Source organism: Streptomyces sp. NPDC058295, from assembly GCF_042880655.1.
GTDB lineage: Bacteria > Actinomycetota > Actinomycetes > Streptomycetales > Streptomycetaceae > Streptomyces > Streptomyces coriariae.
In genome coordinates this window covers 112998-167352 of record NZ_JBHVYO010000016.1, presented here as the reverse complement: position 1 = coordinate 167352, position 54355 = coordinate 112998, and the positions used below count along the sequence as shown (strand labels likewise).

The following is a 54355-nucleotide window of genomic DNA, read 5'->3' as shown; positions in this document are numbered from 1 at the left end:
CGCGCGGACGCGGTCGTCTTCACGGGCGACGCGGCAAGGACCGCCGGACTCGCCTCAGCCCTGCGCACGGCGCGGTTCACCGGCACCCGGATGGCGACGGAACGCGCCTTCGCTCCCCAGTTCCTCACCTCGGCCGGCGCGGCCGCGACCGACTGGGTCTTCGCCACCTCCTTCACCGACCCGACGGCCCGCCCCTCGGCCCGCGCCTTCACCAAGGCCTACCGCACCCGGTACGGCACCGCCCCCGGCTGGTACGCGGCGGAGGCCTACGACGCCGTCATGTTCCTCGCCGAGGCCTGCACCAAGGACGGCTCCGCGGTGACGGAACGGGGCGCGATCGCCCGCCGGATGCCCGAGATCACGTACGTCGGCATCAGCAGGACGGTCAAGTACGAGCAGGGGTACGGCTACAACCACGACGCGATGTTCTTGTTCCGGGCGACGGGGGGCGCGTTCCGGTATCTGGGGCAGTATCAGGAGGCGGGGGTCTCCTGAGGCCCGGGGCTGGTCACGGCGGACCTCGCCGGTCGCCGCTACTGCATGTGCGAACCGTGTACTAACGTTCGCTTCCGTGAGAAGCCATCTGCGCATATGGATCGCGCTGGCGCTGTCCGCCGTCGGTCTCATCGCTCTGGTGGACCGGCTCGCGCCCTCCGCGCACGTCCTCGCCGTACTGCGCGACTGGTGGCCCCTTGCCCTCGTGGCCCTCGGACTCGGCGGCGCCCTCCGGCTGCTCCTCGCCACCAGAAACGTCCTGCGCGGCCCGCTGGTCGTCGCCCTGGCAGGCGCCCTTCTCCTCCTCCTGACCCGCGACCCCCTCCCCGACTCCGTCCGCCCCTTCCTGTGGCCGCTGGCCCTGCTTCTCGTGGGCACTTTCATGCTGGCGGGCATGGCGGCCACCTCGCCCGTCACCGAGGGCCTGCTCGTCACACGGCTGGTCTCGGTGGCGGAGGCGCGCACGGTGGTGTGGCCACGGGGGGAGTTCTCACTCGCGACGGTCACGGCGGTGGCCAGCGGATGTGTGATCGACCTGCGCGAGGCACGGTTGCACGAGACCCGTGCCGACGAACTCGTCTGGCACGAGGCCCGACTCGACGTGACGGCGGTGCTCAGCGGTGTCGACGTGGTCGTGCCGCCTGCCTGGGACGTACAGGTCGAGCGTTACTCGTCGCGATGGCGCCAGCAACCCGTGACCGATCCCCCGATCCCCGAGCGGCCTACCCTGCACATCAAGGCGCTCTCGCTGTTCGGCGGTGTCGAGGTCCGCAAGGCCGAGAGGACGTCAGGAACCCTCTGAGCCGACGCTGCCGGTGTCGTACTTCACCGGGCTGGGCAGCGGGTCCTGGTCGTTGCGCGACCAGAGGGCGGTCAGCCTGCCGTTGAGCGTCCGCTCCGCCTCCGTGTCCGCGGGAAGCGCGACGCGCATCTCCTGCAGGAGCCTCAGCCGGTAGACGTCGACCACGGCCGCCACCGTGTTCCCGTAGGTGGTCGCGGCGTGGACGGCGGACCGATAGGCGAACCCGGACAGGACGGCGAACGCCGCCGGAAGAGACAGCCACCAGGCATGCGTCAGCAGCAGCCCGGCCGTGACGAGCGAGGTGAGAGCGAAAGAAAGGGACAACCGGGCAGCGGTGTCCAGCTGGTTGCGACTCCTGGAGACGGTCAACAGGACTTCTTGAGGCAGGGCGTGGTAGAGCCGCGGCCAGGTCAGCAGGGCGTCGAGCCCGTAGGGCCGGCCGGCCCGTTCCTCCGCCGCGCGCAGCCGGTTGCCCAGGGCCGTGGGCAGCACCGGCGCCCGGTCCGGCATGAGGGTGAGCCGGGACCGCGCGGCCTCCGCACGCGGGTCCTCGTACGGCAGGTGATCGTGCTGCCAGCTGAGCCTGGACCGGCGGTTGGCGTACACCCACGTCCCCACCCTGGCCAGCGGACCGAGCGGGCCGGTCGCGCTGACGTACCCCTCCAGGAGCCGGATGGAGGCGAGTTCCAGCGGTTGCAGGAGCAGTCCCGCGACCAGAGCGCCGACGGAGGCGATCACGGCGCCGGTCCAGCCGTACTCACGGGCGTTGCGGAGGGTGTCCAGATCCGGGGCATGCGCCGGAGCGCCTGCCAGGATCAGCGACACCACGACGGTGAGCAGCAGAGCGGAGGGAAGGATGTTGACGAACTTCAGGCGCGGAGTGAGGTCGGCGTCCACGACACCCAGCGCGCTCAACTGACTCATCGTCGGCCTTCCCTGTGCTGACCCGGAGCGCAACAGAAGAACTCTGGCGTATGACGATCGGGGAGGTACCTCTCGATGGTCCTGGTCTCCTCACACGCGGGTACCGGGCACTTCACCCTCATCTCCCGGTCGGTGGCATCGGCCCGACGGCGGAGGGCGGAACCATGGTCTTTGCAGCGCTGGGTGCCGGCGGGGTGCAGCGGCAGAAATCGCGCCCAGGTGCACCCTTCGGCCCGGCACACCCACAGGTACTTGTTCCCGTCGGGCCACGGATGCCCCGGGAGCACGTCCCCCGCGAAGATCCGCTGCGCGTACAGCAGAAACCGCACAGCCGCGAGAGGCCCCGATCTGTGTGACCGCATGAGTCCCCCTGCGCGGCAAGAACGAGAGACGAAGAACGCGAGAGCTGGAAGCGAGAGAACTAGAAGGTAGGGCCCGCAGGGGCACCGCGTCGAGAGGCCGACGGCACGGGCGGACGGCCCGGGCCGCCTTACGGGCCCCCGGGCAAGTCGTCAGTGCACAGGTCGGGTGTGGAGTTCCCAGGGCGCTGGACGGCGTTGACCATCACTCCGTCCGGCACCTGGGACGAGGACGCGTACGCCGGAATCGTCCTGTCGGGCGTCCTCACCCTCGCGTCCGCCGGAGCCGCGGCGGTGCTGTGGCTGGCGCCTTCGGTGCGCAGAGCCCTGCCGTGGTGGTGGATACTCCCGGCTCTGCTGTTGGGCACGGTCGCGGGAGCGCGCTGGGCCACGGGCGGTCAGGCCGCGACACGCCCCTCGGCTTGAGGTCCGATCACACGTACTCGATGACGAGAACAGAGCAGATCGACACGCACCACTCAGCTTCCGAGGCTCCGCGCCACGAACGTCATGTGCTGGATGCTGCCCACCTTGTTCCACGTCGAGTGATTGCCGACGCCGACGGACCCTTCGGTCCGATCGCGCAACCACCTCTCCCCCGCTCCCGCGTCCACGCCCCGGAAGTCCGAGAGGCCGGTGAGACAGCGAGTGGCTTCCCGGCTGGCGTCGTCGTACTGCCTTCCGTGCGGCACCTTGGACAGGTGGTAGGCGCGGGCGGTGGTGTAGCGGAGGATGCCCCATGGCGGACCTCCGCCGCGCGCGGGCGGGGTCTGGGTGACGTACGTGGCGGGATGGATGCCGTAGTCGCCGTAGCGCAGTCGCGGCAGATAGAGGCGTTCGCTGTGGCCGATCTCGTGCCAGGCCTCCCAGTCCGTGCGCGGGGCCTCGTACGGGACGCCCTCCCGGAAGTCGTCGGGCGGTTCGGGGAAGCCGCCGGCCACGACGGTCACTGTGCGCCAGGAGGTGAGCGGGATCAGGGCGTCCAGGGCTCGCACGGCCTCCTTTGCGGCATCGGGGCGGTCCGCCAGGACGGTGGCGAGGTCGAGGAACAGGTCGGCCGGGTGGCCTGCGGGCATCCGGCCGAGCAGCGCGGCGACGTCCGATGCCGTGCGGTCGTTCCAGTCGCCGGGGAGCCGTACGCGGATGCCGAGTCCGTCCTGTCGGTGGCGGGCCGCGGTGAGCGCGAGTGACTGCTGGGCGCCCGGGCGGCCGGGCCCGGTGACCGGCCGAAGGTTGCGGTGGTCCCACCACTCGGGGGTCAGGACGGCGGCCAGTACCGCCGCCTCGTCCTCGTCGGCGAACGGCGCGTCCAGCCACCCGGAGCCGAGGCGCTGTGTCGTGGAGACGTCACCGGCGTCCTTGGCGATGCGTTCGGCCAGCGGTTTGGGCAACATGCCGGGGCGGGGCGGCAGCGTCCACAGCGGAGCGACCCGACGCTGCACGTCCGGCGCCAGCCCTCGGTAGGCGGCCGCCGCGTGCGGCCGGGTCGGCAGGACGGGAACGTACAGCGGTACGGACATGGCGTTCCCCCTCGGCGCTGCCCGTGCTCGGCTCTTCCTTCGCTCTCGTGCGTGCGTTCTGTGCGCTCTCCGCGCTTCCTTCGTTTTCCTTCAGGGTGAAACCAGTGAGGAGAGCCCGAAAGGGCGCCAATCAGCCACGGTTCGACGAGGAGTACGGCTGTCGCAGCCTCTTCCGACGGGAACGGGCCTGCGCTGTACCCGTCCCGACAGACACTGTCCGACCTGCCCCATGCGGTCGATCCGCACCACACGGGGCGACCGCTGTCACGCGAGCGGCCCGGGATCTGCGGACGCAAAAGAGCCCCCGACCTGCGATCAGCTGGTCAGGGGCCCTGGAGGGCAGACGAGTCGGGCTGTACGCCGGGTTCTGTGCCGAGGTCTCTCGCGAGGGCCTCGGCGACGGCCATCCATCTAGGGCCGGCGTTGCCGTCGGCCTCGTGCGGTCTACCCGCGGACTCGGGCGGGCAGCCCTCGAACGTCCGCGCAGAGCGCGCCTTACGGCGGCTCCTTTTGACCTTGCTCCAGGTGGGGTTTACCTAGCTGCCCAGGTCACCCTGGGCACTGGTGGTCTCTTACACCACCGTTTCACCCTTACCGCGGACCGAGGTCCCCGGCGGTCTGCTTTCTGTGGCACTGTCCCGCGGGTCACCCCGGGTGGCCGTTAGCCACCACCTTGCCCTGTGGAGCCCGGACGTTCCTCGGGAAGTCCCGTGAGGGACTCCACGCGGCCGTCCGCCCGGCTCGTCTGCCGTAGCGACCATGTTACCGGGCGCGGGCGGCGCCCCTTCCCGGCGGCCGGTCCGGCGGCCGGTCCCGTGGCGGTCGCCAGGACCGAGCCCGCGAGGATGAGGGTGAAGGCGGCCAGTACGCCGGCGGTGAGGGGCTCGTCCAGGAACAGCGCGCCCGCCGCGACCGCGACCGCCGGGTTGACGTAGGTGATGACCGTCGAGCGGGTCGGGCCGATCTCCTTGATCAGCTCCAGGAACGCCACGAAGGCGACGGCCGTGCAGACGACCCCCAGCGCCGCCAGTGCCCCCAGGACGGAGGCGCTGGGCAGCTCCGACGGCCAGGTCGCGGCCGCCGCCGGTGCGTAGACGAGCGCCGCCAGGGTCAGGCAGGGGACGATGAGGTGGAGGGTGGGGACGTCCTTGAGGCGGCGGGCCGCGATCAGCGGAGCCGTCGCGTAGCCGACGACCGTCAGCAGCACCTCGCCCAGGGACTTGGCGTCGCCTCCCGTCAGGTGCGGGACCGTCAGGACCGCCACCCCGGCGAGGCCCACGGCCAGGCCCGCCATCCGCCGTATGCCCAGCACCTCCGTGTCCCCGAGGAAACGGGCCGCCAGCACGCCGACGATCGGTACGCCCGCGACCAGCAGACCGGCGGTGGAGCTGGAGAGGTGCCGCTCGGCATCCGTGAGGGTGAACCAGGGGCCGATGATCTCGATGACCGCGAAGGCCAGCATGGGCTTCCAGTGCGCCAGTACCGTCCGCGTCAGGCCCCGCTGCCGCAGCGCGAAGGGGAGCAGGAGGGCCGCGCCCAGCGCACATCGCGTGAACACGACCATGGACGGGGAGAGGTCCTCCACCGCCACTTTGATCATCAGGTAGGGGATGCCCCACACCACTCCCATCAGGGAGAACAGGAACCAGCCGCGTGCAGTCATACGGGGAGTGTCGGCCGGGCCCCGGTCAGCTGTCTTGAACGCTGTTGCGGTACGCCGCCGGCGTCACGCCCAGCACGCGGCGGAACCAGCGGGTGAGGTGGGCCTGGTCCGCGAAGCCGACGAGGCCGGCGACCTCCGCGGGACGCAGCCCGGACTCCAGCAGGCCGCGGGCCCGGGCCACCCGGTACTGGGCCAGCCAGGCGTACGGCGGCATGCCCGTCGTCGTACGGAAGGCGCGCAGCAGCTGGTAGCGGGACAGGCCCAGGTCGGCGGCGAGGTCGGCCAGGGAGGGCGGGGCGAGGAGTTCGTCGGCGAGACGGGTGCGGACGGCGTGGGTGAGGCGTTCGGCGCCGGGGATCGTGTCGCACACCGGCCGGGCCGTGGAGTGGCGTCGGGCGAGGGCCGTCAGCAGCCAGGGGAAGCGGGACTCGGCCTCCAGCGGGTCGGGACAGGCGGCCAGTTCCGTGTGCGTCCGGCGCAGGGCGGCGGCCAGTTCCGGGTCGTCGATGAGGGGCTCGCGGAAGTGCGGCACTCCGCCGAGGGTGCCCTCGGCGAGGAGTGCGGGGCCGGCGTACAGGGCGCGGTAGGCGTAGCCGTCGGTGTCGTTGCCCGGGCCGCCGGTGTGCGTCTCGCCGGGGGCCAGGACCACGATGGAGCCGGGACCGGTACGGATGTGGCCGCCCCGGTAGGCGATGATCTCCGAGCCGCCCACACAGACGCCGACGGTGAACTCCTCGTGGGCGTGCGGGGCGTAGACGTGTCGGTCGAAGCGCGCGGTGAGGAGGTCCAGGGGCGGGCCGCAGCGGCCCAGCCGGGCTCTGGTCCACAGCGCCTGTTCACGGCTGTCACGCCTGTCACCGCTTGCACGGCTTGCACGGCTCACTCTCGCCACCCCCATGTGTGCTTGCAGCGGTGCAACGCCTTCGGACTCCGGTTCCATGCCGCACGGCGGGTGCCGGGCGAGCACACATGGGGGTGGCGGACCTGGGCCGGGCGCTCGCGGACCTCGACCGGGCCGTCCCGTGGCACGTCGTACGCTGTCGCGGCAGAGCTCTATTGAAGGAGATTTCCCGTGCTTGTCCTGCTGCCGCCCTCCGAAGGCAAGGCGTCCTCCTGGCGTGGCGCCCCGCTCAAGCCGGAGGCGCTCTCCCTGCCGGGGCTCGGCGCCGCCCGCGAGGCCGTCCTCGACGAGCTGGTCGAGCTGTGCGCGGCCGACGAGGACAAGGCGCGCGAGGTGCTCGGGCTGAGCGACGGGCTGCGCGGCGAGGTCGCGAAGAACACGGAGCTGCGTACGGCGGGAGCCCGGCCCGCCGGGGAGATCTACACGGGCGTCCTGTACGACGCCCTCGACCTGGCCTCCCTCGACGCGGCCGCCAAGAGGCGCGCCGCCAGGTCGCTGCTCGTCTTCTCGGGGCTGTGGGGTGCCGTCCGGGTGACGGACCGGATCCCGTCCTACCGCTGCTCGATGGGCGTGAAGCTGCCCGGCCTGGGGGCGCTGGGCGCGTACTGGCGTGCGCCGATGGCGTCCGTGCTGCCCGAGGCGGCCGGGCATGGGCTGGTGCTGGACCTGCGGTCGGCGGCTTACGCGGCGCCCTGGAAGCCGAAGGGTGAGGTGGCGGGACGGACGGCGAGCGTGCGGGTGCTGCACGCGCCGACCCGGAAGGTCGTCAGCCACTTCAACAAGGCGACCAAGGGGCGGATCGTACGGAGTCTGCTGACGGCCGGGATCGCCCCCGCCGGTCCCGCCGAGCTGGTGGAGGCGCTGCGGGACCTCGGATACGTGGTGGAGGAGAAGGCGCCGGCGAAGGCCAAGGCCGGGGCGGCCGCCTGGACCCTGGATGTGCTGGTGGACGAGGTGCACTGACGCACCGCCCTGACACCGCTTTCACCTCCCGTTGCAACATGCGCAATGACCTTTGCGCAGGTTGCACGCCGAGGGCAGGATGAGGCGCATGACCTCGCCCCTGCCCTCCTCTTCGGCTGCCTCGACTGCTCCGGCCGCCTCGGCCGCCTCGGCCGCTTCGGCCGTCTCGGTACTGGATCTGGCCCCGGTCGTGCCCGTGGTGGTCGTCGGGGACGCCGCCGACGCCGTACCGCTGGCGCGGGCGCTGGTGGCGGGTGGGCTGCCCGCGATCGAGGTGACCCTGCGGACACCGGCCGCGCTCGACGCGATCCGGGAGATCTCCGGGTCGGTCCCGGAGGCGGTCGTCGGGGCCGGGACCGTGATCACGCCGGATCAGGTGACGGCGTGCGGGGAGGCCGGCGCGCGGTTCCTGGTGAGCCCCGGCTGGACGGACGCCCTGCTGACGGCGATGCGGGCGTCCGGGCTGCCCTTCCTGCCCGGGGTGTCGACCACGTCGGAGGTCGTGGCGCTGCTGGAACGTGGGGTGCGGGAGATGAAGTTCTTCCCGGCGCAGGCCGCGGGCGGTACGGCCTACCTCAGGTCACTGGCCGGACCACTCCCCCAGGCCCGGTTCTGCCCGACCGGCGGGATCGGGCCGGACAACGCGCCGGAGTATCTGTCCTTGCCCAACGTCGGTTGTGTGGGCGGTAGTTGGATGGTCCCGGCGGACGCGGTCGCGGCGCGGGACTGGCCGCGTGTCGAGGCGCTCGCGCGGACCGCCTCGCTGCTCAGGGCCGCAGGTGGGACGTGTCGTTGAACAGCCGGACGCTGGCGTTGCCGTCCGCGTAGTAGGCCACCGCCGACAGCGAGGCCGCCGACAGTTCCATGCGGAACAGCGACTCGGACGGGGCGCCCAGGGCGAGCCGTACGAACGTCTTGATCGGCGTCACATGGGTGACCAGCAGCACCGTGCGGCCGGCGTACTCCGCGACCAGCCTGTCCCGGGTGGCCGCGATCCGGGTGGCCGTCGCCGCGAAACTCTCGCCGCCGCCGGTCGGCTCGGCCTCCGGGTCGGCCAGCCAGGCGTTCAGGTCCTCGGGGTGACGTTCGCGGACCTCGCCGAAGGTCAGCCCCTCCCAGGCCCCGAAGTCGGTCTCGATCAGTCCGTGCTCGACGGTGACCTCGAGACCGAGGCGGGCGGCCACGGCCGCGGCCGTCTCGCGGGTGCGGGCGAGCGGGGAGGCGAGGATGTGCTGGACGGTCCCGCGCCGGGCGAGGGCGGCGGCGACCCGCTCGGCCTGCTCCCGGCCGACGTCCGAGAGGGAGGGATCGGTGCCGCCGCTGCCGGAGAACCGCTTCTGCGGCGTGAGCGGCGTCTCGCCGTGCCGCAGCAGTACGAAGGTGGCGGGGGCCCCGAGATCGGGCGCCGCCCCCCAGCCGACGGAGGTGGTGACCGCGGGCGCGACGGGGGCGGAGTCAACGGGAGAGGCGGACGCCGGAGCCGACGCAGGAGGGGGATCCTGAGCAGAAGCAGAAGCAGAAGCAGGAGCAGAAGCCGCAGCCGGGGTGGCGACTGTGCGGGCGGCGCGGAGATCGGCGTCGGTCGTCGTCGCCTTCTCCTGATCGGCGTCCGCGGTCGGGTCGGCGGCCGGGCGGGACCGGGCCAGGGCCTCGCGGGCCTTCGCCGCGCCCGCCGTGGCGTCGCCGGGCGGGCCGGACGGCTCGGGTGCGGCCGGGGTCTCGGGGACACGGGCGTCGAGCTCGGCCCGCGACGCGCCGGCGTCCCACTGCTCGCCCCGCTTGCCCGCGTCCATCGCCTCGTTCGCCAGACGGTCGGCGTGCTTGTTCCGCTCGCGCGGCATCCACTCGTAGGTGACCTGCCCGGGCCGGAGGATCCGGGCGGCCTCGGCGGCCAGCGGCTTCATGTCGGGGTGCTTGATCTTCCACCGGCCCGACATCTGCTCGACGACCAGCTTGGAGTCCATGCGCACCCGCACCGTGGCCGACGGGTCCAGCTCACGGGCGGCACGCAGGCCGGCCACCAGTCCCCGGTACTCGGCCACGTTGTTGGTGGCGACGCCGATGTACTCGGCGCGCTCGACCAGCGTCTCCCCCGTCGCCGCGTCGATCACCACGCTGCCGTAGCCCGCGGGCCCCGGGTTGCCCCGCGACCCGCCGTCGGCCTCGACGATGAACTCCCGCACGACGTACGCCCCTTACCGACTCCGACTACTGAGTACTGACTACCGACGGCCGGCTACCGGCTACCGGCTGGCGATCTACCGACGGCCGACAGCCGACTACAGGCCCGACTCGGACGTACGCACGAGGATGCGACGGCAGTTCTCGCACCGTACGACCGTGTCGGACGGGGCCTTGCGGATCTCGGCCAGCTCGGTGATGGCGAGCTCCTGGCGGCAGCCCTGGCAGGTCCGCTGGTAGAGCTTGGCCGCGCCGACGCCACCCTGCTGCTCACGCAGCTTCTCGTAGAGCTTGAGCAGATCGGCGGGTACGGAGGCCGCGATGACCTCGCGCTCCTTGGCGACGCTGGCGGCCTCACTGTCGAAACCCTCCAGGGCCGCGTCCCGGCGCGCGAGGGCGTCGTCGATCTTCCCCTGGACGGAACCGACCCGCTCGGTCAGCTCGGCGGCACGCTCCTGCGCACTCTCGCGGCGCTCCATGACCTCCAGGACGATGTCCTCGAGGGCGCCCTGGCGCTTGGCGAGGGAGACGATCTCCCTCTGGAGGTTCTCCAGGTCCTTGGAGGAGGTGACGGCCCCGGAGTCGAGCCGCTGCTGGTCACGGGCGGCGCGCTGACGGACCTGGTCGACGTCCTGCTCGGCCTTGGTCTGCTCGCGGGCGGTGTCGCTCTCCTCGGTCTGCGCCGCTACAAGGAGGTCGCGCAGCTGCGTGAGGTCCTTGTTCAGCGACTCGATCTCGGCGTGCTCGGGCAGGGACCTCCGCAGGTGGGTGAGCTGCTGCAGACGGGCGTCGAGGGCTTGGACGTCGAGGAGTCGGATCTGGTCGGCGGGCGCGGCGTTCAGTTGGGGGCTCCCATTGAGCTAGAGGTGGTGTTGGACGCCGCGTGGGCCGTCCAGGGGTCGGTGACCGTACGGGAGACGTGGACCCGCAGGCCCCACCCCCGCCGGTCGGAGATCTCGTCGAGCTGGGTGGCGGCCAGCTCGCACCAAGGCCACTCGGTGGCCCAGTGCGCCGCGTCGAGCAGCGCGAGAGGTGGGTGGGCGCCGTGGGCGCGGTCCGCGATGAACTCCGACGCCGGGTGGTGGCGCAGGTCCGCGGTGAGGAAGGCGTCGACACCGGCGGCGCGGACGTGGTCGAACAGGCTGTCGCCGGAGCCGCCGCTGACGGCGACGGTCCGCACCAGCGCCTCCGGATCGCCCGCCGCCCGGATGCCCTGCGCGGTGGCGGGCAGTCGCTCGGCGGCACGGGCGGCGAACTCACGGACGGTGAGCGGGTGATCGAGTTCGCAGACGCGGCCGAGGCCGCGCCGCCCCTCGGGGTCGCTCGGGTCCGGCACGAGAGGCCGTACGACCCGCAGGTCGAGCGCACCGGCGAGGGCGTCGCTCACGCCGGGGTCGGCGGTGTCGGCGTTGGTGTGCGCGACGTGCAGGGCGATGTCGTTCTTGATGAGCGTGTGCACGACACGGCCCTTGAAGGTGGAGGCCGCGACCGTCGTCGTCCCGCGCAGGTACAGCGGATGATGGGTGACGAGCAGACCGGCGCCGAGCTTGACGGCTTCGTCGACGATCTCCTGGACGGGGTCGACGGCGAACAGAACCCGCGTGACCTCCTGATCGGGGTCACCCACGACGGTGCCGACCGCGTCCCAGGACTCGGCCCGCGCGGCGGGCCACAGGTTCTCCAGCGCGGCGATGACTTCAGACAGACGGGGCACGGGGAAAGGCTACCTGGCCGTCTCACCGGCCCGTACCGGTGCCGCCGATGCCGTCGCGGCCACCTCGGCCGCCGACCGGGAGTGAGCGGGAGGGCGATGCACACGCCTCCCACCGCACTCAGGCGAATCGCTTCTGCACCACTCTTATGAGGGAGAAGGCCGCCCGGCGGTCCCACGTCCGCGCGTACGAAAACTAGCTTCGTCGCGGAGGTGACCGAACGATGACGATGCCGGCCTGTGCGATCGAGCCCACCGCTGCGGACGGGAGTGACCCCGAGGACGGCGCCGCCGAGCCCACGCCATACGCGGAGGAGCACGCGGACGAATACGCGAGCCACGCGATCTCGGCCGATCGTGCGAACTCGGCCGATCGTGCGATCGCGACGGATCACGTGATCCCCGAGGACCGTGGGATCACGGAGGACCGGGGGTTCGCGACGGACCGGGGGATCACGACGGATCCCGCAGCACCGACTGATCCCGTGGCCATGACGGACCGCGCGACCGCGGGAGACCACGCAATCATCGCGGACCGCGGCCTCGCGGGGGACCACCGGATCACGACGGACCACGCGATCACGGACGAACCCGGGTTCACGAACGACCTCGGATTCATGGACGAACCCGGGTTCACGAACGACCCCGGGTTCACGGACGACCGCCGGTTCACGGGAAGCCAAGACGCCGTCGTGGGCCGCGTGCTCGCGGTCAGTCGTGAGAGCGAGGCTGACCACCCGTTCACGCTCGGCCGTGGGCGGGTAGCGGACTGTGTGATCACGGCCGGTGGTGCCTATGCCGCGCGGCTCGCCCGGGCCGGGGACTCCTGGTTCCCCGAGCGATGGACCCTGGACGGTCCCGAGCCGTACGCCGTACCGCTGCCCGGCAACCAACCGGAGGAGCCCGGCACCGAGGTGCAGCCGATGGCCGACGGCCGGGTCCTGATCCGGCGGCCGATCGAGGGACGGCACGCGTTCTCGCTGCTGTATCCGACCGGGCCCGGCACGGGCGAGCTGCCGCTGGGCGCAGTCGAGTGCCCGGACGTGGGCACCCGGCTGCACCTGCTCCCGCCGGCCCCGTGCGGCGAACGCGCGTACGCCCTCGCCGTCGGCAGCCGCACGACGACCGTGTGGCTGGTCGCGGGCGGCATCTTCGGCCCCGAGTACCTCGCCGAGATCCCCGGCCGCTGCTCGGGCGGCGTCTGGCTGGACCGTACGGGCCGCATGCTCGCACTGGACCGGGAGGTCGGGGGCCGCACCAAGACGATCGTCGTGGATCTGGAGCGCGGCGGCGAGGTGTCGCCGCTGCTGCAGCTCGCCGCCGACAGCGATGACCGTCTGCTGCTCGCCGACCCCGACAGCGGGCTGCTGCTCATCCGCTCGGACGCCCCCTCACCGGGTGAGGCGCGGCTGGGCTGGGGCGTCCTCGGCAGCACGCTGCCGGTCCGCTTCCCGGAGTCGCTGCACCCGCCGGACCTCGCTCTCACCCCGTTCGCGAGCCAGCCGGGCCAGGCGCTCCTCCCCGAGGCCTGCGCGGTGGCGCTCCGCATCGACAGCGCCTTCGGCACCTGGGTGGGCGTATGGCGTCCCGCCGATCGTCGGTTGCATCAACTCCGGGCACCAGAGGGATGGTTGGCGGGCAGTGGAGTGTGGACACCGGAGGGCGTTCTCCGGCTGCCGTACGCCACGGAGGCGGAGCTGTGCGGGGTGGCACCGCTGACGGCACCGCTGACCGAACCGCCTTCGACGGCGCCGGCACCGTCGCCGTCCGAAGGGGCCTCGCCATGCGAGGAGCCGCCGCGGCCGGCGCCCGCCGTGACCCGTCCGGTCCCCCTCCAACAAGCTCCCCTCGGCCGACTTGTAACGAAGTAGCAGCGGTTGGCGTGGCCGCCTGGATCAGCCCCTCGGTGTGCCGGATAAAATCGCCCGGCTGTAAAGAAAGATCATGTTGACGGGGTGAATTCTTCCGATGAGCGACACAAGCACCAGGCAGCCACTGTCCGCCGACTCCCAGGAGGCGGCCGGACACGGCCGGCACCGGGGCCCGGTCTCGTCCCAGGACGGTGACTCGGCCCCACACGGCCGGCACCGCAAGCCGGCCGAGAACAGGGCCGACAGCTGGGCCGACGGTTGGGCCCAGGACAGGGCCGAGGCAACTGTCTGACGGTACGCCGTACACCGAAGGGGCTCCGGTCGTCCGTGGACGATCGGAGCCCCTTTACGCGTCTCCGCTGCCCCTGCGTTACTCCTGCCCCTGCCCTGCCCCTGTGTTACTCCTGCCCCTGCGCTACTCCTGCCCTCGCCGTAGTCCCAGTACTTCCGCCGCGGCGAAGGTCTCCCCCCGGGGCCGGTCCGCGAAGTGCGCGCCGAGGACGGCGTCCAGCTCCTCGTAGCCGAACACGTCCTCCTTGCTGTCGAACTTCGCCCGCACCCGGGGCCGTTCGACGACGGCGACCATGCCGCCGTGCGCGACGAGCAGCTGTCCGTTGATCCGAGCGGCGGCCGGCGAGGCCAAGTAGCCGACCAGCGGGGCCACATGCTCGGGTGCGAGCGGGTCGAGGCCGCCCTCGTCGGGCTGTGCGAACCCGGCGAAGACGTCCTCCGTCATCCTGGTGCGGGCGCGCGGGCAGATGGCGTTGGCCGTCACCCCGTACTTGGCGAGCGCGAGCGCCGTGGACGTCGTCAGCCCGACGACTCCCCCTTTGGCCGCCGCGTAGTTGGGCTGGCCGGCCGAGCCCGCGAGAAACGCCTCCGAGGAGGTGTTCACTATCCGCCCGTACACCGGACCGCCCGCCGCCTTGGACCGGTCGCGCCAGTGGGCGGCGGCGAAACGGGTCGTGTTGAAGTGCCCTTTGAGGTGGACCCGGACGACCGCGTCCCACTCGTCCTCGGCCATCGAGAAGACCATGCGGTCGCGCAGGATGCCCGCGTTGTTGACCAGGATGTCCAGCTTGCCGAACTCGCTGATCGCCAACTCGACGAGCGCACGCGCCTGTTCGAAGTCGGCGACGTCCCCGGTGTGGGCGAGCGCGGTGCCGCCGGCCGACCGGATCTCCCGCGCGACCTCCTCGGCGGGGCCGGCCGACGCCTCGCCCGACCCGTCCCGGCCGGGCTGACCGTAGTCGTTGACGACGACGGCCGCACCCAGCCGCGCCAGCTCCAGCGCCTCGGCCCGGCCGAGGCCGCGCCCGGCACCGGTGACGATCGCGGCCAGCCCCTCAAGTGGCAGTGCCATCCGGACGGTCACCCCTCAGATCTCTATGCACGTACGGAGCGCCGCCCCGGTACGCATCTGATCCAGTGCCTCGTTGATCTCGGTGAGCGCCACGCGGTGGGTGATCAGGCTCGACAGGTCGATCCGGCCGGCCCGCCACAGGGCGATCGTCCGCTCGTAGGAGCGCAGGACGTCCCCGCCGCCGTACATCGAGGGCAGGATCCGCTTCTCGTCGAAGAACAGCTCGAACATGTTGAGCTGGAGGAAGTCGTCCAGGGCGCCCGCGCCGACGACGACGAGGGTGCCGCCGCGCCGGGTGTTGTCGTACGCGGTGCGGGCGGTGGCGGAGCGGCCGACGACCTCGAAGACGTAGTCGAACCCCTCGCCGCCGGTGACCAGTTGCTTCGCGTCGGGCAGCTCGTCCGGTGAGACGGCCTTCGTGGCGCCGAAGGAGAGGGCGGCCTCCCGGCGCGAGGCGACCGGGTCGACGGCGACGATCTCGGCGGCGCCCTTGAGCCGCGCGCCCTGGATCGCGGAGATGCCGACGCCTCCGCAGCCGATGACGGCGATCGACGAACCGGCTTCCACGTCCGCCGTGTTGAGGGCGGCGCCCAGGCCGGTGGTCACTCCGCAGCCGATGAGCGCGGCGATGTCGAAGGGGACGTCGTCGGGGATCGGGACCGCGCAGCCCGCGTCGACCACGACCTCCTCGGCGAAGGTTCCGGTGCCGGCGAAGCCGAAGACGTCTCCGCCGGGGCGACGGAAGTTGGGTGTGCCCGCGTTCATGAACCCGGCCAGGCACAGTTCGGTCTGGCCGCGCTTGCACGCGGGACACGCCCCGCAGGCCGGCAACCAGCAGACGACGACCCGGTCACCGGGCTTCACCCGGGTGACGCCCTCCCCCACCTCCAGGACCTCGCCCGCACCCTCGTGACCGGGCACGAAGGGCGCGGGCTGCGGGAGCACCCCGCCCATCGCGGACAGGTCCGAGTGGCACAGGCCCGTGGCCCGCACCCGGATCCTGACCCGTCCGGGGCCGAAGCCCACCGCCTCGACGTCGTCGAGGACCTCCAGCTTGTCCTGGCCGATCTCGTGCAGTACGGCTGCGCGCATGGTGCGGCTCCCCTCGGGTCCCCTCGGATGCTGGGCGGTTCTGGAGGTGAATTCAGCTGCTGCTGGAGGTGGTTCAGGCCGTTCAGATGGTTCAGGAGTGTTCGACGAGCGTGTCGGCGAGGACGGGCGCGTCGTCCCGTTGTACGGCGCTCACGGCCACCCGGACGGCGCCTTCCCCGCGCCACATGCGGATCCGCAGGGTCTCGCCCGGGAACACCACACCGGCGAAGCGCGTGGCGTAGCCGCGCACCCGGGTGACGTCGCCGTCGAGCAGCGTGTCGACGACCGCCTTGAGCGTGATGCCGTAGGTGCACAGGCCGTGCAGGATGGGCCGGTCGAATCCGGCGAGCTTCGCGAACTCGGGGTCGGCGTGCAGCGGGTTGTAGTCACCGGAGAGGCGGTAGAGCAGGGCCTGGTCCTCGCGGACGGTCCGCTCGACCACCTTGTCAGGCTCACCGGAGGGCGGTTCGAGCCGGGCGGAGGGGCCCCGGTCGCCGCCCCAGCCGCCTTCTCCCCGGACGAAGATCTGGGCGTCGTTGGTCCACAGCGGCCCGTCCGCGTCGGCGACCTCGGTACGCATGACGAGGACGGCGGCCTTGCCCTTGTCGTACACGGCGGCGATGCGTCCGGTGGCGGTCGCCCGGCCGGTCACCGGGAGGGGACGGTGGATCTCCAGGCGCTGGCCGCCGTGCAGGACACGGGCGAGGTCGACCTCGACGCCGGGCATGGACAGTCCGCTGATCACGCCGGGCGAGCCGGAGCCGGCGACGGTGGCGAAGCTCGGCAGGACGTGGAGCCGGGACTCCAGCGTGTAGCGCAGTTCGTCGGGGTCGGTGGCCGGGAGGCCCGCGCCGATGCCGAGGTGGTACAGCTGGACGTCCCGGCGGTCCCAGGTGATCTCGCCGGTCCGGGGTTCGGCGGCGAGCGCCTTGGCTGCGTCGATGGGCATGGAGCTCCTGATCGCTCGGATCGATCGGATCGATCGCGTCGTTCCAAGACCTCGGCACGGCCGTCCGCACCGATCGGCCGCACCGAGGCCGTCACGGGGCCGCGGAACCCGCCCTACCCAGAACAGATCTAGAACGCGTTCCAGTGCGGCGACCCCCTGTATAGCCCAGGCCCCGGAAGTTGTGAAGACACCTGACGACATGTCAGAAACGGGTGCCGATGACATTTGTCCTGCCCGACCGCGTACATCCGGCTCTGCCGCGAACGGGCCCGGAAACGTAGCGTCGAAGACAGGCACACGACCGTGGGACACGCAGGAACGGGGGACGGACAGATGAACAGGTCATTCGAGGACCGGCGCCGCGCGGCGGCCTGCCGCCGGGACGCCTGGCGCTCGGGGTTCCGTACGGCACGGGAGCACCGGCGGCACTGGAAAGCGGACATGGAGCGCTGGAAGGCCGAGCAGCGGAGCGCCCGGCGAGCCGGAGGGGCCGGGCGGATTCCCGAGGACCCGGGTCCGCCGGCCAGCGGCTTCACGCTGCTGCCGTGGCTGCTGATGGGGATGGGCGCGTTCTCCAACCTCTTCCAGGGCGACGCCAACCCGTGGATCGGCAGCCTGGGCCTGCTGACGTTCAACTCGCTCTACATCTACGTCGCCTTCCGCGCCTTCGTGAAGGAGGCCCGCGAGGCGACCTCCACGCGGGTGGCGCTGGTGGCGCTGGGCCTCGTGACCTGCGGGCTCGCCCTCGGTTACGGCGGCAGCTGGCTGCTCTTCCTGCCGCTGTTCGGCCTCGCGACGGGCGCGGTACTGCGCGGCCCCCAGCTGCGCACCATCGGTACCGCCGTCGCCGTCCTGGCGGGCGCGGTCGCCTGCGCCCGCGACGGCTGGGAGGGCCTCACCATCGCCTACGCCACCTGGATCTCGACGATGGTGACGGCGGCGATCCTCTCCCTCTCCGAGGCCGTACGGGAGCTGCGCGCCGCCCGTGAGGAACTCGCCCGCCGGGCGGTGGAGGAGGAGCGGCTGCGCTTCTCCCGCGATCTGCACGACCTGCTCGGCCACACCTTGTCGGTGATCGTGGTGAAGTCGGAGGCGGCCCGACGGCTGGCGCCGCGCGACATGGACGCGGCCCTCTCCCAGGTCACCGACATCGAGGCAGTGGGCCGCCAGGCGCTGACCGAGATCCGCGAGGCGGTCACCGGCTACCGCGAGGGCAGCCTGGCCGGCGAGTTGGACCGGGCCCGCTCGGCCCTGACGGCGGCGGGCGTCGAACCGTCGGTGAGCCGGTCGGGGCCGCCGCCGGATCCGAGGAGCGCGGCCCTGCTCGGCTGGGTGGTGCGCGAGGCGGTCACCAACGTCGTCCGGCACAGCGACGCGAGCCACTGCGGGATCACGGTCTCGGGCACCCCGGAACGGGTCCGGCTGACGGTGACGGACGACGGCAGCAACAGCAGCGGAGGAGGCGGCAGCAGCGACACGGGCGGCGACAGCTGCTGCACGCCGGGCGGTGGCACCGGGCTCACCGGCCTGCGCGAGCGCCTGGCGGCGGCGGGCGGCACCCTGAAGGCGGGCCCGGGACCACACGGCGGCTTCACGGTCACGGCGGAACTGCCGGTGGAACTCCCGATGTCACAACCGGGCACCGACACCGGCACCATCGGGGGGACGGGGGCGGAGTCGGCGACGGGGGCGGAGACGGGGACCGGGACGGCGTGCGGGACCGCCGGCGGCACCACTGTTGGGACCGACCCGGACACCATCGCGAGAACTGACACCGGGAGCATCGCCGAGACCGGGACCGGGACCATCGCCGGGACCGCCAACTGCCCCAGCCCCAGCCCCAGCCCCAGCCCCAGCAGCGTCACCGCAACCGCCACCGCCGGCCACGCCACCGAACCCGAAGGGACGGGGTCCCCAGCGGCCGGGCAGCCCGCGGACACCGTGCCGTCCGCGGCCGCGCATCCCGCCGACACCGTGCCGTCCGCAGCCGTCGGCCCTAACCTGGGCCCGTGACCGAGATGCCGGGTTGGCCCGTGAACGAGATGCCCTCCGACCACCGCCCCGCCAAGTCCATCAGGGTGCTGCTCGCGGAGGACCAGGGCATGATGCGCGGGGCGCTGGCCCTGCTGCTGGGGCTGGAGGCCGACATCGAGGTCGTCGCGCAGGTTGGCACCGGGGACGCAATCGTGGACGCGGCTCTCCTCCACCGCCCGGACGTCGCGCTCCTCGACATCGAACTCCCCGGCATCAGCGGTCTGGACGCGGCCGCCGAGCTGCGCGACCAGGCGCCCGGCTGCCGGGTGCTGATCCTGACCACGTTCGGCCGGCCCGGCTATCTGCGCCGGGCCATGGAGGCCGGGGCTTCGGGGTTCCTGGTCAAGGACGGCCCGGTGGAGGAGCTGGCGGAGGCGATCCGCCGGGTGCTGGGCGGCGAGACGGTCGTGGACCCGGCACTGGCCGCCGCCGCGCTGAGCGCCGGCCCGAACCCGCTCACCGCCCGCGAGTGCGACGTCCTGAAGGCCTCCGTGGACGGCGCGACCGTCTCCGACATCGCCGCCAGGCTGCACCTCTCGGAGTCCACGGTCCGCAACTACCTCTCCTCCGCTATCGGGAAGACGAGCACTCGCAACCGCATGGAGGCGATGCGGGAGGCCCGGCAGCAGGGCTGGCTGTGAGGACCGGCCGCAAGGCCGGCCGGGCCGGGCGGGCAGGCCTGCGGTGAGGGCCGGTTGCAAGGGGTGGCCGCAGAGGTCCGGACCAGCGCTGGCATAGTGCCCGCATGTCCTTACCGATAGGGATCCTCAGGCGTCCGGCCGCGCTGGTGGCGAGTGTCGCGGCACTGTTCGCCACGGCGGTGGCACCTGCCGCCGCCGACGGCTCGGGGCAGGTCGTGATGCGGTTCGAGACCGTGCGGACCTACGTCATGTACAACGCCGACGAGGGGGCCAGTGCCTCGAACAACGGCTTCGCGGTCCCGGTCCACGTCGAGCGGAGCAAGGGCGGCGAACCGGCCCGCAACGTCCGGGTGGTCGTGGACGCATCGGGGCTGAAGGGCGTCGCCCGGCTCGGGGACAACAGGATGTGCACGGCCGAGGGCCCGGTCTACACGTGCGAGTACGGCAATCTGCAGAACGGCGACGGCGAGAGCTACACGCCCCTCTCCCTCCTCGGGGTGGACGGCCTCGATCCGGGCGACAGCGGGACGGTGACGTACACCGCGACCGCCGACAACGCGCCCACCATCACCGGCACCACCCGGATGACCGTCGGCGGTCCGACGCTCTCCGCGCCCGGACGGGAGAAGGGCGTGAGCGGGCTGGCACCGGGAAAGCCCGCGAACGTGACGGCACGGTTGGCCAACAACACCCGTTTCCCCACGAAGCAGGGCGTCGCTCTCCAGGTCAACACGTCGGAGGGGGTGACGCTGACCGCCCTGCACAGCAACTGTTTCTACGCGGGCCGCGCGGCCACCTCCGCCTGGTGCGCCTTCCCCACGGAGGCCGCGGCGGGAGCCGCCTACCGCACCAGCGCGCCGCTGGTCTACACGGTCACGCCGCCCGGGAGACTGGCCGGCGAGGTGACCTACACCTGGTCGTCGCCCACGTCCCGCCCCGCCGATCACACCGTGCGCGGGACCGGTTCCCCGCTCACCCTGGTCCGCACGGCGGGCCAGGACTTCGACGACAGTCACGGCAGGCTCGGGATCACCACCAACGTGCAGGCCGACTACCGTCCGGTCACCGCGACCGTGCGGGGCCGGGTCGGCGACACGGTGAAGGTGCGACTCGGACTGGAGGACCTCGGCCCCGGCCGGATACGGGGTGACGAGGAGACGGGCCGCTTCGAGGTGGTCCCGCCGGAGGGCACCACGGTCACCTCGATCCCGTACACCTTCGAGGGGGACGTCGGGAAGTGGGCCTGCGCGCGACCGGAGAAGCCGGGGGGCGCGTTCGTCTGTGAGATCGGCTATGACGGCTTCTACGAAGTGCGGCACGAGGGGGGCACGACCGCGATCGACTTCCACATCCGTATCGACCGTCAGGTCCCGGGCGCGAAGGGCACCATCCGCACGTACAACCCGTTCGACCGCACCCCGGCCAACGACCTCGCCGTCATCCCGCTCGACGCCTCGCCCGCTCCGCCCTACCGCCGCTTCTTCGGTAGCCCCTGGACCTGGACCGCGGGCGCCCTGGCCGTCGTCGTCCTGACAGTGGTGCACAGCCGTCGCCGTCGCCGCCGGAACGCGAAAACGTCGTGAGCGCTGCCCCGGTCCTGAGCGCGCCCCGGGACTGAGCGTGCTGCCCGGTCCTGAGCGCGCCCCCGGTCGGCGGTCCGGCCTGCCCGCGTCCTAGATGCCCGTGCCCGTCCGTCGCAGCACGCGCAGCGAGCCGGTGTCCGAGACCTCGGTGAAGGCGCCTGAGTCCAGGGCCCGAAGGTAGACGCGGTAGGGGGCCTGACCAGTGAACTCGTCGACCGGGTCGGGGAACACGTCGTGGATGACGAGGAGCCCGCCCTCGGCGACATGCGGTGCCCAGCCCTCGTAGTCGGAGGTGGCGTGCTCGTCGGTGTGGCCGCCGTCGACGAAGACGAGGCCGAGGGGCGAGTTCCAGAACGCGGCGATGCGCGGCGAACGTCCGACCAGGGCGACCACGTGCTCCTCCAGGCCCGCGCGGTGCAGGGTCCGGCGGAAGGTGGGCAGGGTGTCCATCAGGCCGACCTCGGGGTCGACGGTCTCCGGGTCGTGGTACTCCCAGCCCGGCTGCTGCTCCTCGCTGCCCCGATGGTGGTCGAGGGTGAGCGCGCTGACCCCGGTCTGCCGGGCCGCGTCCGCGAGCAGGATCGTGGAGCGCCCGCAGTAGGTGCCGACCTCGAGCAGCGGCAGCCCGAGCGCGCCCGCCTCGACGGCGGCCGCGTACAGGGCGAGGCCCTCGTCGACCGGCATGAACCCCTTCGCCGCCTCGAACGCGGCCAGGATCTCGGGCTTGGGTGCCGCGGTCATAGGGGGTCCTCCGGGGTCCGTGCGTGGTGGTACATGCGGTGGTGGTACATGCGTGCGAGTGCTCCGCGCGCGTACGGCCGCCCATGCTGCCGCACCCCCCGCCGCCGAGGCGACAGGGGGTGCGGAAACGACGGGCCGACGGGCACGCGGGGTGTTCGGGTCCGGGCCCGGCGAGGGTCAGGCGTCGACCGTCTCCCCCGGCAGGGCGAGGTCCAGGTCGACCGGACGCTCGTCGCCCGCGTGGGTCGCGGAGCTGGCCAGCGGGCCGTGGCCGGTGGCCTTCGCGGCGAGGACGTAGGCGCCCTGGGCGGGGACGGCGAGGGCGTAGCTGCCGTCCTCCTGCGAGAGGGTGGCGCCGGCCTGGCGGCCGCGGCGGTCGATGAGCGTGACCTTGGCGCGGGCGACCGGGACGCCGTCGGCGTCCAGGACCCGGCCGCGGAAGCCCCGCAGGACCTCCTCGGCGTGCTTCAGGTTGGCTTCCTCCTCGCTGCTGGCACGCAGCTGCGGCACGGCCGACGGACGCTGCTGCCTGGGCAGGAAGAGGGCCAGGAGCAGGCCGACCGCGACGGCGGCGGTGGCGATCAGGAAGGAGACGCGGAAGCCGTGCATGGTCGGTACGGCGACGCCGCCGACGTCGTTCGCGGTATTGGCCAGCACCATGCCGATGACGGCGCTGGACACCGAGGTGCCGATGGACCGCATCAGGGTGTTGAGGCCGTTGGCCGCGCCGGTCTCCGAGGCCGGGACCGCGCCGACGATCAGCGCGGGCAGCGAGGAGTACGCGAGGCCGATGCCGGCGCCGAGGACGACGGCGATGACGAGGCTCTGCCAGGCGGCGCTCATCAGGCCGAGGCCGGCGCCGTAGCCGATCGCGATGATCAGCATGCCGAGGATCAGCGTGAACTTGGGGCCGTACTTGGCGGACAGCTTGGCGTAGACGGGCGCGGTGAACATCATCGTCAGGCCGAGCGGCGCGACGAGCAGACCGGCGGTGACCATCGACTGGCCGAGGCCGTAGCCGGTGGCCTTCGGCAGCTGGAGCAGTTGCGGCAGGACCAGGGAGACGACGTAGAACGAGACGCCGACCATGATCGAGGCCAGGTTGGTGAAGAGGACGGCCGGCCGGGCCGTGGTGCGCAGGTCGACGAGCGGGGCCTTCAGCCGCAGCTCCATCACGCCCCACAGGACGAGGACGACGGCCGCGGCGGCGAAGAGGCCGAGGGTGGTGCCGGAGGTCCAGCCCCAGTCGCTGCCCTTGGTGATCGGCAGCAGGAAGAGCACCAGACCGGTGGAGAGACCGATCGCGCCGGCGACGTCGAAGGTGCCCTCGGCGCGCGCCGGGGACTCGGGGACGACGAGGAGGGTGAGGACGATGGCGAGGACTCCGAGGCCGGCGGCGCCGTAGAACAGGGCGTGCCAGTCGGCGTGCTGGGCGATCAGGGCCGCGAGCGGCAGGGCGAGGCCGCCGCCGACGCCGATCGAGGAGCTCATCAGGGCCATCGCCGAGCCGAGCTTCTCGCGCGGCAGCATGTCCCGCATCAGGCCGATGCCGAGCGGGATCGCGCCCATCGCGAAGCCCTGGAGGGTGCGGCCGGCGATCATCGTGATCAGGTCACTGGTGAGGGCGCTGACCAGCGCGCCGACCACCATCACCGCGAGGCTGGCTATCAGCAGGCGCCGCTTGCCGTACAGGTCGCCGAGGCGGCCCATGATCGGAGTGGCCACGGCGCCCGACAGCAGCGTCGAGGTGAGGACCCAGGTGGCGTTGCTGGGCGCGGTGCCCAGCAGCTGGGGCAGGTCCTTGATGACCGGGACGAGCAGGGTCTGCATCACCGCCACCACGATGCCCGCGAAGGCGAGCACCGGGACGACGGCTCCGCTCGCTTCGCGGGTGGGCCGGCCGGTCGTCGTGTGCGTCATGAGGTGGGGCCTCCGGGGGCGGTGCGTCAGGGATACATGGAGACCGAACCTGTATGCATGGGCAACTATTCCGATGCTTCGGCGTACTAACGATTTCTTTATCTTCTCTTGAAGGTTCCCCGGAAGATTCCTCTGAAGGTTCCCTGAAGATCCCCCTGGGGCTCCCCGGAGGCTCTCTCGCGGGAGCGACGACCTGGAGACGGCCGGGAGGACGACCGGAAGACGGCGCCGCGCCTCAGCGGGCGGGGGTCTGGAGGATGCCGCTGAGCAGCACGTCCAGGCCCCAGGCGTCACGGTCGCCGGGCGCGAACAGGGCCGGTCGCAGCGCGGTGATCATCGGGTAGCGGTCGGCGGGCAGGGCCGCGTAATGACGATCGGCGTCCGCCACGACGGTCTCCTCCTTGCCGCCCTTGTTGAGGTAGGCGCTCTGTTCGGCGGCGGCCGCAGCGCTGTGGAGATGGAGCAGGTCGACGGCCCAGGCGGCGGTGATGTCGTCGAGACCGCCCTGTTTGAGCAGCGCGAGCATGCGGTCGATGACGAGCAGGGCGTTGGCGCCGGTGGGGATCGCGCCGAGAGCGACGGCGGCCAGCCCCTCATGCCGGCTCATGGCCTCGACGCTCGCCGCCACCAGGGCGTGCAGCTGCTCCCGCCAGGTGCCCTCCGCGGTGAGCGGGACCCGGGCGAGCGCCTCGTCCAGCATCGCGGCCATCAGGTCGTCGCGGTTGGCGACATAGACGTAGAGCGAGGCCGGCCCGGTGTCGAGCTCCTTGGCGACGCGGCGCATGGTCAGCGCGTCCAGCCCGTCACGGTCGAGGATGGCCAGCCCGGCACGCACGATCGCCTCGCGGCTGAGGGGGGCCTTGGCGGGCCGCGCGCGGCGGCTGATCGGCTCGGGGGTCACGGGAAGAGGGTAGCGGGGAGGGGCGACGTGCACGAACGCCGGTCGCCACGAACGAGGACCGTGACGAACGGTGTTTGACACGAACAGCGTTCGCTCCTACTGTCGAGGGCATGCTGACGAACACTGTTCGCCACGAACAACGTTCGCATGCAGATCGCCCATCCAGCACCCAGCACCCAGCACCCAGCACCCAGAAGAGGAACCGTCATGATCCTGATCACCGGAGGCCGCGGCGCGGTCGCCACCCGGCTGCTCGCCCTCCTGCACGCCGACGGCATACCCGTGCGCGTCGGCTCGGCCGCGCGCGCCGACCTCACCCCGCCGCCCGGCGTCGAGACGGTCACCCTCGACCTCTCCGACCCGGCGACCTTCCCCGCCGCCCTGGCCGGCGTCACCTCCGTCTTCCTCTACGCGACCCCCGACCACGTCACCGAGTTCGCCGAACAGGCCCACCGGGCCGGCGTCACCCATGTCGTGGTGCTGTCCAGCTCCAGCGTCCTGGGCGCGCTCGACTCCGAGCCGAAGGACGACCCCCTGGCCGGCTCCCACCTGGCCGTGGAGCGGGCGCTGCTCGCCTCCCCGATCGCCACCACCCTCCTGCGACCCGGCTCCTTCGCCTCCAACGCCGCGTCCTGGGCCTGGCCCGTCAGGGCCGGACTGCCCGTCAGCCTGCCCTTCCCCGGCGCCCACACCGACCCCCTCCACGAGGCGGACCTGGCCGAGGCCGCCCACGCCGTCCTCACCGACCCCCGGCACCGCGGCGGCCGGTTCACCCTCACCGGACCCGAGTCGCTGACGTTCGCCGAGCAGATCGACCGGCTCGCCGCCGTCACCGGCCGTGCCATCGCGGTCAAGCACGTCACCGCCGAGGAGTGGAAGGCGGAGACCGACGGGCACATCCCCGCCGTCTACGCCGACGCCCTCCTCGCCTGGTGGGAGTCCACGGACGGCAGGCCCGTCGCCCTCACCCGCACCGTCGAGGAACTCACCGGCCACCCCGCCCGCCCCTTCACCGTCTGGGCCACCGACCACATCGCCGACTTCACCGCCTCCTGAGCCACCGAAGTCCCGGGGCGGCCTCACACCCGCGCCCTGGGTCGAAATCCCGATACAAGGGGCGCAACCCGGTTGAGACCATGACGCCCATGCTGGAAACCGCCGACACCACCCGCGCCCGGAGATCCCGCGCTTCCACCGCTCCCGCCTGGCTGCTCGTGGCACTCGCCTGCGCCGGACAGTTCCTCGTCGTGCTCGACGTGTCCGTGGTGAACGTGGCGCTGCCGTCGATCCGGGCGGATCTCGGGATGAGTGCCTCGGGCCTGCACTGGGTGGTGAACGCGTTTCGATCGCCTTCGCCGGGTTCATGCTGCTCGGCGGCCGGGCGGGCGACCTCTACGGCCGCAAGCGGATGTTCCTCACCGGCCTCGCCCTGTTCACGCTGGCCTCGCTGGCCGGCGGCCTGGCGCTGGACGGCCGGCAACTGCTGCTCGCGCGGGCCGTGCAGGGTCTGGGCGCGGCGATCCTCGCGCCCGCGACGCTGACGATCGTCACCTCCGCCGTGCCGGAGGGCGCCGCGCGGGCGCGGGCCATCGCCACGTGGACGGCGGTCGGCGCGGGTGGCGGGGCCGCGGGCGGGCTCGTCGGCGGGGCACTGGTGGACCTCATGTCGTGGGTGCGGCCCTGATGGTGACCTGGCTACCCCGCCGACCCTCCGCCGCCTGACAGCCGCCCGAAGCCGACCTGCCGACCTGCCGACCGGCCGACCGAAGCCGAGCGACCGGGCGAAGCCGACGAGCCGACCGGAGCCGACCGGCTGCCGTTCGTCATCCGCATCCGTCCCCCGCATCCGTCATCCGTATCTGCCGTCCGTCCGTCATCCGCGTCCGTCGTCCGTCCGTCATCCGTCCGGCGTCGTCCCGCTGAGAGGTCTTCGGGGTGGCCGTTAGGGTGGCAGGCGTGTCGTACGCAGGCTCGAACCCCGGTCCCTTCGATCCCTCCGATCCCCTCGGTCCCCCGCGGCCGCGCCGCTCGCCGCTGCGCCGCCCGCTGACCGTGGCGCTCGCCGCGCTGGTGCCCGGGGCGCTGCTCGGCTGGCTGGCGTACGAGGCACTGGGCGGGACCGGGGGCGGCGGGACGGGCGGGACCGGGGCGGGGGCGGCGCCGAGTGTCCTGAGCTCCCCCGCGAACGGCTCGGAGGGTGCGGGCAGCGCGGGCGGTGCCGGCGACGGGAAGACGGGTGTCGGTAAGGGCACCGCCTCGGCCCCGGCCGGTTCCGGCGCCACCTCGCTCCGGGGCAAGGTCGTCGTCATCGACCCCGGCCACAACCCCACCAACTACCAGCACACCGCCGACATCAACAGCAAGGTGGACATCGGCACCAACCGCAAGGAGTGCGACACGACGGGTACGTCCACGAACTCCGGTTACAACGAGGCGGAGTTCACGCTGGAGGTGGCCCATCGGCTGCGCACCCTGCTCCAGCGGCAGGGCGCCACGGTGCGGCTGACGCAGAACGGGGACCGGCCGTACGGCCCGTGTGTCGACGAGCGCGCCCGGATCGGGAACGCGGCGCACGCCGACGCGGTCGTCTCGATCCACGCCGACGGCGCCGGGGCCGGGCAGCGCGGCTTCCATGTGATCCTGCCGGGCGCGGTGCACGAGGGCGGCGCCGACACCCGCGCCATCGTCGCCCCGTCGAAGGACCTCGGGAAGCTCGTCGCGGGCGACTTCGGCCGGGCGACGGGCACTTCACCGTCCAACTACGTCGGCGACGGCACCGGTCTCGTCACGCGTGAGGACCTGGGCGGTCTCAATCTGTCAACGGTTCCCAAGGTGTTCATCGAGTGCGGCAACATGCGCGATACCAAGGACGCGGCGCTGCTGACCAGTGGCGCCTGGCGGCAGAAGGCGGCGCAGGGGATCTCTGAGGGAATCGTGAGTTTCCTGCACGGGTCGTGATCAGGGCCCTCATCCCGGCGGACAGCGCGATCGTGGTGACGATAGTGTCGTCCCTACGATGAGGGGCCACCCCCGCGCTTCACACAGGGGCCTGACGGCGACATGGTGACAGCGACGCCTCTACCGATATGTGTATGCGTGTACCGATGACGAGACGACTGACGAAGGACCTGAAGTGAATATCCGCTCCCTCACTCGAGGCGACGGCGTGGTGATCGGAGCAGCGGTATTGCTGTTCATCGCGTCGTTCCTGGACACGTTCGACGGCTCCGGCAGTGACGTCCCGAACGCCTGGGACAACCTCGGCCTCGTAATGAGCATGTATCTCGGCGGAATCATCGGTGCCGCCCTGATCGTCGTCGCCCGCGCGCTTCCGCAGCCGCGCAAGGTGGCCGGCATCGACCTGGGGCAGTTCGGTGTCGCGCTGACGGTCTTCGCCGCGTGGACGGCGTTCTGGACGATCATCGACCCGCTCGGTGCGTTCAGCGACACCTTCGGCAGCACCGACATCGAGACGGGCTCCGGTCTGATCCTGGGCCTGATCGCCGCGCTGCTGCTGGCCGCCGGCGCGGTCGCCACCCCGCTGGTGCCCGCCCTCCAGGCCGCCCTCGTCCCGGCGCCCAGGCCGGCCGCCCCGCAGCCGTACGGCGCGCAGCCGCCCGCCGGTTACGGCTACCCGGGCGCCCCGCAGCAGCCGTCGGCGTTCGGCGGTCCGCCGCAGCAGGGCCAGCCGAGTCAGCCGCCGTTCGGCGCCCAGCCGGGTCCGGCGCAGCCCTCGGGCGGGGACTTCTCCCCGTTCTGGTTCGCCGTGCCGGTGCCGCGCCCGCTGTACGCGGAGGACGGTGCGCCGATGCCGATCGCCGAACTGGCGCCGGGCACCTGGTACCTCGCGGTCGAGCAGGGCGCCCAAGGCCTGGTCGCCCAGACCCAGGACGGCCGCCGCGGTGTCCTGCGGGACTCCTCCGGTATCCAGCGCGGCTGAGCCCCGGCTCTCCCGCACAGCTTCACGCACGGCCCCTCGCCCTTCCGGGCGGGGGGCCGTTGTCGTACAGTCGCAGCCTTCCCTTGTCTGACACACCGTCAGGAGGCGGGCATGCGGCTCGGTCTGGCGCTCGGCTACTGGGGCCGCGGCCCCTCCCCCGACCACGTGGAGCTGGCGCGTGAGGCGGAACGGCTCGGTTACGACTCCGTGTGGACGGCGGAGTCCTGGGGCTCGGACGCCTTCACGCCCCTCACCTGGATCGCCGCCCGCACCTCGACGATCAAACTGGGCACGGCGGTCGCGCAGATGGCGGCCCGCTCCCCCACCACGACCGCGATGCACGCCCTGACCCTGGACCATCTCTCCGGCGGCCGGATGACGCTCGGGCTCGGCCTGTCCGGCCCCCAGGTGGTGGAGGGCTGGTACGGCCGGCCGTTCCCCCAGTCCCCCCTGACCGCGACCCGGGAGTACGTGGACGTGGTGCGCCAGGTGCTGCGCCGCCGGGCGCCGGTGGAACTGGACGGCCGCTTCCACTCGCACCCCTACCGCGGCCCGGACGCGACGGGCCTCGGCAGACCGCTCAGGTCCATCACCCACCCGCTGCGCCCCGACCTGCCGGTGCTGCTGGGCGCGGAGGGTCCGCGCAACGTCGCCCAGACGATCCGTATCGCCGACGGCTGGCTGCCGCTGTACTGGTCGCCCGACCGGCCGGACGCGTACGGCCCGGCGGTCGCGGAACTGCCCGACGGTTTCCGGGTCGCGCCCCTCGCCCAGGCGCGGATCTGTGCCGACGTCGCCGAGGGGCTGCTCCCCGTGAAGACCATGCTCGGCTTCTACATCGGCGGCATGGGCCACGCCACCCGCAACTTCCACGCCGACCTGATGGCCCGCATGGGATATGAGGAGGAGGCCCGGCACATCCAGGAACTGTTCCTGGCCGGGCGGCGCGAGGAGGCGGTGCTGGCCGTCCCGGACGCCTTCGCCGACGAGATCTCCCTGGTCGGCCCGCGCGAACGCGTCGCCGAGCGGCTGGAGTCCTGGCGCAAGGGGCCGGTGACGGACCTGCTGGTCGTCGCCCCGGACCGGACGACCCTCCGGGTGCTGGCGGAGCTCAACTCATAGCCACGGGCGCACGGAGAGCGAACACTCCACGTTTCAACCGGGATTCCGGGGCCAGACGGAAGTCATGTCTCGATATCGCAGTGGTTCCAACTCCGCCGGAACGGTCATAGCGGTGGTCGCGGACGTCATGGCCGTCATCCTCGGGCTGTGGATCCTCATGTACCTGCTGGACGCCAACAGGGGCAACGACCTGGTCCAGTTCGTGCATGACGCGGCCAACTGGCTGGCCGGCTGGTCACGTGACCTGTTCACGTTCGACGAGGCGTGGGCGCGGGTGGTGGCGGGCTACGGCCTGGCAGCCGTCGTCTACCTGTTCATCGGTCACGCGATCGCCAACCGGGTCCACCGCCACTAAGACAGATCCCGGGGCGGGTCCGGTGACCCGTCCCGGGAACCAGTCCGCCCCCGGGAACGAGCCAGGCCAGGAACAGGCCACGAACAGGCCAGGCCCGGAAGCGGCTCAGGCGCAGCAGTCCGCCTCGAGCCCGGACAGCCCGGACGGCAGCTGCTCCCCGCCGAACACGGCGCAGGTGGCCTCGTGACCACCGAGGGCCGCCACGGCGAGCAGCAGCGACCCCGCGGTCCAGGTGGTCAGCTCCTGGGGCCAGATCGCCTCGTCGTCGAACACGAACCCCGTCCAGTACAGGCCCGACTCCGCGTCGCGCAGGTGCTGGATCGACTGAAGGATCTCCAGCGCCCGGTCGGACTCGCCCATCACCCAGAGCGCGAGGGCGAGTTCGGCCGACTCGCCGCCCGTCACCCACGGGTTGGGGTCGACACAGCGCACGCCGAGACCCGGGACCACGAACCGATCCCACTCGGCCTCGATCCGGGACTTGGCCTCCGTGCCGGTCAACGCCCCGCCCAGCACCGGGTAGTACCAGTCCATCGAGTAGCGGTCCTTGTCGAGGAACCGCTCGGGGTGCCTGCGGATCGCGTGCCGCAGGGCCCCCACCGCCAACTCCCAGTCGGGCTGCGGCTCTTCGCGCTGCTCGGCGATGGCGAGCGCGCAGCGCAGTGCCTGGTGGACGGAGGAGGAGCCGGTGAGCAGCGCGTCGGCGGTCGGGGTGCCGTCGTCGTCGCGCCGCCAGCCGATCTGGCCGCCGGGCTGCTGGAGCCGCAGCACGTACTCGACGGCCGCGTAGACGGCCGGCCACATGCGGTCCAGGAAGGTGTCGTCGCCGGTGGACAGGTAGTGGTGCCAGACGCCCACCGCTATGTAGGCGACGAAGTTCGTCTCGCGTCCACGGTCGGTGACGTCGTCGAAGGCGCCGTCCGCGTAGGCAGCGAACCAGGAACCGTCCTCGTTCTGGTGCCGGGCCAGCCAGGTGTACGCCCGCTCGGCGGCCTCGTGTTCGCCCGCCGCGTCCAGCGCCATCGCGGCCTCGGTGTGGTCCCACGGGTCGAGGTGGTGGCCCCGGAACCACGGGATCGCACCGTCCTCACGCTGCACGGCGAGGATGCCGGCGACGGTCTCGGCGGCCTGCTCGGAGGTGAGGACCCCGGGCAGGACGAGGTGCTCTGTCCGGGGTGTGGTCACTTGGCGTCCGCCCCGGTCTTCTCGGCCTGCTCGGTCTTGTCCGCCTGCGCGGTCCTGTCCGGCTGCCCGGCGTTCTCTGCCTGCTCGGAGAGTCGCGGCAGGTGCGGCTTGGTCGCGTAGGCCACGAAGCTCTTGCCGATGAGCGGGTTCAGCGCCTGCTCGGCGACCCGGGTGGCGAGGGGCTTCTTCATGATGTCCCAGACCAGCAGCTTGTGGTACGCCCGCACCGGCAGCGCCTTGTCGTTGTCGACGCCGAAGGCGCACTTCAGCCACCAGTACGGCGAGTGCAGCGCGTGGGCGTGGTGGGTGCCGTACGGCTTCAGGCCCGCCTCGCGGATCTTCGTGAGCAGTTCGTCCGCCCGGTAGATGCGGATGTGGCCGCCCTCCACCTCGTGGTAGGCGTCGGAGAGGGTCCAGCAGACCTTCTCGGGGCCGTAGCGCGGGACGGTGATGGCGATCCGGCCGCCCGGCTTGAGCACCCGCACCATCTCGGCGAGGACACCCTTGTCGTCCGGGATGTGCTCCATGACCTCGGAGATGATCACGACGTCGAAGGACTCGTCGGGGAAGGGCAGGGCGAGGGCGTCGCCCTCCATGGCCGTAGCGGTGGCTCCCTCGGGGGCCTCGCCGGCCTCCTTCATCGCCGCGAACCACTTGGCGACCTCGCGGATCTCCTCGGCGTTCTGGTCGAGGGCCACGACCTGCGCACCGCGCCGGTAACACTCGAAGGCGTGCCGGCCGGCACCGCAGCCCAGGTCCAGGACTCGGTCGCCCGGGGCGAGCGGGAACCGGGAGAAGTCGACGGTCAGCACGTGGCCCTGCTTTCGCGATCGCGATCGGATGCTTCGGATACGGCGTCGGTGTCGGCACCGGACCCGGCACCGACGGACTCGACGGCTTCGGGGGCGGCGGAAGCCGCGGAAGCCTCGGCGACCCGTGAGCGACCGCGGCCGGCTATCGCCTCGCGGTACCGGGCCACGGTCCCCTCGGCGGCCCGCGCCCAGGTGAACCGCTCGAGCACCCGTTGGCGTCCGGCCGCACCGAGCCGGGCCCGCAACTCCGGGTCGCCCAGCAGCCGTCCGAGACCCGTGGCCAGCGCACCGGAGTCGCCCGGCGGCACGGCCAGGCAGGTCTCGCCGTCGCGCCCGGCGACCTCGGGGATCGCCCCGCCGGTCGTGGCGAGCAGCGGGGTGCCCGTGGCCATGGCCTCGGCGGCCGGCAGGGAGAAGCCCTCGTACAGCGACGGCACGCAGGCGACCTCCGCCGAGCGGACCAGGTCGACCAGTTCGGCGTCGGAGATGCCCTTGACGAACTCGACGGCGCCTTCGAGGCCGTACCGCTCGATCGCCTGGGCGACCGGCCCCTCCTGCGGGCGCTTGCCGACGACGACGAGGTGGGCGTGCGGGTGCTCGGTGCGCACCTTGGCCAGCGCCTCGACGAGGAAGACCAGGCCCTTGAGCGGGACGTCCGCGCTGGACGTCGTCACGATCCGGCCCGGTACGACGGCCACGGCGGGGTTCGGCGAGAACAGGTCGGTGTCGGCACCGATGTGGATGACGTGGACGCGGTCGTCGCGGACGCCGAGGTGGTCGACGATCTCCTGGCGGGAGGTGCCGGAGACGGTGAGCACGGACGGCAGCCGGCGCGCGACCCGCTTCTGCATCCGGGTGAACGCGTACCAGCGGCGCACGGAGTACCGGCGCCGCCACCCCTCGGCCGCGTCCAGCTCCAACTGCCGGTCGACGGTGATGGGGTGGTGGATGGTGGTGACGAGGGGCGCGCCGATGTCCCCCAGCAGCCCGTATCCCAGGGTCTGGTTGTCGTGCACGATGTCGAACTCGCCGCTGCGCGCGCGGAGATGGCGGCGGGCCCGCAGCGAGAAGGTCAGCGGCTCGGGGAAGCCGCCGGTCCACATCGTGGCGACCTCGAGGGCGTCGACCCAGTCGCGGTACTCGCCGCGCTTCGGGGTGCGGAAAGGATCCGGCTGACGGTAGAGGTCGAGGCTGGGCAGCTCGGTGAGGGTGAGACGGTCGTCGTGGCCCGGGTCGAGCACCGGATAGGGCTGGGAGCCGATCACCTCGACGCGGTGACCGAGTCGGGCGAGCTCACGCGAGAGATGCCGTACATAGACGCCCTGGCCCCCGCAGAACGGGTTCCCCTTATAGGTGAGGAGAGCGATGTGGAGCGATCTCCCGCCGTCGGCGGCGAGGTCGTGCCGGGGCCCTGCCTGACTGGCCTCAGCGGTCACTCCGGGCCCCCTTCTGCCTGCATTGTCCCGCGAGACTACGACGGGACGCTAATCTAGAACAAGTTTCAGACTTGATCGTTCGGGAGGCTCTGAATCTACCGGCAGGTAGGAGAGCTGTGAGCAGTGGATCAGGTGATTCACGCCACGGCCGACCGCCCCGTCGAGCTGTGCGCCCACTGAGCCTCACCGACTGTCACGGAACGGGACCCATGCCTGCGGAAGCCAGCACTCAGCACCCTGCCCACTCCCCGCTCACCCAGCGGCAGGAGGAGCGTCGGCGTCGCATCCTGCACGCGAGCGCGCAGTTGGCCAGCCGGGGCGGGTTCGACGCGGTGCAGATGCGGGAGGTCGCGGAGTCCTCACAGGTCGCCCTGGGCACGCTCTACCGCTACTTTCCCTCCAAGGTGCACCTGCTGGTCGCCACGATGCAGGACCAGCTGGAGCACATGCACGGCACGCTCAGGAAGAAGCCCCCGACGGGCGAGCGGGCGGCGGACCGCGTCGCGGAGACCCTGATGCGCGCCTTCCGCGCCCTCCAGCGCGAGCCGCACCTGGCGGACGCGATGGTCCGCGCGCTGACCTTCGCCGACCGCAGCGTCTCACCGGAGGTCGACCAGGTCTCCCGTCAGACGACGGCGATCATCCTGGACTCGATGGGCCTGACCGACCCCACCCCGGAGCAGCTCTCGGCGGTCCGCGTCATCGAGCACACCTGGCACTCGGCGCTCATCACCTGGCTGTCGGGGCGCGCGTCCATCGCCCAGGTACGGATCGACATCGAGACGGTGTGCCGGCTGATCGACGTGACGGACCCCCGGACCCACGAGTAGAACCCACGAACGGGACACACGGGCAGGGCACGCGAGCAGAGCGCACAACAGGCAGGACGCACGCAAGGGACCTACGAGACGACGAGGGTTTCCTTCAGATCCTGTCCCGCGACCTTCAGGTCCCTCGGTCCGTCCGTCGACGTCGGCCTCAGCGGATGCCTTCGCGTCACGCAGAAGTCGGCTACTCCGGTCGGACCCCCTCATTCGCCTCGTAGGCCACTACCAGGATAAAACGTCCTAAACATGACGCAATACCCTATCGGGAATTTTCTTCACTCCTCCGGCGGGAACACCGCCTCCCCGCTGCCCACCAGCGTGATCATGATCGCCTCCACCGGGCAGCTCTCCGCCGCCGCCAGCACCCGCTCGTTGGCGTCCAGGTCGGGGTCGGCCGGATGGGACTGGCGCGCGGTGTCGAGCCGGAAGCCGTCGGGCGCGTGGTGGACGCACTGGGCGGATCCGATGCACAGGGACCGGTCCACCTCGACGTGCCAGCGATCCCCCATGGCCCGTCAGCCCTCCCATCCCGCCGGCAGGTGGATCATCTTGTGCTCGAGGTACTCGCCGAAGCCCTCGGGCCCGAACTCCCGCCCCAGCCCGGAGTTCTTGTAGCCGCCGAACGGCCCGAGCATGTCGAGGCTGAAGGTGTTCACCGAGTACGTCCCGGTACGGACCTGCCGGGCGACCTCGATGCCGTGCTCGACGTCGGCCGTCCACACGCTGCCGCTGAGCCCGTAGTCGGAGTCGTTCGCGATCCGCAGCGCCTCGGACTCGTCGCCGTAGGGCAGCAGGCAGATCACCGGCCCGAAGATCTCCTCGCGGGCGATCCGCATGGAGTTGTCGACGTCACCGAACAGAGTCGGTTCCACGTACCAGCCGCGCTCCAGACCCGGCGGACGCCCTCCGCCCGTGAGGATCTTCGCGCCCTCCTCCTGCCCGATCCGGATGTAGTCGAGGTTCCGGCGCTGCTGCCGCCGCGCCACCAGCGGACCGACCTGGGTCGCCGGGTCCAGCGGGTCGCCGACGACCAGCGCGGCCGCCGCGGCGGTGAAGGCGTCCGCGAACTCGTCGTAGCGCGAGCGCGGCAGAAGGATGCGGGTCTGGGCCACACAGGCCTGCCCGTTGTTCATCCAGGCGGCCGAGACGATCCCGGGGACGGACGTGGCGATGTCCGCGTCCGGCAGGACGACGGCCGCCGACTTGCCGCCGAGCTCCAGGGTCACGCGCGTCAGGTTCCTGGACGCCACCTCCATGACCCGCTTGCCGGCCGCGACCGAGCCGGTGAACGACACCTTGTCGACGCCCGGATGCCCGACCAGGTACTCGCTCACCTCACGGTCCGCCGGCAGGATCGACAGCACGCCCTCCGGCAGCCCCGCCTCCCGCGCGATCTCGGCCAGCAGATACGCGTCCAGCGGCGACTCCGGCGAGGGCTTCAGCACCACCGCGCAGCCGGTGAGCAGCGCGGGCGCGAGCTTGGCGGCCGCGACGAACTGCGGGACGTTCCAGGGGACGACGGCCGCGACCACCCCCACGGGCTCGCGCCGCACGAGGATCTTCCCGAGCACGCCGTCGCGCCGCTCCTCGAAGGTGAAGCCGCGCGCGACGGTGATCGCCGCGTCCCACACCATCATCGCGCCGAGGGCCTGCGCGAGGACGCTCCAGGAGTAAGGGGAGCCGTTCTCGGAGGAGATCACCCGCGCGATCTCCTCGTGCCGCAGCGCGATGCCGTCCTTGATACGGGTGACGACGGCGATCCGCTCGTCGAGCGACAACCGGGGCCAGGGCCCCTCGTCGAAGGCCCGCCGCGCCGCGGCCACCGCCCGGTCCACATCGCCGGCCGACGCGTGCGGCACCCGCCCGATGACCTCCTCGGTGTGCGGCGAGACGACCTCGATGACGTCCTTGCCCAGGGGGTCGGTCAGTTCCCCGCCGATGAACAGCTGTCCGTGTTCCACGAGCTCGGCCATGGCCACTGCCTTCGTCTACGTTTCTGACGGTGTTTCAGAAACTGATACCAGTTCTAGTTAAAGTAGTCCACGGACAGCACGAGAATGCCCCTGACCAGCGGTTTCCCGATGATCAGGGGCGGGCGCGGAAAGCGGGGGCCGTCAGGGGGCCGTCGGGGGCCTGCGGGCCGTCCGGTACATCTCGTCGACGGCCTTCCGCGTACGCGTCTCGCTGCTCGGCATGAGGTGGGTGTAGGTGCGCAGCGTGAACCCGGCGTCGGCGTGACCGAGGTAGGCACTCAGGGCCTTGATGCTCTCCCCGGAGTCGAGGAGCACCGAGGCGTAGAAGTGCCGAAGCGCGTGCATGCCGTCCTCGCGGGCTTCCTTGTACCGCTCCCCCGGCCCAGGCTTGGGGATCACTCCCGCTGCGGCGAGCGCAGGCTTCCAGGCATGCGCGTTGAAGGCGTTGCGCCAGACTGCCCCACCCTCAGCACCGGTGAAGTACAGGAGCCTGGTCACCGGCTCGCCGTCGGGGCGCATCCACGGCAACGTGACTTCGGCCGGCGGGAAGGCCGTCATGTGCTCGGCGAGCGCGGAGGCGACCGAGTCCGGCAGCGGCACATCCCGGAGCTTGCCGTTCTTCGGCGGAGCGAAGACCAGCTTCCGGTCCACCACCTTGACCTGGTGGGTGACGTGCAGAACGCCGGACAGCGGCTCCACCTCGTCGACGGCCAGCCCGAAGATCTCCCCTTGCCGAAGTCCGCAACCAGCTCCGACGTCGACCATGGCCCGGTACCAGTCGGGCAGCCCCTGCCGCACGGCGAACACACGGTCCGCAGACCACGGAGCGACACGACCAGGGGCGGGCTTCGGGCGCCGGACCGAGCGCGCCCCGCAGGGATTGCGGGCGAGGCGACCGTCGTCGACAGCGGCAGCCAGCACCGCCGACACGTTCCCGAAGATCACACGGCGGGACGAACCGGCACTTCCCGCGTCCTCCAGCTTGCGTATCCAGGCTCGCATGTCGGACGGCTGGAGCGAGGAGAGGGGACGGCTTCCGAGGTACGGGAAGGCATGGAGCCGAAGGCGACGCTCCGTGTTCTCGCGAGTCGTCGGGTCGGTCGTCTGCCCGGCCAGCCACTCGGTGGCGTACTGCTGAAAGGTGACCTTCCCTGCCTCGGGGTCGAGGTACTGGCCCCGCGACATGTCCGCCTCGATGCCCGCGAGCCACTGGTCAGCGAGCCGCTTCTTGCCATCGGGGAAGCTCTTCGACTTCTCGGTGCCGTCCGGTCCGACGTACCGGGCCCGGTAGCGCAGGCCGAGTCCATGACGGTCGGCCTTGACCTTGCGCGGCTTGCCGTCCGGGCTGGCTTCCATGCGGAACCAGCGATCCTGAACATGCCCGGCCATCAGGCAGCCTCCCCAAGCTGGTTGTCCACCCAGGCCCGCACGTCGTTTGGGTCGAAGCGCAGATGCCGGCCGACGCGGAAGCCGCGGGGACCGGTGCGCTTGCGACGCCACTGGTAGACCGTCTCGACGCTGGGCAGCTCGAACATCTCCACCAGGTCGTCAGGCGTCAGGAAGCGGTTGGGCAACTCGGAGGGCATGTCACCACTCCCTTTCGTCGGTTGGCAGGTCGCGTAGGGCTTCGCGGGCTGTTTCGCGGTTGGCCTGGAGGCCGCGGGCGATGGTGGCGGCGAGGGCGGATTCTCCGGGGGTGTGGCCGTGTCCGGCGTACTGCCAGTCGGCCAGGACGAGGACGGTGTCCGGCTCCTGGTCCTCGAGGCCGAGGGCGGCGTGCTCCTGGGCGGCGCGGTAGTCGGCACGTGTCTGGCGGAGTTCGCCGAGGGTGGTGGAGTAGCGGCGGGACTTTGAGGAGAAGTGGCCGCGGAAGCCGAGCATGTGGGCCCAGGCCCACAGGCGGCGGTCGGGGTAGAGCGGGTCGAGTTCCTTGCAGGCCTGGATGAGTCGGCGGGCGTGGTCGGGCACGCCGTGGCGGTCGAGTTCGGAGAGTTCGCCGATGCGGCGGTCGAGGGTGCCGGTGTTCTCGGCGGCTTTGGTGGCGTACTTGGCGACGTAGGAGGCGACGGCCTGTTCGGTGATGTCGGAGCCGTCGCCGAAGGCCTTGACCGGGCGGACGTCGAGCTGTCGGCCCCATCGGAACGTCCGGGCGGGCTGGCCCTCGGCGGCGGGTACCGAGACCGAGGTGTAGGAGTGGGTGGCGGCGGCCTGGATGGCGTCGGTGAGGAGGTCGACGGTTGCCCAGGCCGGGGGCGGGGTGTTCGGGCCGTCGGGGCCGTCGATGCGGATGACGGCGTGGAAGTGCAGGGCTCCGCGCTTTTGGAACTCGGCGACCTTGCCGTAGGAGACTCGGGCGGCTTCCTTCAGCTCGCGTTGGGAGAGACCGGCGCGGGCGGCGATCTCGCGGCGGAGCCGGTTGGTGAAGCGCTGCCAGAGCTGTCCGGCGTGGTTGTTGAACAGGACCGCACCCTCGTAGTCGTACGTGTCCGGGTCGAGGGCAGTGCCGAGGGCAGGGTCGTCGGCGGCATGGTGGGTGCCGCAGCGGCAGACGCCCCGGTCGGGCCGGTTGTGGACGCGGCCGAAGGACGGAGCCGTGAGGGTGGCGAAGACGCGGGGATGGTCGCGGACGGTGGCGGGGATGTCGCGGCGGTCGTCTCCGACGAGTCCGGCGCGGATGAGGTGGTAGGTGTCGCCTGCGTAGGTCCAGGCGCAGGAGGGGCAGCGGGAGGCGCGGCGGTTGCCGCAGGCGAGGCGGAGGCGTCCGCCGGGCTCGTTCTCGGTGGAGTAGTGGTGCAGGGTCTCGCCGGTGGTCTTGTCCTTGGTGAGGGTCCAGCCAGTGAGGTGGATCGGGTCGGCGCAGCCGCCGGTGCGGCGGATCTGGTCTTCCCAGCGGTCGTAGTCGGACGCCGAAGCCACCCTCAGCAGGTCGCCGAGGGTGGTCGGGTCGAGCAGCGTGTCGCGCGTCAACGCAGCCAGCCTCGCTTCTGCGGGGTGTTGGCCTGGCGGCTGGCGGGACCGGATGCTTCGTCAGCGGAGCGACCGCGAGAAGGCTTTGCGTTGCGGCCGGTGTCGTGCAGCTCGTGTGCCTTGGCGGTCTTCTTCAGTCGGTCGAAGTCGCCGTCCAGTCCGTCGGACAGGATCCGGTCGGGTCCGAGGCTCCAGCGGCGGGGCATCAGACGTTCACCCCCTGCCGGTACACGCGGCGGGCGGTGCCAGCGCCCTGGCAGGCGGGGCAGTGCGCGGTGATGGTGCGCAGGTGGCCACGGTGGTCGCGGCCGCCGAGGGTGACGGCGGCGGAGGCGAAGCCGTGGCAGGCCGGGCAGATCCTCGGCGGGGGCGGGGTGTGGTGGGCCATGATGGTGGTTCCTTTCGATTGCGGTTGGAAGGAACGGCCCCGGGTGGCGGCGTGCTTGGCGGCTTGTGCGCCACCCGGTGGCCTCTCAGCGAGTAGTGCGGGAGCCCCGGCGGCCACGGCCTTTCGCGGCGTACATGGCCGCGTCGGCGGCGGCGAGCGCATCGGTCAGGACGGGCACCGGAAGCTCGGAGATGTGGCAGGCCCCGACAGAGGCGGCCAGCGGCAGCGACATCCCGTCGTAGTGCAGCGGCCGGTGAAGTGCGGCGGTGAGCGCCTCGAGGTCCGTGGCGGCCAAGTTCCGGACGATGGCGACGAATTCGTCGCCGCCCAGGCGGCCCGGGATGCCGGTGTGTCCGCACCAGGTGCGCAGCCGGTCGGCGGTGGCGACGAGGGCGGCGTCCCCGGCGGCGTGGCCGTGGGTGTCGTTCAGGGTCTTGAAGTGGTCGAGGTCGACCAGGAGCACGGCGACGTTCGGGTGCCGGCGGATGAGGTGCTCGGCGCGGTCGCTCCATCCGGCGCGGGTGTGCAGGCCGGTGAGCGGGTCGCGGCGGGCGCAGGCGAGGCGGCGGGCAAGAACACTGCTGTGCACGGCCCAGCCGAGTAACGGCAGGATGCTCACGGTGGTGTGCGGGTCCATGGCGTTCTCCTTGGCGATGCGGTTGGCGTACCGGAACGCGGTCCCAGAGACGGCGGCGTGCTTGGCGGCTTGTGCGACGCCCCCGGGACCTTTCAGCGGTGGTGCTGGGAGGAGACGAGCGAGCGGATCACCAGGGCGCAGACGGCGACCGAGGCGGCGGTGACGGCGACCGCCAGGAGCATCGAGACGAGAACCGTGCCGACGACCAGGACCACGGCAGTGCCGCCGCCAACCAGGGCGAGCACGGACCCCGGAGTGAGCTGCACCGTGGGCCGCGACGACGCCGGGGACTGAGCGGCAGGGGCCGGGGCGGGGGTGACGGGGGCGTGCTGGATGACGGCGGTCGGCTCCACGACGACCGGCCGCGAGACGAGCCCGGTCGGGGTGGGCATGGTGGGGATCTTCGGGCGGAGCATGGCGGATCTCCCTTCTCAGGTGGCTACTTGACGGCGGTGTCGATGACCGGGGCGAGCAGGCTGTCGGCGATGAGGTAGCCGCCGAGGAGCAGCACCAGGACCAGCCAGAGCGGCGGGCGGAAGAGCTTGCAGCCGAGGTAACCGACGACGGCGAGGGCGAACCAGAGCGGGACCTGCATGGCGGTATCTCCTAGCGGACGCGGCAGCGATGGGTGCGGGCGGCGAGCTGGGCGGCGGTGCCGCTGGAGTAGTCGGCGGACCAGCCGCAGCGGTCGGCGGTGCAGACGGCGGCGTGCTTGGTCCGGCCGTTGCGGTCGCGGTGGGTGCCGATCTGCACGGGGCCGATCCGCATCACCGAGTGGAAGTTGTCTCGGGCAGGCATGGCGGTGGTTCTCCCTTCGAGTCAGGCGAGCTGGGCGGCGATGGCGTCGGCGAGGTGGGGCGGGACGCCGAGGCGGGCGCGCAGGGTGTCGGTGTCGATCGGGCCGCCGGTCCGGTCGCGGTATTCGTCGGCGACCTTGCGGGCGTGGTCGACGAGAACGGCGGGAACCGCGGGTGCCGGGTCGGCGGGCGGCAGGGCCGGGGGCTCTTCCACCGGGGTGGGCGAGGGTTCCGGCTCCAGCACGGGCACGGACTCGGGAACCGGCTCGGGGTCGGTGACGGCGTCGGGTTCAGGGGCCGGGGCGGGTGCCGGCGGGGTGGGTGTGTGGTGGTCGGCGGAGTGGGCGAGGAGGGTTCCGCCGAGGAAGGCGAGGGCGGGCCATCCGGCGATGCCGAGGCGGAGAAGGGCGGGCGGGTCGGCCAGGTCGAGGAACCCGGCGGTCGCGACGTTCGCGCCGAGCGAGGCACACAGGGCGATCACGAACCAGCACCAGGCAAGCCGCGACGGGCCCTCGCTCCGGAGCCGTCGCCAGGCGGCGACCAGGAGCAGGTCCACGCTGATCGGGTAGGCCCACGCCTTCCAGCCGTCCTGCCCGGCAGCGGCAGCCAGGTCGTGCAGGTGGGCGAAGGACAAGGCTCCGGCGATGACGGCCTGGACCAGAACGGCGTCTACGCGCAGACCGTGACGGGCGGCCATCAGGACTCCTCACCGGGAACGGCGGGCGGCTCGGGGAGCGAAGCGGCCAGGGCGGGGCTGATGGCGTCGACGAAGTCGAGGTCCGCGCCGATGGTGTCGGCGTACAGGGCGAGTTGGCCGAGCAGCAGGACCGTGCGGGCGAAGTCCTCGCAGTCGGGGCACATGAGGGTTCTCCCTTCATCAGGGCATGGCAGTGGTACGGACCGGGCGCGAAGGCGGTCACGCCGACCGTGAAGCGGGAGGGATCAGGCCGTGACGGGAGCGGCCTTGACCGGCTGCTCGACGGCCGGGGCGGTGCCGGTCAGCTCGGGCCGGAAGGGCGCGAGTTCGGGCAGGTCCGGGGTCCGGTGGGCGTGCCGGTTGCAGGTGTTGACGGCCTGGCGCAGGGAGGTGTGCGGGGCGCGGATGCGGTGCCAGCCTCCGGTGGAGTCCCCGGCGATGGCGACCCCGCGCAGTTCGGCGGGGATCTGGATGGCGGCCAGCACGGCGTCCGGGGAGATGTCGCCGAAGGCCATCTTGGCGCTCGTCTCGTCGTTGACCCGGTGGGCGGTGCGGCCGGTGAGCTGGGCCCGGAGCATGGTGATGCCGTCGCCGAGTTCGGAGCCGAAGCGCTGCCCGCAGATCTCGAGGTAGATGCCGGCCGCGCGGCCGAGCTGGGCGAGGCGGACCAGGGCCTTGATGATCCGGTCCCGGCGCGGGTCGCTCTTCTTCGTGGCCAGGGCGAGTTCGGCGACCTCGTCGACCAGGACCACGACCGGCACGGGCCGCAGGCGTTCGGGCAGGTCCCAGATGTCGGCGGCTATCTCCGCGTCCGCGATGGCGGAGGTGATGCGCTGTTCGGCGCGGATGACCTGGTAGACGCCCTCCATGCGGGACACGAGCGCGTCCAGCAGCGCGGCGGCGGTGTCGGGGTTGTCGGCGAGGGCGGAGAAGCGGCGGGCGAGGGGGAACAGCTCGACGCCCTGCTTGCAGTCGATGCCGACCAGGGCGACGTCCATCGGCGCGAGCCCGGCCACCAGGTTGCGCTGATAGACCGACTTCCCGGACTCCGTGGCACCGAGGGTCAGGGCGTGCGGGACGGCCCGGTAGTCGCGGTAGTGGACCGAGCCGTCCTCGCGCAGGGCGACCGGAACCCGCATCGGGCGGCTGTCGAGTTTGGCGGGCATCTGCACCCGCTTGAGCACGTCATAGCCGGTCATCCGCACTTCCACGACCCCGGAGCGCACCTCACGCGAGGTGACCCCGTACATCGAGAACGAGTGCCGGAGCCTGTCCGAAGAGGCGGCGACGTCGAAGGCATCCTGTCCGGGCCGAAGACTCAGCCTCAGGACGAGGCCGGTCCGGGTCGGGCGCAGGCGCAGGATACGCGGCGGGCGGGACTGCGGGACGTCCCGGCCTGTGACCCGGGCCAGGGCGAGCCGCCAGCGCGAGGGCGGGACCGTCAGCCCGCAGGCGTCCATGACGGAGGCGTAGCGGACCAGGACCCGCAGCGTGGCGAGGGTGACGCCGAAGGTCATCCAGTACCAGGCGGGACGCCGCCACCGCAGGAGACCGGCAGCGGCGACGACCAGCACCAGAGCGACCGTTAAGGCGGTCATGATCAGGCCGCCTTGGACTGCGCGGCAGCGGCGACCAGCGAGGTGACGGCGACCGCACGGAAGGCGATCCCGTGCCGCTTCTGACCGTTGAAGTCGTTCTCCCACGGCCGGGCGACCAGGCCCGTGAGCGCGACCGGGGTGCCCATGGCCAGCTCACCGGAGATACCCGGCTCCGGGACCGCGATGGACAGGATCTCCACCTCGTCGTTCGCCGCGAACATCACGTCCACGGTCATCATCTTCGCGCCGGTCTCCATGTCGGTGGCGATCTCACCGGTGCGGCGGTCCTTGACCTTGGGCTGCGGGGTCTTGGCGACCATCACGGTCGCGGTGGAAGTGTCCACGGGGATCTGACGCATCGTCTTGTCTCCTGTTGTAGCGGGCTGTTGACCGACTCCCGTCGGTGAGATCAGGAGACCGCGAGACGGGGTGGACACATCACGGTCCGTTTGGACGTTTAGGGACGTCTGAGTTATCGTCAAAACGTCCCTGAAGCGTCCGAGGAAGGGCAAGCCATGGCGAACGAGCGTCTGCGCGCGGCGATTTCGGCGAAGGGCGAGACCATCCAGTCCGTGGCTCAGCACGTCGGGGTCGACCCCAAGAGCGTGGAGCGCTGGATCACGACCGATCGCACGCCGCACCGGGGTCACCGCTGGAAGGCCGCAGGCTTCCTCGGCGTCGATGAGGTCTACCTGTGGCCCGCCGTCGAGAAGCAGGCCGAGACGGCGAGCACGTCCGAGCTGATCACGTACTACCCGCACCGGGGCGCGGTACCGGCCGCGCTGTGGTCATCGCTCATCGAGAAGGCGTCGGACCAGGTGGACATCCTCGTGTACGCGGGGCTGTTCCTCTTCGACAACCACCCGGACCTGCCATACGAGTTGGCCGACAAGGCCAAGGCCGGAGCCCAGGTCCGGGTCCTCCTCGGCGACCCCGACTCGGAGATGGTCCGCCAGCGCGGCGAAGAGGAAGGCATAGGCGATGACCTGGCGGCACGTGCCCGGATCACCCGGCGCTACCTCGAACCGGCGATGAAGACGCCGGGCGTCGAGGTCCGGCTGCACGACACGATCCTCTACAACTCGATCTACCGGTTCGACGACGACGTGTTGGTGAACCCGCACGTGCTCGGAGCTCCCGCCGGGCAGAACCCGGTACTGCACTTCCGCTACATTCCGGGCGCCCGCACCTTCCGCCACTACATGCGGAGCTTCGACTACACCTGGGAGCGCGGAACTCCCGTGGTGCCGTGACCGCCGATGGTCTACCGCTGCTCGCGGATGTCTTCCCCGAGTTGACGGCCGACATCCTGCGCCTGCTCGACCCCGAAGAGACGGTCCTGATCGAGCAGGTACCAACCTTGCGGTACCACGGCGTATGCACCTGCTCGCCGACCTGCCGCAACCTCCTGACAGCACCACAAGGTTCGCCCACTCCCTACCTCTGCGAACTGACGGAGCACGACGAACCCGTGGTCTGGCTCAATCTCGATCCGACCGCGACGGCCATCGTGGCCATCGAGGTCCTGGACGGGAGAGACCTCGGATCCGCCGCGCAGCGAACCTGACCGCGTTGGCACTCGTGCGAGGCTAGACGCATGGCCCGCATCGACTACTTCAACGACCCCAACGCCCCGAAGGCGAACAGCCTCGTCCCCTCCGTGACCGCGGTGGCCCGTAACGAGGCCGGGGAGGTCCTGTTGATCCACAAGACGGACAACGACCTTTGGGCCCTCCCCGGTGGCGGCATCGATCTCGGCGAGTCGGCTCCGAGTGCGGCCGTACGCGAGACGAAGGAAGAGACCGGGTTCGACGTAGAGGTGACCGGGCTGATCGGGATCTACACGAACCCCGGGCACGTCATGGCGTACGACGACGGCGAGGTCCGCCAGCAGTTCTCCATCTGCTTCCACGCCCGCATCATCGGCGGCCGGCCGCAGACGAGCAGCGAGAGCAAGGAAGTCGCGTTCGTCGAGCCGAGCAGGCTGGACGAGCTGAACATCCACCCGTCCATGCGGATGCGGATCGAGCACGGGTTGGCTGGCCGGGCAGAGCCCTACATCGGCTGAGAGTGCCCCGCCCGATCATCCGACAGGTGTCGACGCAACAACCGGAGCGCAGGGGCGTGGTTGTAGTGCTCGGCTACCTGTACAGGGGTCGCACCAGTTGAGTCCGGCCGGGCCGGGTCAGCGCCGTACGCGAGGAGCACTGCGGTGGTTGCCACAGTGAGCGGTTTACCGCTCTGCACCGCCACGTCTCCTTCCGTCCCGACGGCGTGCGTCAGGGGCGTGAAAACGTTGCCTTCGTCCGGGTCAGCACCGGCGTCAAGGAGCCCAGCCAACAGCTCCACATCCTGATGCTCCACAGCAAAGAGCGTCGGCGGCCACCAACCGCTGCCGTCAATCATCGCCCGCTGACTGGGCGGCAGCGAGGTGAAAGCCGCGACGCGACGCTTCGTCCGACCCACCGCAGCTCCAAGATAGGGACGCGCCTTGCTGATCGCGTTGTGAACTTCACTGCCCGGTTCGTAGCGGACCAAGATCTCGTCGATCCGGGCGTCGAAGTCGAAGGACTGCCCGGCGGGACCAGTCGTCATGTCAGCGAAGATCAGGGCATCAAGGACCGGGGAGTCTTCCCGCTCGTAGACAGCCAGCTCAGCCGACAACCCTCGCTGCTCCGCCTCATACACGGCTCCGGAGTGATGAGCGACCAGCCGCACGAGCCGTGCCGGCGCACCCAGAGCCTCAAGACGACGAGCGCCATCAAGAGGATGGAACCCCGTGTCACGTAGCTCAGGCGCATAGCCGATGTCATGCAGCCACGCGGCGGCAACCAGGAGGTCCCGCTCATCCTTGGACACAGCCCCAGTTGCCTCCTGAGCCCGAGCGGCCACAGCCTGAGTGTGCAACCAGCGGTTCCCGAGCTGAGGAAGCAGGGACTCAGCGAGTTCGGCTGCTCCCTGGGGCGTGTCCAGTGCAGAAGGCATGAACGGAACGGTAGCCGAGACGAGCGCGGAGCCGACAGGCCACGAACGACTGGTTTCCGATCATGGGCGCGGTACAACTTTCCCTACTTCATCAAGGCCCGCGCACGGCGCGGGCGCGCGCCGCCTCTGCGGCGCGGCCTGCCTCCTGTCTGCGCCCCGGCTGGCCGCGCCCGGCGGCGCGCTCGCGGCTGCGGGCATGAAGGGGGAGACACCCTCTGTGGCTGGGACGGTCGGCTCCACGGCTTTAGGCAGCCACTTTGGGGCGAGCCTCTAAGATCATGGCCCCAACGTCGTGCTTTAACGGGCAGGTCCACAGACTGCCCGACGCGCCGGAAGCTTACGGGGCCATGATCACTCGCCCCAAAGCAGCTCCAGCCCAAAGCCGCTCCGCCGACCTCACGCCGTAGGTCGGTGGTGGCGTTCGTAGTACGCACGGAAGTCGAAGAAGCGTAGGCCATCAATCTCGGCCCCGGACTCGATCTCCTGCAATGTCCAGGCGTGCTCGGAGTAGTCGTCGAACGCGACACCGCCTCGCCTCAGCAGCAGAGCGGCGAGGTCGCGCACCTCAGCAGTTCCGTCGATTCGCCCGGATATGTCAACCTGTACTGCCCAGGTGGGGCGATGCCCAAGAGCCGCTTCGAGAAGGGCCACTTCGTCCGGCTCCCAGTCTCGGAACAAGCAGCCAGTCTCCTCGTCATCGATCACGACGTAGACACGCTCGGCGAACGTCCATGACCCGTCACCCCCCGCCAGGTGCTGGTCGAGGCAGGCCACCGCCTCGGCGCGATCCACGACAGGGAACATGAACACGGTTCGCATGGACGCAGCGTAGAGGCAGCGACCACGCAGCATCATGGAATATGGCAAGCGCTGGCATCTGAGGCCGTGCCCCATCCGTGCCCGATCGAGCGGGAAGCCGCGGGGAAGCACGGTGACGAGCGGGTAACGCGACGCACAACGGCCCCCGACCGTTTCACCTGGTCAGGGGCCGTTCACCTGCGGTGGGTGTGGGATTTGAACCCACGGTGACATCGCTGCCACGACGGTTTTGAAGATTGATGACGGCTTGACTCGCCGCCGGCCTCGGTACCCCTGGTCGCACCCAGATGTGGCTGTACCGCAGGGTCGTGAGGCACAGCCCCGGCACCTGCCCGCCAGAGCAAAGAGACAGCGTGGCTGAAGTCGGTGGGGGTGCGGCGAGGCATACGCGCGCCTGGTCGGTTGGCCGGCCCGACGCCGTGGCTGGCTTTCGTCGGCTGAGGTTCACGCGGGCGTCCTCGATGGGGGTCACCAGCGGTCGAGCGGGCGGTTCGCGGCGATCAGCGCTGGGCCGTCCCTGGGCCGTCCGGCAGTAGCCAGCGTCGACAAGTGCTGACAGGTAGCGCTCACATCAGCGCAGGTCAGCCCAACACCCCACCGCATCAGTCGACTTGAGCACCCATTGAAACCAGTTCTAGTTATAGTGGGCAATGGCCGCGTGACGGAGGGCAGATGAAGAGCAGTCAGGGCGAACCCACCACGTACGACCACGGCGGCGGTGTCCGCTCGCTGCGGGTGCCCATCCCGGACAACCCGCTGGGCCACACCCTGGTGTACGTCGTCGACACCGATCGTGGGCCGGTCCTGATCGACACGGGCTGGGACGACCCGGCGTCCTGGGAGGCGCTGACCGCCGGGCTGACCGCGTGCGGCACGTCCGTCTCGGAGCTGTACGGAGTCGTGATCACGCACCACCACCCCGACCACCACGGCCTGTCCGGCCAGGTGCGGGAGGCCTCCGGGGCGTGGGTGGCGATGCACGCGGCGGACACCTCGATCGTGCGGCGGACCCGCGAGACGCGTCCCGAGCGCTGGTACACGTACATGGCGGCAAAGCTCACCGCCGCCGGTGCCCCCGAGGAGCACATCGCCCCGCTCCGCACGCCTCCCGGCCGTCGTCGCCCCTTCCCCGGCCTGGCGCCCGCCCTCCCCGACCGCGAGATCGTCCCGGGTGAGTTCCTCGACCTGCCCGGCCGCCGGCTGCGCGCGATCTGGACGCCGGGCCACACGCCCGGCCATGTCTGCCTCCACCTGGAGGAGGATCATCCCGCTCGACTCCCGGGCCACGGACGCCTGTTCTCCGGCGACCACCTGCTGCCGGAGATCACCCCGCACATCGGTCTGTACGAGGATCCCGACGACGCCACCGTCACCGACCCCCTGGGCGACTACCTCGACTCCCTCGAACGCGTCGGCCGGCTCGCCCCCGCGGAGATCCTCCCGGCCCACCAGTACGCCTTCACCGACGCCCCCTTCCGCGTACGGGAGTTGCTCACCCACCACGAGGACCGTCTCACCGGTCTGCTCGCCCTCCTCGCCACCCCCCTCACCCCCTGGCAGCTCGCGGAACGCATGGAGTGGAACCGGCCCTGGCCGCAGATCCCCTACGGTTCACGGAACATCGCGGTCTCGGAGGCCGAGGCCCATCTACGGCGACTGGTGAAGCAGGGACGCGCGGAGGCGGTGACCGGGAGCGACCCGGTGACGTACGTGGCCGTGTAAATCGCTCGCGGCGGCGAGGCCTCCTTGATACCAACGCCCTCATGGACCCCCTGCAGCGGCTGCTCGCCGAACGCGCCTGTGAGCGCCTCGTCGTCGACTTCGTCCACCGACTGGATCTCGGTCGGCCCGACTCGGCGGCCGAGCTGTTCACCGAGGACGGCACCTGGGAGTGGCCGGCCGGCGGGCGGCTCGTCAAGGGACGGGCGGCGCTGCGGGAGCACTTCGGTTCGCGTCCCGTCGAACGCCTCTCGCGCCGCCTCATGTCGAACGTCCTCGTCACGGCGACCGCACCGGACACCGCCCTGGCCACCTCCTACTTCTCGACGTACCGGGTCGACGGCTACCAGGGCGGCGTCGTCCCCGCCGGGCCACCCGTCCAGGTCGGGCACTATCAGGACGCGTTCCGCCGGGTCGACGGGGTGTGGCTGCTGGAGACCCGGGTGCTGTTCCTCCCCTTTGGCGGACCGACACCCCGCGTAGGCTGCTGACTTGATCGAATCGCGGATCGTCGGATCATCGGATCACGGGGACCGGGGGCCGGGCCGGGGGGCCAGGGTCATGAGGGGGATGAGGGCCGATGAATCATGCGACCGAGGTGTTCCAGCCACTCCAGGCGGACGATCCGCCGCTGGTGGCCGGTTACCGTCTCGCCGCCCGGCTCGGCGCGGGCGGCATGGGACGGGTCTACCTGTCGCACACACAGGGTGGCCGGCCGCTGGCGATCAAGGTGGTGCGCCCGGAGCTGGCCGACGACCCGGCCTTCCGGCGGCGGTTCCGCCGGGAGATCAAAGCCGCCCGGCGGGTCCGCGGCGCGTACACCGCCGAGCTGATCGACGCCGACGCGGACGGCGTGCCTCCCTGGCTGGCCACGCTGTACGTGCCCGGCCCCTCGCTGGCGGAGGCGGTCGCCCGGCGCGGGCCGCTGCCGGTGCCCGCGGTGCTGTGGCTGATGGCGGGGGTGGCGGAGGCGCTCCAGGCCATCCACGATGCGGGGATCGTGCACCGGGACCTGAAGCCGTCGAACGTGCTGCTGGCCGCCGACGGGCCGCGCGTGATCGACTTCGGCATCTCGCTGGCCTCCGACGTCACCTCGAACACCGCCACGGGCCTCGCCGTCGGCACACCGCAGTTCATGGCTCCCGAGCAGGCGACCGCGAGTGAGGTCACCGCGGCGACCGACGTGTTCGCGCTCGGTCAGACGGCGGCGTTCGCGGCCCTGGGCGAGCCGCTGTACGGGGACGGCCCCTCGGTCAGCGTGCTGTACCGGATCGTGCACTCGGAACCCGACCTGTTCCTGCTGCCCGAACCGCTCCGTCCGCTGATCGCCCGCTGCCTGGCCGCCGATCCGGCGGAGCGGGTCACCCCTGCGGAGATCGTCGCGTGGTGCAGGAGACGCCTGGACGGGGACGCGGACAACGGCGCCGGGCCGGCCGTCTGGCGGGAGGTCACCGGGCCGGAGGTGTCGGTTCCGTCTCCGGTCCCCGATCCCACCCCGGTGCACACGCTGCCCCTGATCCCGCAGCCCTCGCACAAGACGCCGGTGCACAAGACACCGCAGCACGAAACCCAGCACACGGTGCCCTCGAACGCGATGGCCTCGCACGGGATGTCCCACCATGCGATGCCCTTGATCGCGCCGGTCCGGTCGCAGCTCACGCGGCCGGACGGGCGGCCGGCCCGCCGTCGGCGCACCGCGCTGGTCACGGCCGCCGCCGTGACCGCGGGCGCGGTGGTGCTGACCGGCCTGACGTGGACGGTCGTGGAGGCGGCGGACCGGCTCAGCCACCGGGACACGGCCGGGGCCTCCTCGACGCCCGGCCCGTCCGGGTCCGCACGGTCCTCGGCGCCCTCGCCGGGCTCCTCGTCGACAGCCGCGCCGGACTCGGCGGCCGGTGACCGGACATCACAGGGGTCGGGATCCTCCTCGACCGTGCCCAAGACGCCGCAGGCCACCGCGTATCCCCTCCAGTGGCTGGACGCGAAGACCTCACTGGACGTCAAGGAGCCGGTCCGGCGCGAGGACAGCAAGGGCGACATCCGCTTCAGCTGCAAGCAGACCGGCTGCGCGCTGGAGAGCGACACCAGCGTGTTCAACATGCTGTACGGCGACCCCGGCGGCTCTCTCGACTCGTGCCGCATCGTCCTCACCGGCGCCAAGAGCCACCGGCTCCCGCTCGCCGCGGCGGCGGCCGGCAGCGAGATCTGCGTCAAGCACCCCTCCGGGGACATCGCACTGCTCGTGATCCAGGTGAAGTCGACCGCGCTGCCGGACATCGCGTTCGTGACCGCGGACATGACGGTCTGGCGGGCGGCCTAGTCAGCGGCCGGCCGTCGACCTGATCAACTCGGCGGCCGGTACGAGGAGTTCCGTCTCCTCACGGCTCATCGTCGGGTTGGCCGCCCGCCTCCGCAGGGCCTCCGCCAGGCCCTCCTCGGTGAGGTCGCGGGGGTCGGCGATGGGCTGGGGAGAGACGGCCACCTGGGCGAGGATCACCGCGGACATGCCCCAGTCGAGCCCGGGATCGCCCTCCTCCGCATTGGCCCAGTCGATCACCCGGGGGCCGTCGGGCGTGAGGATCACATTGTCCGGGTGGAGGTCCAGGTGCAGGATGCCGGCGTCGGCCGAGACCCGTCCCGGCAGGGCGTGCAGCTCGCGCAGCAGCCGGGCGAGGACGGCCCCCGCCTCCTCGGCGTCCAGCGTGCCCGCCCCGAACGCGTGGAGCATCGTCGGCCCGTTCAGCCGCTCCATGACCAGGTCGGCGCGTGCGCCGGAGGGCCGTACGGCGGGTGCGGGGTAGCCGTGTCGGCGCACGTGTGTCATCACCGCCGCGAGGACGGCCGAGTCCTCCCGGCCCTCCCGGTCGCGGCGCAGCACCCACGCCTCGTCGATCTCGTACACATCGGCCGTTCGGCCCGAGCCGAGCAGCCGACCCGGCAGCGCTCCCCGCAGCCCGCCCGGCACCCCGGTCGGCAGCCCGCCCGGCACCCTCCCCGTATGGGTCATGGTCACAACATATCGAGGGCTCCCACCCCGTCCCGGGCGCTTTCACAGCCACCCCTCAGACGTCCGGCTACCTGCCGGTAGAGTGGCCGCGTCGTCATCACGCCCGTACAGGGGGAAGCCGGTGCAATTCCGGCGCTGACCCGCAACCGTGAGCCGTCCGAGCCGTCCAAGTCGGCGCGGTGGCAAGCCGGATCGCCCGGTACGGGACCGTGACCGGCTCACGTGCGTCGGCAGGCCCGCCGTTCGCACGGCACCGTCGAGGTATACGGAGCCGAGCCGCCGGGATGTCCCGTGCTGCCCGGCTGCGTGACCTCACCGACCGGGAGAGGCACCCGCCGATCATGAACATCCGCCGCAGCGCCGCCGCTCTGGCCGCCGCCACCGTCGTGCTGGGTGCCGCCGTCCCCGCCGTCGCCGCCACCCCGTCCCCCACCCCGTCGGTGGCGATACCCGACGGCCTGTACGGCACCACCGACCCGACGTACGACGGGGTCTGGCGCCAGTCGCTGGCCCTGCTCGCGCAGCGGACCACGGGCGTCACCCCGGCCGACCGGGCCGTGGCCTGGCTGACCGGCCAGCAGTGCGCGACCGGCGCCTTCGCCGCGTTCCGCGCGGACACCGCCAAGGCGTGCGACGCCAAGCTGATGGTGGACACCAACAGCACGGCGGCTGCCGTCCAGGCGCTGGCCGCGCTGGGTGGCCACCAGGCCGCCACCGAGAAGGCCGTCGGCTGGCTGAAGTCGGTCCAGAACGCCGACGGCGGCTGGGGCTACACCCCCGGCGGCGCGAGCGACGCCAACTCGACCTCCGTGGTGGCAGGGGCGATCGCGGCGGCCGGGGAGAAGCCTTCGGAGGTGAAGAAGGCCGGCAAGTCGCCTTACGACGCGCTGTTGAAGCTCTCCATCCCTTGCGACCAGGCAGGCGACGGCGCGTTCGCGTACCAGCCGGACAAGAAGGGCGCCCTCGCGGCGAACGCGGACGCGACGGCGGCGGGCGTGCTCGGCGTCCTCGGCAAGGGGTTCGTGACGACGGCGGGCAAGGTGCGGGAGGAAGTCTTCACCTGCGCCGGCTCCGCAGCCCCGCTCACCCCGGACGAACTCGCCCGCAACGGCTCGGTCTACCTCGCCGACGCGATCGGCGAGGACGGCCACCTGGACTCCGCTCTCCCCGGCGCCGAGGACCAGCCCGACTACGGCAACACCGCCGACGCCGTCGTCGCCCTCGCCGCGCAGGGTGCGACCGAGCAGGCGAAGAAGCCCCTCGCCTGGCTCGAACAGAACTCCGCAGGCTGGGCGAAGCAGAGCGGCCCCGCCGCCTACGCCCAGCTGATCTTCGCGGCCCACGCCATGGGCGCCGACCCCCGCCACTTCGGCGACACCGACCTGGTCGGCCTGCTCAACGCGACGGGCCCCGCCCCCCAGGCCGCGACGAAGGCCACCGGAACCGACACCGGCGCCGACGCCGACGCCGACAAGAAGGACGACTCGGATTCCGGTTACGGCGTCTGGTGGATCGTCGGTGTGTTCCTCGTCGTCGGTATCGGCATCGGTTTCCTGATCAGTGTCCGTGGCAGGAAGCAGCGGCCGTGACGCGCCGGAGCGCCGCCCTCGTCCTCGCCGCGCTGCTGCTGTCGCTGACCGGCGCGGTCCAGTCGGCCCAGGCCGCCGGTTACCGCTACTGGTCCTTCTGGGACCGCTCGGGCGACGGCTGGACGTACGCCACCCAGGGCCCGTCCACCGCCCGCCCCGCCGACGGCGACGTCCAGGGCTTCCGGTTCGCGGTGAGCGCGGACTCCCAGGACGCGTCGCAGCCGCGCGGCGCGGCCTCCTTCGCGGCGATCTGCGCGAAGACGCCCGAGCGGGACGGCACGAAGCGGGTGGCCCTGGTCATCGACTTCGGCGCGGCGGCCGACGCCCCGAGCGGCGAGACCCCGCCGTCGCCGCGCACGGCCTGCGCCCGGGTCTCCCCCGACGCGACGACGGCCGAGGCCCTCGCCTCGGTCGCCAAACCCCTGCGCTACGACACCAACGCCCTGCTGTGCGCGATCGCGGGGTATCCGGAGACGGGCTGCGGCGAGCAGGTGTCCGGGCCGGGAACGGACCGGCCGACGTCCGCCGCGCAGCCGGAACCGGCGAACGAATCGGAGAGGACGACGAAGCAGAAGGAGGACGGCGGACCGTCCGTGGGCCTGTACGCGGGCGCGGCGGCGGTGGCGGTGCTGGGCGCGGCGGCGGTCTGGCAGGCCCGGCGGCGAGGATCCCGCAGGGATGGCTGACGCCCGCCCGCGCACCCCGCTCCACCCCGCCACCCGCGACGCCGGGCCGACGGCCGACCGCCGGTCGAAGGCCGACCGTCACCCCCGTGCGCGCCGCGCCCCGCTCCACCCGGCCGCCTGGTGGCTGTGGGCGCTCGGTCTCGGCACCGCCGCCACCCGCACCACCAACCCGCTCCTCCTCGGTCTCCTCCTCACCGTCTCC

General features: G+C 71.7%; 57 protein-coding genes, 1 tRNA gene, 1 other RNA gene, 3 pseudogenes and 1 riboswitch (2 of these 63 only partly in view). Of the genes and pseudogenes, 26 read left to right on the top strand and 36 right to left on the bottom strand.

Annotated features, from left to right (window positions below):
• A protein-coding gene (locus tag ACFVYS_RS19505) for a bifunctional serine/threonine-protein kinase/ABC transporter substrate-binding protein (RefSeq protein WP_389503516.1) crosses the window boundary here: on the top strand, positions 1-495 show its final stretch. It extends 1734 nt beyond the left edge of the window; only the last 495 of its 2229 coding nucleotides appear in the window; its start codon lies beyond the left edge, outside the window; it ends in the stop codon at positions 493-495.
• 76 nt (positions 496-571) lie between these two features.
• Positions 572-1297, top strand: coding sequence for a hypothetical protein (locus ACFVYS_RS19500; RefSeq protein WP_389503514.1), 726 nt, complete (start codon positions 572-574; stop codon positions 1295-1297).
• On the opposite strand, the gene ACFVYS_RS19495 is transcribed toward ACFVYS_RS19500, so the two are convergent.
• A complete protein-coding gene (locus ACFVYS_RS19495; protein WP_389503512.1) occupies positions 1283-2221 on the bottom strand; it encodes a hypothetical protein in 939 nt (312 codons plus the stop codon). The genes ACFVYS_RS19500 and ACFVYS_RS19495 overlap by 15 nt on opposite strands.
• A 530-nt stretch (positions 2222-2751) precedes the next feature.
• On the opposite strand from ACFVYS_RS19495, the gene ACFVYS_RS19490 reads away from it, so the two are divergent.
• On the top strand, positions 2752-3006 hold the full coding sequence (locus tag ACFVYS_RS19490) for a hypothetical protein (protein WP_389503510.1): 255 nt from the start codon (positions 2752-2754) through the stop codon (positions 3004-3006).
• 53 nt (positions 3007-3059) lie between these two features.
• On the opposite strand, the gene ACFVYS_RS19485 is transcribed toward ACFVYS_RS19490, so the two are convergent.
• From ACFVYS_RS19485 to ACFVYS_RS19470, 4 genes and pseudogenes are all read right to left on the bottom strand, one after another.
• A complete protein-coding gene (locus ACFVYS_RS19485; protein ID WP_389503508.1) occupies positions 3060-4100 on the bottom strand; it encodes a beta family protein in 1041 nt (346 codons plus the stop codon).
• A 340-nt stretch (positions 4101-4440) separates the two neighbouring features.
• Positions 4441-4844: RNase P RNA component class A (gene rnpB, locus ACFVYS_RS19480), an RNA gene on the bottom strand.
• Between the two features lie 139 nt (positions 4845-4983).
• Positions 4984-5763 (bottom strand): annotated as a pseudogene (locus ACFVYS_RS19475) (DMT family transporter); the annotation flags it as partial.
• Positions 5764-5788: 25 nt separating this feature from the next.
• Entirely contained in the window at positions 5789-6646 is an 858-nt protein-coding gene (locus ACFVYS_RS19470) for a helix-turn-helix domain-containing protein (RefSeq protein ID WP_389503506.1), read from the bottom strand.
• A 189-nt stretch (positions 6647-6835) separates the two neighbouring features.
• Here ACFVYS_RS19470 and yaaA point away from each other — a divergent pair, with 189 nt between their 5' ends.
• Together yaaA and eda are read left to right on the top strand one after the other, a co-directional pair.
• Positions 6836-7627 (top strand): peroxide stress protein YaaA, encoded by a 792-nt coding sequence (yaaA, locus tag ACFVYS_RS19465; RefSeq protein WP_389503504.1) that lies wholly within the window; start codon positions 6836-6838, stop codon positions 7625-7627.
• Positions 7628-7715: 88 nt separating this feature from the next.
• The gene (gene eda / locus ACFVYS_RS19460; RefSeq protein WP_389503502.1) at positions 7716-8423 is read left to right on the top strand and encodes a bifunctional 4-hydroxy-2-oxoglutarate aldolase/2-dehydro-3-deoxy-phosphogluconate aldolase; all 708 of its coding nucleotides are present in this window, start codon (positions 7716-7718) and stop codon (positions 8421-8423) included.
• On the opposite strand, the gene ACFVYS_RS19455 is transcribed toward eda, so the two are convergent.
• From ACFVYS_RS19455 to ACFVYS_RS19445, 3 genes are all read right to left on the bottom strand, one after another.
• Complete coding sequence (locus ACFVYS_RS19455; RefSeq protein ID WP_389503500.1) at positions 8395-9810, bottom strand: bifunctional RNase H/acid phosphatase; 1416 nt, start codon at positions 9808-9810, stop codon at positions 8395-8397. The two genes, eda and ACFVYS_RS19455, sit on opposite strands and share 29 nt — an antisense overlap.
• A gap of 96 nt (positions 9811-9906) precedes the next feature.
• Positions 9907-10650 (bottom strand): C4-type zinc ribbon domain-containing protein, encoded by a 744-nt coding sequence (locus ACFVYS_RS19450; RefSeq protein WP_362567862.1) that lies wholly within the window; start codon positions 10648-10650, stop codon positions 9907-9909.
• A complete protein-coding gene (locus tag ACFVYS_RS19445; protein WP_389503498.1) occupies positions 10647-11522 on the bottom strand; it encodes a Nif3-like dinuclear metal center hexameric protein in 876 nt (291 codons plus the stop codon). The genes ACFVYS_RS19450 and ACFVYS_RS19445 overlap by 4 nt, the downstream gene beginning before the upstream one ends.
• A 689-nt stretch (positions 11523-12211) precedes the next feature.
• Between ACFVYS_RS19445 and ACFVYS_RS19440 the strand changes: the two genes are divergently transcribed.
• On the top strand, positions 12212-13390 hold the full coding sequence (locus tag ACFVYS_RS19440) for a hypothetical protein (protein WP_389503573.1): 1179 nt from the start codon (positions 12212-12214) through the stop codon (positions 13388-13390).
• 97 nt (positions 13391-13487) lie between these two features.
• Positions 13488-13682, top strand: coding sequence for a hypothetical protein (locus ACFVYS_RS19435; protein ID WP_020126829.1), 195 nt, complete (start codon positions 13488-13490; stop codon positions 13680-13682).
• 123 nt (positions 13683-13805) lie between these two features.
• Here ACFVYS_RS19435 and ACFVYS_RS19430 read toward each other — a convergent pair whose 3' ends face one another.
• From ACFVYS_RS19430 to ACFVYS_RS19420, 3 genes are all read right to left on the bottom strand, one after another.
• Positions 13806-14753, bottom strand: a complete 948-nt coding sequence (locus tag ACFVYS_RS19430) for a 3-oxoacyl-ACP reductase (RefSeq protein ID WP_389503496.1) — start codon at positions 14751-14753, stop codon at positions 13806-13808.
• 15 nt (positions 14754-14768) lie between these two features.
• Positions 14769-15845 (bottom strand): Zn-dependent alcohol dehydrogenase, encoded by a 1077-nt coding sequence (locus tag ACFVYS_RS19425; RefSeq protein ID WP_389503494.1) that lies wholly within the window; start codon positions 15843-15845, stop codon positions 14769-14771.
• A gap of 91 nt (positions 15846-15936) precedes the next feature.
• Positions 15937-16794, bottom strand: coding sequence for a MaoC/PaaZ C-terminal domain-containing protein (locus tag ACFVYS_RS19420; protein WP_389503492.1), 858 nt, complete (start codon positions 16792-16794; stop codon positions 15937-15939).
• A 333-nt stretch (positions 16795-17127) separates the two neighbouring features.
• Here ACFVYS_RS19420 and ACFVYS_RS19415 point away from each other — a divergent pair.
• From ACFVYS_RS19415 to ACFVYS_RS19405, 3 genes and pseudogenes are all read left to right on the top strand, one after another.
• A pseudogene (locus tag ACFVYS_RS19415) lies at positions 17128-18525 on the top strand (sensor histidine kinase); the annotation flags it as partial.
• Positions 18526-18836: 311 nt separating this feature from the next.
• Entirely contained in the window at positions 18837-19469 is a 633-nt protein-coding gene (locus ACFVYS_RS19410) for a response regulator (protein WP_389503571.1), read from the top strand.
• 104 nt (positions 19470-19573) lie between these two features.
• Positions 19574-21052 carry a hypothetical protein gene (locus ACFVYS_RS19405; RefSeq protein ID WP_389503490.1) on the top strand — a complete coding sequence of 493 codons (1479 nt, stop codon included), beginning with the start codon at positions 19574-19576 and terminating at the stop codon, positions 21050-21052.
• Positions 21053-21142: 90 nt separating this feature from the next.
• Here the strand turns inward: ACFVYS_RS19405 and ACFVYS_RS19400 are convergent, their stop codons facing one another.
• From ACFVYS_RS19400 to ACFVYS_RS19390, 3 genes are all read right to left on the bottom strand, one after another.
• Positions 21143-21793, bottom strand: a complete 651-nt coding sequence (locus ACFVYS_RS19400; RefSeq protein WP_389503488.1) for a class I SAM-dependent methyltransferase — start codon at positions 21791-21793, stop codon at positions 21143-21145.
• Positions 21794-21970: 177 nt separating this feature from the next.
• Positions 21971-23713, bottom strand: coding sequence for an MFS transporter (locus ACFVYS_RS19395; protein ID WP_389503486.1), 1743 nt, complete (start codon positions 23711-23713; stop codon positions 21971-21973).
• A gap of 235 nt (positions 23714-23948) precedes the next feature.
• Positions 23949-24614: a TetR/AcrR family transcriptional regulator gene (locus ACFVYS_RS19390; protein ID WP_389503484.1), complete on the bottom strand. Its 666-nt coding sequence runs from the start codon at positions 24612-24614 to the stop codon at positions 23949-23951.
• Positions 24615-24821: 207 nt separating this feature from the next.
• Here ACFVYS_RS19390 and ACFVYS_RS19385 point away from each other — a divergent pair, with 207 nt between their 5' ends.
• From ACFVYS_RS19385 to ACFVYS_RS19360, 6 genes and pseudogenes are all read left to right on the top strand, one after another.
• Positions 24822-25670, top strand: a complete 849-nt coding sequence (locus ACFVYS_RS19385) for an NAD(P)H-binding protein (protein ID WP_389503482.1) — start codon at positions 24822-24824, stop codon at positions 25668-25670.
• Positions 25671-25750: 80 nt separating this feature from the next.
• Positions 25751-26286, top strand: a pseudogene (locus ACFVYS_RS19380) (MFS transporter); the annotation flags it as partial.
• A 284-nt stretch (positions 26287-26570) separates the two neighbouring features.
• Complete coding sequence (locus tag ACFVYS_RS19375; RefSeq protein ID WP_389503480.1) at positions 26571-27572, top strand: N-acetylmuramoyl-L-alanine amidase; 1002 nt, start codon at positions 26571-26573, stop codon at positions 27570-27572.
• Between the two features lie 175 nt (positions 27573-27747).
• Positions 27748-28554, top strand: coding sequence for a hypothetical protein (locus ACFVYS_RS19370; protein ID WP_389503478.1), 807 nt, complete (start codon positions 27748-27750; stop codon positions 28552-28554).
• A gap of 111 nt (positions 28555-28665) precedes the next feature.
• Positions 28666-29676: an LLM class F420-dependent oxidoreductase gene (locus ACFVYS_RS19365; RefSeq protein ID WP_389503476.1), complete on the top strand. Its 1011-nt coding sequence runs from the start codon at positions 28666-28668 to the stop codon at positions 29674-29676.
• A 64-nt stretch (positions 29677-29740) separates the two neighbouring features.
• On the top strand, positions 29741-30031 hold the full coding sequence (locus tag ACFVYS_RS19360) for a hypothetical protein (RefSeq protein WP_054238057.1): 291 nt from the start codon (positions 29741-29743) through the stop codon (positions 30029-30031).
• A gap of 105 nt (positions 30032-30136) precedes the next feature.
• On the opposite strand, the gene ACFVYS_RS19355 is transcribed toward ACFVYS_RS19360, so the two are convergent.
• From ACFVYS_RS19355 to ACFVYS_RS19345, 3 genes are read right to left on the bottom strand one after another with little or no spacing between them, the layout of a single operon-like run.
• On the bottom strand, positions 30137-31216 hold the full coding sequence (locus ACFVYS_RS19355; RefSeq protein ID WP_389503474.1) for a prenyltransferase/squalene oxidase repeat-containing protein: 1080 nt from the start codon (positions 31214-31216) through the stop codon (positions 30137-30139).
• Positions 31213-32028, bottom strand: coding sequence for a class I SAM-dependent methyltransferase (locus tag ACFVYS_RS19350; protein ID WP_389503472.1), 816 nt, complete (start codon positions 32026-32028; stop codon positions 31213-31215). The genes ACFVYS_RS19355 and ACFVYS_RS19350 overlap by 4 nt, the downstream gene beginning before the upstream one ends.
• Positions 32022-33464: a glycosyltransferase family 4 protein gene (locus tag ACFVYS_RS19345; protein WP_389503470.1), complete on the bottom strand. Its 1443-nt coding sequence runs from the start codon at positions 33462-33464 to the stop codon at positions 32022-32024. The genes ACFVYS_RS19350 and ACFVYS_RS19345 overlap by 7 nt, the downstream gene beginning before the upstream one ends.
• 209 nt (positions 33465-33673) lie before the next feature.
• Between ACFVYS_RS19345 and ACFVYS_RS19340 the strand changes: the two genes are divergently transcribed.
• The gene (locus ACFVYS_RS19340; protein WP_389503468.1) at positions 33674-34294 is read left to right on the top strand and encodes a TetR family transcriptional regulator; all 621 of its coding nucleotides are present in this window, start codon (positions 33674-33676) and stop codon (positions 34292-34294) included.
• 272 nt (positions 34295-34566) lie between these two features.
• Here ACFVYS_RS19340 and ACFVYS_RS19335 read toward each other — a convergent pair whose 3' ends face one another.
• From ACFVYS_RS19335 to ACFVYS_RS19265, 15 genes are all read right to left on the bottom strand, one after another.
• Positions 34567-34800 carry a ferredoxin gene (locus ACFVYS_RS19335; RefSeq protein WP_389503467.1) on the bottom strand — a complete coding sequence of 78 codons (234 nt, stop codon included), beginning with the start codon at positions 34798-34800 and terminating at the stop codon, positions 34567-34569.
• Positions 34801-34806: 6 nt separating this feature from the next.
• A complete protein-coding gene (locus tag ACFVYS_RS19330; protein ID WP_389503465.1) occupies positions 34807-36264 on the bottom strand; it encodes an aldehyde dehydrogenase in 1458 nt (485 codons plus the stop codon).
• A gap of 141 nt (positions 36265-36405) precedes the next feature.
• Complete coding sequence (locus tag ACFVYS_RS19325; RefSeq protein WP_389503464.1) at positions 36406-37653, bottom strand: tyrosine-type recombinase/integrase; 1248 nt, start codon at positions 37651-37653, stop codon at positions 36406-36408.
• Positions 37653-37850, bottom strand: coding sequence for a helix-turn-helix transcriptional regulator (locus ACFVYS_RS19320; RefSeq protein ID WP_389503462.1), 198 nt, complete (start codon positions 37848-37850; stop codon positions 37653-37655). The genes ACFVYS_RS19325 and ACFVYS_RS19320 overlap by 1 nt, the downstream gene beginning before the upstream one ends.
• A 1-nt stretch (position 37851) precedes the next feature.
• Positions 37852-39231, bottom strand: coding sequence for a replication initiator protein RepSA (gene repSA / locus ACFVYS_RS19315; RefSeq protein ID WP_389503460.1), 1380 nt, complete (start codon positions 39229-39231; stop codon positions 37852-37854).
• The gene (locus ACFVYS_RS19310) at positions 39228-39437 is read right to left on the bottom strand and encodes a hypothetical protein (protein WP_362573510.1); all 210 of its coding nucleotides are present in this window, start codon (positions 39435-39437) and stop codon (positions 39228-39230) included. Before ACFVYS_RS19310 ends, repSA begins: the two co-directional genes overlap by 4 nt.
• Complete coding sequence (locus ACFVYS_RS19305; protein WP_389503458.1) at positions 39437-39619, bottom strand: hypothetical protein; 183 nt, start codon at positions 39617-39619, stop codon at positions 39437-39439. The genes ACFVYS_RS19310 and ACFVYS_RS19305 overlap by 1 nt, the downstream gene beginning before the upstream one ends.
• Before the next feature lie 85 nt (positions 39620-39704).
• Complete coding sequence (locus ACFVYS_RS19300) at positions 39705-40256, bottom strand: GGDEF domain-containing protein (RefSeq protein WP_389503456.1); 552 nt, start codon at positions 40254-40256, stop codon at positions 39705-39707.
• Positions 40257-40348: 92 nt separating this feature from the next.
• Positions 40349-40672 carry a SpdD-like protein gene (locus ACFVYS_RS19295; RefSeq protein ID WP_389503455.1) on the bottom strand — a complete coding sequence of 108 codons (324 nt, stop codon included), beginning with the start codon at positions 40670-40672 and terminating at the stop codon, positions 40349-40351.
• Positions 40673-40695: 23 nt separating this feature from the next.
• The gene (locus tag ACFVYS_RS19290) at positions 40696-40851 is read right to left on the bottom strand and encodes a hypothetical protein (protein WP_020133124.1); all 156 of its coding nucleotides are present in this window, start codon (positions 40849-40851) and stop codon (positions 40696-40698) included.
• A gap of 11 nt (positions 40852-40862) precedes the next feature.
• Complete coding sequence (locus ACFVYS_RS19285) at positions 40863-41054, bottom strand: mobile element transfer protein (protein ID WP_062641684.1); 192 nt, start codon at positions 41052-41054, stop codon at positions 40863-40865.
• Between the two features lie 21 nt (positions 41055-41075).
• Positions 41076-41750 carry a DUF2637 domain-containing protein gene (locus ACFVYS_RS19280; protein ID WP_389503454.1) on the bottom strand — a complete coding sequence of 225 codons (675 nt, stop codon included), beginning with the start codon at positions 41748-41750 and terminating at the stop codon, positions 41076-41078.
• On the bottom strand, positions 41750-41914 hold the full coding sequence (locus ACFVYS_RS19275) for a hypothetical protein (protein ID WP_389503452.1): 165 nt from the start codon (positions 41912-41914) through the stop codon (positions 41750-41752). Before ACFVYS_RS19275 ends, ACFVYS_RS19280 begins: the two co-directional genes overlap by 1 nt.
• An 81-nt stretch (positions 41915-41995) precedes the next feature.
• Positions 41996-43348 carry an FtsK/SpoIIIE domain-containing protein gene (locus ACFVYS_RS19270; RefSeq protein ID WP_389503450.1) on the bottom strand — a complete coding sequence of 451 codons (1353 nt, stop codon included), beginning with the start codon at positions 43346-43348 and terminating at the stop codon, positions 41996-41998.
• Between the two features lie 2 nt (positions 43349-43350).
• The gene (locus ACFVYS_RS19265) at positions 43351-43707 is read right to left on the bottom strand and encodes a hypothetical protein (protein WP_362573488.1); all 357 of its coding nucleotides are present in this window, start codon (positions 43705-43707) and stop codon (positions 43351-43353) included.
• Positions 43708-43863: 156 nt separating this feature from the next.
• On the opposite strand from ACFVYS_RS19265, the gene ACFVYS_RS19260 reads away from it, so the two are divergent.
• The 3 genes from ACFVYS_RS19260 to ACFVYS_RS19250 are packed head-to-tail and all read left to right on the top strand — an operon-like array spanning position 43864 to position 45416.
• Positions 43864-44601, top strand: coding sequence for an XRE family transcriptional regulator (locus ACFVYS_RS19260; RefSeq protein WP_389503448.1), 738 nt, complete (start codon positions 43864-43866; stop codon positions 44599-44601).
• Positions 44598-44915 carry a hypothetical protein gene (locus ACFVYS_RS19255; RefSeq protein WP_389503446.1) on the top strand — a complete coding sequence of 106 codons (318 nt, stop codon included), beginning with the start codon at positions 44598-44600 and terminating at the stop codon, positions 44913-44915. Before ACFVYS_RS19260 ends, ACFVYS_RS19255 begins: the two co-directional genes overlap by 4 nt.
• Positions 44916-44945: 30 nt before the next feature.
• Entirely contained in the window at positions 44946-45416 is a 471-nt protein-coding gene (locus tag ACFVYS_RS19250) for an NUDIX hydrolase (RefSeq protein ID WP_389503444.1), read from the top strand.
• Here the strand turns inward: ACFVYS_RS19250 and ACFVYS_RS19245 are convergent.
• The 3 genes from ACFVYS_RS19245 to ACFVYS_RS19235 form a co-directional block, all read right to left on the bottom strand.
• On the bottom strand, positions 45404-46333 hold the full coding sequence (locus ACFVYS_RS19245; protein WP_389503442.1) for an HD domain-containing protein: 930 nt from the start codon (positions 46331-46333) through the stop codon (positions 45404-45406). The two genes, ACFVYS_RS19250 and ACFVYS_RS19245, sit on opposite strands and share 13 nt — an antisense overlap.
• 396 nt (positions 46334-46729) lie before the next feature.
• Positions 46730-47152, bottom strand: coding sequence for a hypothetical protein (locus ACFVYS_RS19240; RefSeq protein ID WP_389503440.1), 423 nt, complete (start codon positions 47150-47152; stop codon positions 46730-46732).
• A 180-nt stretch (positions 47153-47332) separates the two neighbouring features.
• Positions 47333-47438: transfer RNA gene (locus ACFVYS_RS19235), tRNA-OTHER, on the bottom strand.
• Between the two features lie 386 nt (positions 47439-47824).
• On the opposite strand from ACFVYS_RS19235, the gene ACFVYS_RS19230 reads away from it, so the two are divergent.
• The 3 genes from ACFVYS_RS19230 (at position 47825) to ACFVYS_RS19220 (ending at position 51191) form a co-directional block, all read left to right on the top strand.
• Complete coding sequence (locus tag ACFVYS_RS19230; RefSeq protein WP_389503438.1) at positions 47825-48874, top strand: MBL fold metallo-hydrolase; 1050 nt, start codon at positions 47825-47827, stop codon at positions 48872-48874.
• A 41-nt stretch (positions 48875-48915) separates the two neighbouring features.
• Entirely contained in the window at positions 48916-49362 is a 447-nt protein-coding gene (locus ACFVYS_RS19225) for a nuclear transport factor 2 family protein (RefSeq protein WP_389503436.1), read from the top strand.
• Between the two features lie 89 nt (positions 49363-49451).
• Positions 49452-51191, top strand: a complete 1740-nt coding sequence (locus ACFVYS_RS19220; RefSeq protein ID WP_389503435.1) for a serine/threonine-protein kinase — start codon at positions 49452-49454, stop codon at positions 51189-51191.
• Here ACFVYS_RS19220 and ACFVYS_RS19215 read toward each other — a convergent pair whose 3' ends face one another.
• Positions 51192-51878, bottom strand: coding sequence for a phosphotransferase (locus ACFVYS_RS19215; protein ID WP_389503434.1), 687 nt, complete (start codon positions 51876-51878; stop codon positions 51192-51194).
• A 77-nt stretch (positions 51879-51955) separates the two neighbouring features.
• A riboswitch (cobalamin riboswitch) is annotated at positions 51956-52097 on the top strand.
• A 122-nt stretch (positions 52098-52219) separates the two neighbouring features.
• Here ACFVYS_RS19215 and ACFVYS_RS19210 point away from each other — a divergent pair.
• The 3 genes in view from ACFVYS_RS19210 to ACFVYS_RS19200 are tightly spaced (each overlapping or abutting the next) and all read left to right on the top strand, a layout consistent with a single transcriptional unit that may run on beyond the window.
• Positions 52220-53467, top strand: a complete 1248-nt coding sequence (locus ACFVYS_RS19210; RefSeq protein ID WP_389503569.1) for a prenyltransferase/squalene oxidase repeat-containing protein — start codon at positions 52220-52222, stop codon at positions 53465-53467.
• Entirely contained in the window at positions 53464-54153 is a 690-nt protein-coding gene (locus ACFVYS_RS19205; RefSeq protein ID WP_389503432.1) for an SCO2322 family protein, read from the top strand. The genes ACFVYS_RS19210 and ACFVYS_RS19205 overlap by 4 nt, the downstream gene beginning before the upstream one ends.
• Positions 54146-54355, top strand: partial view of an energy-coupling factor transporter transmembrane component T gene (locus ACFVYS_RS19200; protein WP_389503431.1) — the start only. The gene runs 948 nt beyond the window's last position; only the first 210 of its 1158 coding nucleotides appear in the window; it begins with the start codon at positions 54146-54148; the stop codon falls past the right edge of the window. The genes ACFVYS_RS19205 and ACFVYS_RS19200 overlap by 8 nt, the downstream gene beginning before the upstream one ends.

Excerpts from the sequence above, each read along its gene's own strand:
- ACFVYS_RS19495 (WP_389503512.1), bottom strand. The coding sequence starts at position 2,221 with ATGAGTCAGTTGAGCGCGCTGGGTGTCGTGGACGCCGACCTCACTCCG.
- ACFVYS_RS19485 (WP_389503508.1), bottom strand. The coding sequence starts at position 4,100 with ATGTCCGTACCGCTGTACGTTCCCGTCCTGCCGACCCGGCCGCACGCG.
- eda (WP_389503502.1), top strand. The coding sequence starts at position 7,716 with ATGACCTCGCCCCTGCCCTCCTCTTCGGCTGCCTCGACTGCTCCGGCC.
- ACFVYS_RS19435 (WP_020126829.1), top strand. The coding sequence starts at position 13,488 with ATGAGCGACACAAGCACCAGGCAGCCACTGTCCGCCGACTCCCAGGAG.
- ACFVYS_RS19430 (WP_389503496.1), bottom strand. The coding sequence starts at position 14,753 with ATGGCACTGCCACTTGAGGGGCTGGCCGCGATCGTCACCGGTGCCGGG.
- ACFVYS_RS19425 (WP_389503494.1), bottom strand. The coding sequence starts at position 15,845 with ATGCGCGCAGCCGTACTGCACGAGATCGGCCAGGACAAGCTGGAGGTC.
- ACFVYS_RS19420 (WP_389503492.1), bottom strand. The coding sequence starts at position 16,794 with ATGCCCATCGACGCAGCCAAGGCGCTCGCCGCCGAACCCCGGACCGGC.
- ACFVYS_RS19410 (WP_389503571.1), top strand. The coding sequence starts at position 18,837 with ATGCCCTCCGACCACCGCCCCGCCAAGTCCATCAGGGTGCTGCTCGCG.
- ACFVYS_RS19405 (WP_389503490.1), top strand. The coding sequence starts at position 19,574 with ATGTCCTTACCGATAGGGATCCTCAGGCGTCCGGCCGCGCTGGTGGCG.
- ACFVYS_RS19400 (WP_389503488.1), bottom strand. The coding sequence starts at position 21,793 with ATGACCGCGGCACCCAAGCCCGAGATCCTGGCCGCGTTCGAGGCGGCG.
- ACFVYS_RS19395 (WP_389503486.1), bottom strand. The coding sequence starts at position 23,713 with ATGACGCACACGACGACCGGCCGGCCCACCCGCGAAGCGAGCGGAGCC.
- ACFVYS_RS19385 (WP_389503482.1), top strand. The coding sequence starts at position 24,822 with ATGATCCTGATCACCGGAGGCCGCGGCGCGGTCGCCACCCGGCTGCTC.
- ACFVYS_RS19365 (WP_389503476.1), top strand. The coding sequence starts at position 28,666 with ATGCGGCTCGGTCTGGCGCTCGGCTACTGGGGCCGCGGCCCCTCCCCC.
- ACFVYS_RS19360 (WP_054238057.1), top strand. The coding sequence starts at position 29,741 with ATGTCTCGATATCGCAGTGGTTCCAACTCCGCCGGAACGGTCATAGCG.
- ACFVYS_RS19340 (WP_389503468.1), top strand. The coding sequence starts at position 33,674 with ATGCCTGCGGAAGCCAGCACTCAGCACCCTGCCCACTCCCCGCTCACC.
- ACFVYS_RS19335 (WP_389503467.1), bottom strand. The coding sequence starts at position 34,800 with ATGGGGGATCGCTGGCACGTCGAGGTGGACCGGTCCCTGTGCATCGGA.
- ACFVYS_RS19330 (WP_389503465.1), bottom strand. The coding sequence starts at position 36,264 with ATGGCCGAGCTCGTGGAACACGGACAGCTGTTCATCGGCGGGGAACTG.
- ACFVYS_RS19325 (WP_389503464.1), bottom strand. The coding sequence starts at position 37,653 with ATGGCCGGGCATGTTCAGGATCGCTGGTTCCGCATGGAAGCCAGCCCG.
- ACFVYS_RS19320 (WP_389503462.1), bottom strand. The coding sequence starts at position 37,850 with ATGCCCTCCGAGTTGCCCAACCGCTTCCTGACGCCTGACGACCTGGTG.
- ACFVYS_RS19310 (WP_362573510.1), bottom strand. The coding sequence starts at position 39,437 with ATGCCCCGCCGCTGGAGCCTCGGACCCGACCGGATCCTGTCCGACGGA.
- ACFVYS_RS19305 (WP_389503458.1), bottom strand. The coding sequence starts at position 39,619 with ATGGCCCACCACACCCCGCCCCCGCCGAGGATCTGCCCGGCCTGCCAC.
- ACFVYS_RS19300 (WP_389503456.1), bottom strand. The coding sequence starts at position 40,256 with ATGGACCCGCACACCACCGTGAGCATCCTGCCGTTACTCGGCTGGGCC.
- ACFVYS_RS19295 (WP_389503455.1), bottom strand. The coding sequence starts at position 40,672 with ATGCTCCGCCCGAAGATCCCCACCATGCCCACCCCGACCGGGCTCGTC.
- ACFVYS_RS19290 (WP_020133124.1), bottom strand. The coding sequence starts at position 40,851 with ATGCAGGTCCCGCTCTGGTTCGCCCTCGCCGTCGTCGGTTACCTCGGC.
- ACFVYS_RS19285 (WP_062641684.1), bottom strand. The coding sequence starts at position 41,054 with ATGCCTGCCCGAGACAACTTCCACTCGGTGATGCGGATCGGCCCCGTG.
- ACFVYS_RS19280 (WP_389503454.1), bottom strand. The coding sequence starts at position 41,750 with ATGGCCGCCCGTCACGGTCTGCGCGTAGACGCCGTTCTGGTCCAGGCC.
- ACFVYS_RS19275 (WP_389503452.1), bottom strand. The coding sequence starts at position 41,914 with ATGTGCCCCGACTGCGAGGACTTCGCCCGCACGGTCCTGCTGCTCGGC.
- ACFVYS_RS19270 (WP_389503450.1), bottom strand. The coding sequence starts at position 43,348 with ATGACCGCCTTAACGGTCGCTCTGGTGCTGGTCGTCGCCGCTGCCGGT.
- ACFVYS_RS19265 (WP_362573488.1), bottom strand. The coding sequence starts at position 43,707 with ATGCGTCAGATCCCCGTGGACACTTCCACCGCGACCGTGATGGTCGCC.
- ACFVYS_RS19260 (WP_389503448.1), top strand. The coding sequence starts at position 43,864 with ATGGCGAACGAGCGTCTGCGCGCGGCGATTTCGGCGAAGGGCGAGACC.
- ACFVYS_RS19250 (WP_389503444.1), top strand. The coding sequence starts at position 44,946 with ATGGCCCGCATCGACTACTTCAACGACCCCAACGCCCCGAAGGCGAAC.
- ACFVYS_RS19245 (WP_389503442.1), bottom strand. The coding sequence starts at position 46,333 with ATGCCTTCTGCACTGGACACGCCCCAGGGAGCAGCCGAACTCGCTGAG.
- ACFVYS_RS19240 (WP_389503440.1), bottom strand. The coding sequence starts at position 47,152 with ATGCGAACCGTGTTCATGTTCCCTGTCGTGGATCGCGCCGAGGCGGTG.
- ACFVYS_RS19230 (WP_389503438.1), top strand. The coding sequence starts at position 47,825 with ATGAAGAGCAGTCAGGGCGAACCCACCACGTACGACCACGGCGGCGGT.
- ACFVYS_RS19225 (WP_389503436.1), top strand. The coding sequence starts at position 48,916 with ATGGACCCCCTGCAGCGGCTGCTCGCCGAACGCGCCTGTGAGCGCCTC.
- ACFVYS_RS19220 (WP_389503435.1), top strand. The coding sequence starts at position 49,452 with ATGAATCATGCGACCGAGGTGTTCCAGCCACTCCAGGCGGACGATCCG.
- ACFVYS_RS19215 (WP_389503434.1), bottom strand. The coding sequence starts at position 51,878 with ATGACCCATACGGGGAGGGTGCCGGGCGGGCTGCCGACCGGGGTGCCG.
- ACFVYS_RS19210 (WP_389503569.1), top strand. The coding sequence starts at position 52,220 with ATGAACATCCGCCGCAGCGCCGCCGCTCTGGCCGCCGCCACCGTCGTG.